The following is a 57,671-nucleotide window of genomic DNA, read 5'->3' on the forward strand; positions in this document are numbered from 1 at the left end:
AATAATGCTTACGCAGATATTTTTCAGACTGATTTTGGATAACGCCTACAACTTATGGGTATGATACTGCGTATTGCCTCAAGTCGCATAGTGGGGCAAGGGGATATTGTGGGCAGAAGTGGGTATTTCAGCCTCAATTTATCTGCTAATTCAGTGATGAGAGGACGTTTAGACGCAAGAAGGACGCTGAAGAGCTTAGTTGCGGATTTGAGGGTAATTAAAAGAAATGACTGGTTTTATTTCGCATTGCTTACGATGTGCATGTTTTTGGGGATATTAACTCCGAATGTATCGGCACAGGAAATGAGTAAGTATGCTGATATTACCGGAAAGGTAGTTGACCAATATGGTAATCCGGTATCGGATGTAACGGTAACGATGAAAAATAGTGATTTTCGAGTAATAACGGGTGTTGATGGTGTTTTTAAATTCCAATTGAAGAAAGGTGATATATTGCGTTTGTCACATCCGGGATTCCTACATAAGGAAGTAAGAGTGAACAAATTGAAGAATACTGAGCGTGTTTTTAAAGTAACATTGGATGAGCAATTTGTTAAAGATAGACAGACTTTCAATGGCCCTTATGAGAAAAAAGATAAAGATAGTTTTTTAGGCTCATCATCTACTGTTTATACAGACAAACTGTCATCTATGATGGGGACTACTATTCTTCCGGCTTTAGCAGGGCGTTTAGCGGGGCTGAATATTACTCAATACAGAGGAGCACGTGTTCATCAGACTTCTGCTAACTCAACAAGTGGTATTATAGGAAATATTCCTGTGTTTGGGGAAGGCTTTTATAGTGACAATACAGAGTTTAATGTTGGTTCGCGTGGTATAGCTCCTGTAGTAGTAATTGATGGAATACAACGGGAACTTTATTCAATAGATCCGGATGCTATTGAGTCAGTTTCCATTCAAAAAGATGCTTTGTCATCCATGTTCTTGGGTATGCGTAGTTCGAGAGGAGCATTGGTAATCACCACTAAGGAACCTATTAAGCAAGGTTTTCAGTTATCCTTTACCGGACGTTTTGGAGTGCAGAGTACTCTTAAAACTCCTAACCCTTTGTCAGCGCATCAATATGCTTATTTGCTGAATGAGGCATTACAAAATGACGGAAAGGAACCGTTTTATACCTACGATGATTTCAATAAGTTCCGTACGCAATCTAGTCCGTATACACATCCTAATGTAAATTGGTTTGATGAAATTTTAAATAAGACGTCTACTACTCAATCTTACAACTTAAATGTGGCTGGGGGTAACAGGTTTGCACAATATTTTGTTAGTGTAGGCTATATGGGTGAAAAGGGATTATTTTCGAATCCGACGGAAAGTGATGCTCATGACACCAATTTGTCTTTTTCTCGTTATATGATTTCTTCAAAAGTGAATATCAATATTACCGATGACTTTACTGCTAAAGTAACTTTGTTGGGTCGCGTGGAAGATGGAAATCAGCCGGGGGTGAACTACAGTAATTTGCTGAATGGAATTTATACTACTCCTAACAATGCTTATCCGGTTAAGAATCCGAATGGAACATGGGGGGGGAATGTGACATTTGATAATAACTTAATGTCACAAGCCATTAATTCCGGTTATATTATGGATACTGCTCGTGATATGGCAGGGGGAATTAATTTAAAATATGATTTTAATAAGTTAGTAAAAGGGTTATCGGCACGTTTGGTTGGAAATATTTCTATTCAAAACCGTTCGTATACGGAGCGTAGTAAACGTGCTCCGGTGTATTCTTATAGTTTGGATAAAGAGGGGAATGAAGCATATACTCAGTACGGAACAAGTGATTCACAGATCAATAAATTTTATTCGGTAACTAGCTATCAGCAAATGTATGGTCAGTTTGCTGTAGATTACAATCGTCATTTTGGACTGCATGGAGTGAAGGCTACTTTAATGGGGGATACTCGTAATACATTAATAAATTATGACTTACCTCAGTTACCTTCCAATATTATAGCAGATGTAGCTTATGACTATGCAAAGAAATATTTTGTTCAAGCAGCTCTAAGTGAAAGTTATTACAATCGTTATGCTCCCGGCAAGCGGTGGGGAACTTTCTATGCGTTTGGTTTAGGGTGGGATATCAGCAACGAAAACTTTATGGAGAGTGCTGATTGGCTTAATCAATTGAAAATACGTGGAGTATTTGGTAAAACGGGCAATGGTATAGATAACTCGGGATATTATATGTATCAGCAAACATTCTCACATATCGGAAATGCTGGTTATCCGTTGGGGACGCAAATGTCATATTTGGGAAATGTGACGACGGAAAATGCTCCTTTGGCTAATCCTTTTTTGACTTGGGAAAAAGCATATAAATGGAATTTGGGAATAGATTTGGCTATGTTTAATAATCGTCTGAAATTTACGGCGGACTATTATAATGATAAATATTTTGATTTATTACAGAATAGAGGTAAAAGCATTGAATTGATTGGACAATCTTATCCGATGGAGAACATAGGAAAAGTACGTCGCTTTGGCGGAGATTTGTCTATTACTTATCAAGATCGTATAAATGATTTTAATTATTATGTATCAGCCAACTGGAGTTGCGAACAAAGTAAACTACTTTATATGGATGAACAAGAAGTTCCGGAGGAGTATCTACGTCAAACAGGGCGTCCTGCAGGAGCTATTTACGGATTGGTTGCTGATGGATTTTTTACAACTAGAGAGGAGATTGAAAGAAGTCCGGTGATTGAAGGCTTCGAAAACATCCAGCCTGGTGATATTAAGTATAAAGATCTGAATGATGATAAAGTAATTAATGAATTTGACCGTACAGTTATTGGAGGTGATAAACCTTATTCTTATTTCGGTATTGATTTAGGATTTGAATGGCGGGGGCTGGAGTTTTCTATGTTTTGGCAAGGTGCTTATAATCGTGATCTTTATTTGCAGGATTGGACTTTATTGGAAGGGTTTCAAACAAATGGTCGTTATTACGGACAAGCGTATGAAAACATGTTAGGACGTTGGACACCGGAAACTGCACAGACTGCAACATTTCCACGATTGACTGCTGGTGGAAACGGATATAATCGAGGTAATGGCTGGAATTCTTCATTTTGGTTACGTTCAGGCAACTTTATCCGTTTGAAGAATATCAGTTTAGGATATAGCTTACCAGATTCATTCTGTAATAACTACTTGGGAGGATTACGCTTGAAAATATTTGTTAATGGGCAGAATCTGTTTACAAAATCTGCATGTGAGCTAGTTGATCCGGAGGTTGGTTTTACTAGTTATCCTTTGCAACGTTGTATTAGTACAGGTATTAATATCAGATTTTAATGAATTACTATATGATACGAAATAAATATTTAACATTTTTAGGAGTGGGGTTATTGTTCATGGCATCGGCTTGTAATGATGGATATGAAAAGGAACCGGTAGAACATTTTACACTGGATTATTTGTTCTCAAGAGCTGATTCGGCAGGGATACAAGCTCGATATTTTCTGAACAATATCTATTATGAACATTTACCTAGTGGATATAATCGTATAAATGGAGATTTTTTGGATGCGGCTTCGGACGACGCTATATCTATTAATAATAACGAACCTGAAATCTATAAATTATTCATGGGACGGTATTCGGCGGTGTCCCGTCTGACAGATATGGAATGGGGAGGATATTATCAAGGAATTCGCAAAGCGAATATTTTGATTAATAATATAGATGTGGTGCCTTTTAATTTGACATATATCAATGCACTGGGAGAAACAAAACCATTGAACTATACGATGAAGGCAGAAGCTCGTTTTTTAAGAGCACATTTTTATTTTGAGCTGGTGAAACGTTATGGAGGTGTGCCTTTGATAGGTGATAATGTATATGTATTGGGAGATGATGTCCAACTTCCGCGAAATACATTTGCTCAATGCATTGATTATATTGTGCGTGAATTGGATGAAATAAAAGATGATCTTCGGTCATTACCGATGGCGGATGCCACAGAATTTGCACATGCTCCTACCAAAGAGGCTTGTTTGGCGATGAAAGCTAGAGTATTGTTGTATGCAGCTAGTCCTTTATTCAATGAGAAACCTTTAGAGGCTGGAAATGAATTGATAGGCTATCCTTCTTATGATAGTGGACGTTGGAACTTAGCTGCTCAGGCTGCTAAAGATTTGATAGATCAATATGGTCCGAAAGGAAAAGGCACATTGAATTTAGCTCAGGATTATCGCAATATTTTTGTGGATTTTTATGGTGGAAATAACCCTGAATTAATATTTTTCCGCCCGGTAGGTAAAAATAAAAGTATAGAAACAGCCAATGGGCCTTTAGGATTCTCAGGCAACTCTTTAGGCAATGGAAATACCAATCCGACGCAGAATTTAGTGGAATCATTTTTAATGAAAGATGGTACTAAATATGTTTCAACTTCGGTAGATGATCCGTTTAAGAATCGTGATCCTCGGTTGGATTTTACGATATTACATCATGGTTCTCGCTGGTTGAATACAACTCTTGATACGCAAGTAGGTGGAACACATAACCCTTCGGGAGCGCAATATAGCCGAACATGTTATTATATGGCGAAATTTATGAAAGATTATCAGACGTCAAGTAACTATGAGGACAATATTCATTTGTGGGTAATGTATCGCTATGGTGAAGTGTTGCTAAATTATGCGGAAGCATTGAATGAAGTGGCTTTGGCAGGCGGTACGATTGACAACAAAGAAGTGCTAAATAGTCTTATTCAGTTACGTAAGAGAGCCGGCATCGAGCCTGGAAATGAAAATTATTACGGATTGCCTGCTCCTCAGAATTATGATGCGGCTGAGATGCGTGAAATTATCCGTAACGAAAGAAGAATTGAAATGGCGTTTGAAGAACAGCGTTATTGGGATATTCGCCGTTGGAGAATAGCGGAGGATATTTTCAAAGAACCTTTAAAAGGTTTGAATATTCAGGTTGTTGGTAATAAAACAATCTATAATGAAGTGAATGTGCTTTCTGCTGAATTTGATACGAAGCGTTACTTCTATCCAATTCCGTATTCTGAAGTGATAAAGAATGGAAATATGATTCAAAACCCGAATTGGTAATATGTTATGAAAAGAATATTTTTAATATTATTAAGTATAAACCTGTTTACGTTTGCTTTAGCGCAATCGTTGACAGTAAAAGGAAAAGTCTCTTCTACTGATGGTGAATTGCTTCCCGGAGTAAATGTAAAGGTAAAAAATGCTACAATTGGTACAATTACGGATTTTGACGGTAATTATCAGTTGAAAGTGGATAAAGGAGATATATTGGTATTCACGTATGTCGGTTTTAAGAGGCATGAGTTGAAAGTTGGAAACCAGACATCTTGGAATGTGGAGTTAACTCCCGACCAGACAGACCTTGACGAAGTGGTCGTAGTGGCCTATGGTAAGGCAAAACGTATCACACTGACGGGTGCGGTAAGCGGTATACAGGCACGTGAAATTCGCAATGTGCCAACGAGTAGTTTACAAAATGCTTTGACAGGAAAGTTGCCCGGTTTCTTTAGTCAGCAGTCCTCCGGGCAGCCAGGTAAGGATGCTTCTGATTTTTTTATTCGTGGTGTAAGTTCTTTGAATGCCGATGGCAATAAACCTTTGATTATTGTAGATGACGTACAGTATACATACGAACAATTGTCGCAAATCAATGTAAACGAAATTGAAAGTATTTCAATCTTGAAAGATGCTTCGACAACTGCTATTTATGGTATTAAAGGTGCCAATGGAGTATTGGTTGTGAAAACAAGAAGAGGAAAAGAAGGGAAACCACAAATCAATGTGCGTTTGGAAGGAGGTATACAGACACCGGTCCGTACTCCCGACTTTTTGAACTCATATAATACGGCTATCCTGGTGAATGAAGCTTATGAAAATGATGGTATGCCCAGGTTGTTTTCTAAACAAGATATAATGGCTTTCAGAGATCATACTGATCCTTATGGTCATCCGGATGTAAACTGGTATGATGAGATTTTTAAGAAAAGTGCTTTTCAGGAGAACGTGAATGTGGATATTTCCGGAGGATCTAAAAAACTAAGATATTTTGTTTCTGCCGGCTATTTTACCCAAGATGGTATGGTGAAAGATTTTGGAACAAAGGAAAATGATGTAAATTCCAACTATTTCTATCGCCGTTTTAACTATCGTACTAATATAGATTTTGATGTGACGGATAATTTAAATATGCGTTTGGATGTATCTTCACGTTTTATGAATATTAATGAACCTTGCAATATGAATGCAACGGGTGAAATTTACGATTTTTCCAAAATGCATCCTTATTCTGCTCCGGTACTAAATCCTAATGGTTCTTATGCTTATTTGAGTGATACGGAAGGGTATAAACCTACATTGAATGCTCGTTTGGCAAATGAAGGTTATAAGCGTACTCGTCGTAATGATAATAATATTCTGTATGGGGCTACTTGGAAAATGGATTTTCTGACACAGGGACTTGCTGCTAATTTTCGTTTGGCTTATTCGAGTGTAGATGAAAATTATCGTCAGGTGCATCGTGGAGATTATCCTACCTATCATTATAATTCGTCATCTGATCAATATGAGATCAATCCCAATAAAAAATATGATTATGGAACATATTCAGTGACTAGTGGAACGGAACGGGCGACGAAAGACCTGAATATCCAAGCGTCATTAAATTATGCACGTGTTTTTAATGGAAACCATGATGTGAACGCTATGTTCTTATATAATCGTCAAAGCACGACCAATGAAAAAGATGCAGCAGTTCCTAACAACTTTGAAGGTTATACTTTGACGATGGGATATAAATATAAGAGCAAATATTTGATTGATCTTAATATGGCTTATAATGGAACAGATCGCTTCGGTAAAAATAATCGCTTTGGTTTTTTCCCGGCTATCGGTATCGGTTATGCTATTTCGGAAGAGAATTTCTTTAAAAACGTAGATTGGCTGGAAAAAAATGTTCAACTATTGAAAATAAGAGCTTCTTATGGTTTGGTAGGATCAGATGTAGCGGCAGGCAATCGCTATTTGTACGAGCAAGTGTATAAAGAGAATGGTAATTATCCTTTTGGTGATTATCCAGGTGATACACCGGTGATAAAAGAAGGCGATTTGGGGACTCCTAGTGTAACTTGGGAAAAGGCTAAAAAGCTTGATATCGGTTTGGATATGAATTTATTCAATAAAGTTTCGTTTACTCTTGATTATTTCTTAGATAAACGTTATGATCAATTGGTGACACGTGCCGATGTTCCTTTGATAATAGGTATAGGATATGCTCCGAGTAACGTGGCAAGGACTACTAACCAAGGTTTTGACGGGCAAATTGGTTATCAAGATCGTTTTGGAGAGTTCGATTTTAATACAAGTTTAGTATTCTCTTATGCAAAGAATAAAGTTGATTTTAAGGCTGAGGCTCAACAAAAATATTCTTGGTTAGCGGAAACAGGAAAGCCTTTGAATCAACCGTTTGGATATCAATGGATAGGTTATTATACGCCGGAAGATATCGAATTGATAAATGCTGCCAAAACCGATCCTACAATTAAAGCTCCGGCAGTGCCTTATACGGATATTCCGGTTCAGGCGGGTGACTTGAAGTATGCCGACTTGAATGGTGATGGCTCTATTGATGATTTTGATAAGGGAGCCATTGGTAAACCCAATTTGCCTACTACTACTTTGGGCTGGTCAATCGGAGGATATTGGAAAGGATTCAGTTTTAATGTATTATTTCAAGGTTCATTCGACTATAGTTTTGCAATCAATGGTACTGGTATAGAATCGTTCAAGAGTCAGTTCCAACCTATTCATACCGGACGTTGGACATTGGAACGTTATCAAAATGGAGAAGAAATAACTTTCCCTCGTTTGACGACCAACCCTTCTACAATAAATAGTGCAAGTACTTACATGTCTGATTTCTGGTTGATTAATGCTTGGTATATTCGTTTGAAGACTATTGATTTAGGATATCAACTTCCTAAGAAGGTGTTGCCTAAGTATGTGGATAATATTCGTTTTTATGTGAATGCTTATAACTTGCTGACATTTACAGGTTATGATAAATATCAACAAGATCCTGAAATAAAAACCAATACAGCGGGTGATGCTTATATGAATCAGCGGGTAGTGAATCTTGGTGTACAATTAACATTCTAATTTAATGATTAAACGGACATAAATATGGATAGATATAAAAATAGAAAGATTTTATCACTCCTTTTGTTGTGTGGTATATTAGGAGCTTGTGATAAATTTGAAGCAGTTCCCTTAGAATATAAAAGTACTCCTCAGGAAGAAGCGCAAGAAGCGGTTTTGAATACTATTAAGCCGACATGGGAATTAGAACTGATGGAGACTAACGGTTATGTGATGGCTTTTAAGGATAAAAAGTATGATAAATTATTTACTCGGACTTTAGGTTGGAATGGAGGTGACGGTGTGTTGACGACCCTGTTGCCTGATGGGAATGCATTTTGGTCGTTTAATGATAGTTGGTATGGAGTTGTAGATGGAGAAAACAGGTCGCGTGATGGAAATAAAGTGAATTTTCCACGTAACACTATTATGGTGCAAACTCCTGGTGATGAGGAGGAAAATCTGGTGTGGTTAGCTGATTTTGTTCAAACGACTGATCCTGCTGCCTCTCGCTATTATCAGGCACGCACTCATATACGTCATCCGAAAGCCAGTTTGAGTGAAGAGGAGGTGCAGAAAGGAGAGATTGATCAGGATTGGCTATATTGGGCAGGTGATGCTACTGTATGTAATAATCAGTTACAAGTACTTTGGAATGGAGTAGATAATACAAACCAGCAAGCTTTGATGAGGCATGAGGGGATTTGTCTGGCAACTTACAGTTTGGAGGGAACCCCCGGTGATGATAGTTATATGAAGCTGATTAATGCCGATCACCATTTTAATGATGCTGATATATATGGATATGGCTCTACTTTATGGGAAGATGAAGACGGTCATATTTATTTGTATGGTTCATATAATAATTATGATATGTTGGTGGCCCGTACGGCTAGACATGATCTTACTAGCCCATGGGAATATTATGTAAGTGATGAACAAGGAAATTTTTCTTGGCAGACTACTTATCCTACTGAGTCAGAGGTTAAAAGATCCAGAATTCAGGATACAGATTGCAGTATGCCGTGGGTAATTAAGAAAGGAGATACCTATTATATGTTTGCACAAGCTAAATGGTTTGGACGTGAAATGTATATTTTCCGAAGTGATAAACCGTATGGACCTTTTGTTGATTGCAAAAGACTGTTCGGACTCCCGGATTTGTTAGATAAACTTGGTGAACGCACTTATAAGAATTTATATATGGTAAACTTACATCCTCATTTATCACGCAATGGCGAGTTGGTTTTCTCTACAAATACTGACGCAAAAGATTTTGGAGATAACTTTAATGCAGTTGGTAGTGCGGATTTTTATCGTCCTTACTTCTATCGTGTTTATAATTGGGAGAAGGTTTACGATGAATAATTCTTGCTTGTTCGGATAAGAAAATGAAAGAACCATTTTTCTACAAAAAAAGAAATGGTTCTTTTTTTGATTATTTAATTCTTAGGATAAAGTGGATCGATTAACGGTAAACAGAGTTTTGTTCGTCATATATTATATAACTAATGAAGAATAGAAATGAAAAAAGTTTTAGTATGTGTTTTGTGGTATCTATTGTTTGTTACTAATGTTTGTGCACAGGTAAAATTGTCACCTTTGTTTTCGGATAATATGGTATTGCAACAGAAAACAGAAGCTCCTGTTTGGGGAATGAGTAAGCCTAATAAGAAAATAGAAATTATTACCTCATGGGATCAGAAGACATACACAATTCAGGCTGATGCACAAGGAAAATGGAATATCAAAGTAACTACTCCCGCTGCTGGGGGACCCTATGAAATTACAATTTCTGACGGAAAGAAGGTGAAGCTTTCAAATGTGATGATCGGTGAAGTTTGGATCTGTTCCGGTCAATCCAATATGGAAATGCAGGTAGAAGGATGGGGAAAGGTTCTGAACTATCAACAAGAAAAGATGAAAGCGGAAAATTATCCCAATATCCGTTTTCTATTGGTAGAAAAGGCGATAAGCCCTGTTCCTGGTGATAGACTTAAGGCTACGGAAAATGGCTGGCAGGTTTGTTCGTCAAAAAGTGTGGCAGACTTTTCGGCGGCCGGTTATTTTTTCGGACGTGATTTGCATAAGTATCAGAATGTGCCAATCGGACTGATTGACACATCTTGGGGAGGTACGTATATAGAGACCTGGACGAGTAAAGAAGCGCTGGCAACAATGCCGGATATGCAAAAGAAATTAGAGGTGTTGAATGGGCTTCCGGTAACCAAGGAAGAACGTGAAAAGAAATTTCATTCGGATATAGAAGACTGGAAAAAGAATATTGAGAAGATCGATAAAGGATTTATAAATGGTAAAGCTGTATGGGCAGCTACCGATTTGGAGGATAGCTCTTGGAAAACAATGAAAGTGCCCGGTTTGATGCAAGAACAGGGATTGGCAGGCTTTAATGGTATTGTTTGGTTTAGAAAAACGATAGATATTCCGGCTAACTGGGCTAATAAAGAGCTGACGCTGAATGTGGGAGTAATTGATGACAATGATTTTACTTACTTTAATGGTGTGCAAGTGGGGCATACAGAAGGATGGATGACTCCTAGAAGTTATAAAATTCCGAAAGAATTGGTTAAGAAAGGAAAGGCTGTGATTGCTGTGCGGGTAATGGATACAGGTGGCACGGGTGGTATTAACGGTAGTCCGGGGAGCATTTCTCTTCAGCGTTCTCAAACAGATGATATGCAGTTGGCCGGTAATTGGAAGTATCAGGTTTCTTTGACTATGAAGGATATACCACACATGCCGGTTAATACTGCTAATGAACCGAATGTTCCCGGTTTTCTGTTCAATGCAATGTTGCATCCCCTTATTCCTTATGCCATTAAGGGAGCGATTTGGTATCAAGGAGAAGCTAATACGGGACGGGCATATCAATATCGTGAATTGATGCCATTAATGATAAAAGACTGGCGGGATCGCTGGGGATATGATTTTCCTTTTTATATGGTGCAGCTAGCTAATTTTACAGCTCAACAAACAGCTCCGGTGGATGCAACTTGGGCAGAACTGCGAGAAGCACAAACAAGAACTTTACATCTTGCAAACACAGGCATGGCTGTAACAATTGATATAGGCGATGCTTTTGATATTCATCCGAAGAACAAACAGGAAGTGGGAAGACGTCTGGCATTAGTTGCACGGGCACAAACCTATGGAGAAAAAATACCATACTCCGGTCCTATGTATGATACTTACCGGATTGAAGGCAATAAGATACGTATTTACTTTAAGCATACAAACGGAGGGCTGAAAACAAAGAATAATGAAGTTCTGAAAGGATTTACTATTTCCGGAGTCGATCGTAAGTTTCATTGGGCTGATGCTGTGATTGACGGGAATTCGGTTGTAGTTTCTTCTCCGGAAGTCTCTTTCCCGATAGCAGTGCGTTATGCGTGGGCGGATAATCCGATCTGTAATTTATATAACGGCGCTAATCTTCCTGCATCGCCTTTCCGTACCGATGATTGGCAGGGAATCACTTATAGTGGTAAATGATAAGGGCTCAAAAACACTATTTTAGAACATTCTCAAAAATTAATATTAATGAATGCAAGAATTATGAAACCAACCGCTTTTTTTGTTCCGCTTTTATTATGTAATAGCTTGTGGGGGTATGGAAAGAATGACAGGGAGTCGAAAATGAATATAGTTTATATTATGACGGATGATCATTCTTATCAAACAATCAGTGCTTATGGCGGACCTTTGGGCAAACTGGCTCCCACACCAAATCTGGATCGTTTGGCAGCCAAGGGAATGCTTTTTCAACGAGCATTTGTGGAAAATTCTCTTTCCACTCCTTCGCGTGCGTGTTTGATGACCGGATTGTATAGTCACCAGAATGGTCAACGGACTCTTTTTGGTAATGTGGATACAACCAAGACTTTTTTCTCGGAGATTTTACAGCAAAATGGTTATCAGACAGCGGTTGTTGGTAAGTGGCATATGCGTTGTGAACCCAAAGGATTTGATTATTATCAAGTCTTGTGGGATCAAGGCGCATATTATCATCCAGAGTTTAAAAGCAAAGATACGAATGGAAAGTATGTTAGGCGTGAGGGCTATGCAACGACATTGACAACCGACTATGCCATTGACTTTTTGGAACATCGTAATACATCCATGCCGTTTTGTCTGCTCGTCCACCACAAAGCGCCTCATCGAAATTGGATGCCGGAACCCAAATATCTCCATCTTTATGAAAATGCCGAATTTCCATATCCGGATACTTTTGATGATGATTATAATACACGTTGTAGGCCTGCCAATGAACAGGAAATGCAGATTGATAAAGACATGACAATTGTCTACGATCTCAAACTAAATCAGTTGAAAGATACTTCACCTTACAATAAAGAATGGAATGTTAAGGGGATGCAGGCGTCTATCAATCGAATGAATGTTGAAGAACGCGCTCAATGGGAAGCGGCTTATGAGAAACGTTATGCGGATTTTATGAAAAAGAAAGCTGCCGGGGCGGATATGAAAAAATGGAAATATCAGGAATATCTCAAAGATTATCTTCGGTGTATTAAATCTATTGACGATGAAGTCGGACGTTTGCTGGAGTATTTGGAAGCACATGATTTGATGGAAAATACGGTGATTGTTTATACTTCCGATCAGGGCTTTTATATGGGAGAGCACGGGTGGTTCGATAAGCGTTTTATGTATGAGGAGTCTTTCCGGACACCGCTGATCATATATTATCCTCAGAAAAAAGAAAATAGTAAATGTAATGCTTTAGTTCAAAATATAGATTATGCTCCCACCATTTTGGATGCGGCCGGGATTGAGAAACCTCATTATATGGTTGGCAATTCATTGCTTCCTTTGTTGAGTGGAAAGATACCTGCAAAATGGCGCCGGGATATTTATTATCATTATTACGATTATCCTGCCCAACACAAAGTCCGTCGTCACGACGGGGTCCGTGATAGTCGTTACAAGCTGATCCATTTTTATGGTACAAAGAAAGATCCATTGGATTGCAATGAGTTGTATGACTTGAAGAAGGACCCGAATGAACTGAATAATCTTTATGATGATTTAAAGTATAAAAAAGTACAGCAACGCTTGCAAAAACGGCTGGATGAGTATAGAAGCGCATTAAAGGTGGACGAATACAATGACAAGTGAAAGCTTTATGTGTTTATTAATCGAAATTGTATAATTGCAAATAAAAAAACATGAACAAATTTATTTATTTAGTAATCTTTTCTTTCTTCTCAACAGGTATATATGCCCAAATGAAGGATCTCGTGCAGTATGTCAATACATTGCAAGGTACCGACTCTCATTTCGGCTTGAGTTATGGCAATACATACCCTACCACAGGTATGCCTTATGCCATGCATACATGGTCTGCACAAACAGGAAAGAACGGAGAAGGCTGGAAATATCAATATGCAGTCGATAATATCAGGGGATTCTGTCAATCTCATCAATGCAGCCCGTGGATGAGTGATTATGCTGTATATTCCTTTATGCCGATGGTAGGAGAATTGGTTGTGAATCAGAATAAACGGGCCACGAAGTTCAGTCATGACAATGAAATAGCCAAGCCCCATTATTACAAAGTAACGCTCAATAATGGCATTACTACCGAAATGGCTCCGACTACCCGCGGCGTGCATTTGCGTTTTTCCTATCCCTCTACCGGAGACGCTTATCTGGTGATTGACGGATATACGGATATGAGCGAAATTAAAATTGATCCGGTAAAAAGACAAATATCCGGTTGGGTGAATAACCAGCGTTTTGTAAACAACTCCAAGACATTCCGTAGCTACTTCATCGTGCAGTTCGATAAAGCATTTGAAGATTATGGCGTATGGGAAAATCAGAAAGATGAGGTGTTTTCCGGAAAATTGGAAGGAGAAGGCAAAGGTTACGGCGCTTATATCAAATTTAAAAAAGGCTCGAAAGTACAAGCGAAAGCTGCTTCTTCCTATATCAGTGCAGAACAAGCTGTGGTTACGCTTAACGACGAGTTGGGTAAGGATAAGAATTTGGAAGCCACTAAAATACGTGGACATAAAACGTGGAATGAATTATTGAATAGAATTCAGGTAGAAGGGGGAACAGACGAACAGATGAAGACTTTCTATTCCTGCCTGTTCCGTGCCAATCTCTTCTCACGCAAATTCTATGAGCGTAAAGCAAATGGAGAGCCTTATTACTATAGTCCTTATGACGGTAAAGTGTACGATGGATATATGTATACGGATAATGGCTTCTGGGATACTTTCCGTTCTCAATTTCCATTGACTAATATCCTTCATCCTACGATGCAGGGACGTTATATGAATGCTTTGCTTGCCGCGCAAGAACAATGCGGGTGGTTACCGTCTTGGTCAGCACCGGGAGAAACTGGAGGGATGCTGGGCAATCATTCCATTTCGTTGCTAGCAGATGCGTGGGCAAAAGGGATTCGGACTTTTGATCCGGAGAAAGCCTTAAAAGCATACGCGCACGAAGCCATGAATAAAGGTCCTTGGGGAGGTGCCAACGGGCGTGGTTTCTGGAAAGAATATTTTGAACTGGGATATGTTCCTTATCCGGAATCAATGGGATCGAGTGCACAGACAATGGAATATGCATACGATGATTTCTGTGGCTACCAACTGGCTAAAATGACCGGAAACAAACATTATCAGGAAGTTTTTGCCCGTCAGATGTATAATTATAAAAACGTATTTGACCCGTCTATCGGTTTTATGAGGGGAAAAGGCGCTGATGGTAAATGGCAGGAACCGTTTGACCCGTTGGAGTGGGGCGGTCCTTTCTGTGAGGGCAATGCGTGGCATTATACTTGGTCGGTATTCCATGATGTGGAGGGACTTATAAATTTGTTCGGGAGCGATCAAAAGTTCACGACCAAAATAGATTCCGTATTTGCCCTTCCCCCCACTATCAAACCGGGCACTTACAGGGGAGTGATCCATGAAATGAAAGAAATGGAGATTGCAGGTATGGGACAGTATGCACATGGCAACCAGCCCATTCAGCACATGCCTTATTTATATAGCTATGCCGGACAGCCATGGAAAACCCAATATTGGGTCCGTCAGATTGTTGAGAGATTGTATAATTCCACAGAAAGAGGATATCCGGGAGATGAAGACCAGGGTGGTATGTCATCTTGGTATGTCTTGAGCTCACTGGGCATTTATGCCGTTTGTCCGGGTACGGATGAGTATGTAATTGGCAGTCCGTTATTTAAGAAAGCTACTATAACGATGGAAAACGGTAATAAATTCGTGATTGAAGCGAACAACAATAGTAAAGAGAATCTCTATATCCAGTCTGCTACCTTAAATGGACGTGTGTTGGATAAGAATTTTATCAGATACGACGATATAGCAGACGGAGGAATTATCCGTTTTGAAATGGGAAGTCAACCGAATAAAGAACGATGTACGTCGAAGTATGCCGCTCCCTTCTCTTTATCGAAAGAATAAGAAACTAAAAAGATATAAGAAGAATACAGTATGAAAAATAAAATTTTAACAGGTTTTTTATTGGTTTTGATTGGAGGGTGGGGGAGTCTCTCGGCGCAGAACGTCGTGAGTAATTATGCCCGTCAGGTAAATACCCTGATAGGAACGAAGGGCGTGGGTTTGACTTCGGGATATCTTTATCCCGGAGCCACCTATCCATACGGAATGGTGCAGTTCACCCCCTCTTATTTTTCCAAACGTTCCGGATTCGTCATCAATCAGTTGAGTGGTGGCGGTTGCGAACACATGGGCAACTTTCCCACTTTTCCGGTAAAAGGTAAACTGAAGATGTCTCCGGACAATATTCTCAACTACCGCATCAATATTTCTGAAGAAAAAGGACACGCCGGTTATTATGAAGCAAAGGTGCAGGAAGATATTCATGCAAAACTGACAGTAACTGAAAGGACCGGTATGGCGAGTTATGAATATCCGGCAGATCAGCAATATGGTACGGTAATTATCGGTGGAGGCATTTCCGCAACTCCGATAGAGCAGGCCGCCATCGTTATTACTGCACCGAATAAGTGTGAAGGATATGCAGAAGGCGGTAATTTCTGTGGACTCCGTACACCGTATAAAGTCTATTTTGTGGCAGAGTTTGATACGGATGCACTGGAGTCGGGAACATGGAAAAGAAATGAACTGAAACCGAATACTACTTTTGCTGAAGGAGAATACTCCGGAGTCTATTTTACTTTTGATGTAGATAAGAAGAAAAATGTCCAATATAAGATTGGGGTTTCTTATGTATCAGTAGAAAATGCACGCGAAAATCTGAAAGCGGAGAATACCGGATGGGATTTCCTGCAGATTCAGAATCAGGCTGAATCCAAATGGAATCATTATTTGGGTAAGATCGAAGTAGAAGGAACTAATCCGGATCGTACCACTCAATTTTATACCCATCTGTATCGTTCATTCATTCACCCGAACGTATGCAGTGATGTGAATGGAGAATACATGGGGGCGGACTTCAGGGTACATAAATCCCGTTCCAAGCACTATACTTCTTTTAGCAACTGGGATACTTATCGTACACAGATTCAACTATTGTCAATCCTTGATCCTGAAGTAGCCTCTGATATTGTTATTTCTCACCAATTGTTTGCCGAAGAGGCTGGTGGTGCTTTCCCGCGTTGGGTGATGGCTAATATAGAGACCGGCGTGATGCAAGGAGATCCAACTCCCATCCTGATATCCAATGCCTATGCTTTTGGTGCCCGCAATTACGATCCGAAACCGATTTGGAAAATTATGAGAAAAGGAGCGGAAGAACCGGGCACAATGTCGCAGAATATCGAAGTGCGTCCAGGGCTAAAACAGTATTTGGATAAAGGATATTATAATGCTTCTATACAACTGGAATATACTTCTGCAGATTTTGCAATCGGACAGTTTGGTTTACATGCTGTAGGAGCAGAGTTTGCAAGCTGGCGCTATTTCCATTTCGCACGTTCATGGAAGAATCTGTATAATCAGGAAACCGGTTGGTTGCAATCACGTAATCCGGATGGTTCGTGGAAACCACTGACTGAAGATTTCCGTGAATCTACGTATAAGAATTATTTTTGGATGGTTCCATACGATATTGCCGGACTGATAGAAATCATTGGAGGCAAAGCAGCGGCAGAGAAACGTCTGGATGAATTCTTTACCCGTCTGGATGCCGGTTACAATGATGCCTGGTTCGCTTCCGGCAATGAACCGAGCTTCCACATACCCTGGATATACAACTGGGTAGGAACTCCCTATAAAGCACAGGAGATTATTAACCGTGTATTGAATGAACAGTATTCAAGCAAAATTGATGGTCTGCCAGGTAATGATGATTTAGGAACGATGGGGGCTTGGTATGTATTCGCTTGTATTGGACTTTATCCCGAAATACCGGGAGTGGGAGGTTTTACAGTGAACACTCCGATATTCTCATCCGTGAAAGTTCATTTAAAGAAAGGGGATATGGTGATAAAAGGCGGTTCGGAAAAGAATATTTATATCAAGTCCATGAAGCTGAACGGTAAACCGTATGACAGTACATGGCTCGATTGGGATCAACTGAATAATGGAGCTACGATAGAATACACTACCTCGTCCAAGCCTGACGTGAAGTGGGGAACTAAAGTGACGCCTCCCTCTTTCCCTTAAAGCAAATCAACGAGGTATATAAATTTATGATATAAGATAATTTTGTAAGAGCACTTATTTATAATATCAAACGTAAAAATGAAAAGAAAACTACAAAACATAGCTTATCTACTGATGGCTGCCGCATTAATCACTTCCTGTGGCGGGAAGAAGCAAACAGCAGAATTCCCGGATTGGACATGGGCAGATTTCCTGCGTCCGGAAGGAATTAATCCGATTATTTCTCCTGACACTACTACCTTTTTCTATTGTCCAATGCGACAGGACTCAATAGCATGGGAAGCGAGTGATACGTTTAATCCCGCTGCTACTGTTTATGATGGGAAAGTAGTAGTCCTCTACCGGGCTGAAGATAACTCGGCAACCGGTATCGGATCACGTACCTCCCGTTTGGGATATGCCTCTTCTGACGACGGACTACACTTCAAACGAATGTCTGTACCTGTATTTTATCCGGCAGACGATAGTCAGAAAGAACTGGAAAATCCCGGCGGTTGCGAAGACCCACGTGTTGCTGTAACAGAAGACGGGCTTTACGTAATGCATTACACACAATGGAACCGCAAACAGGCACGTTTGGCAGTGGCCACTTCGCGCGATCTTCAAACGTGGGAAAAACATGGACCGGCTTTCGCAAAAGCATACAACGGAAGATTCATAGATGAATTTTCCAAATCTGCCTCTATCGTAACCCAATTAATCGACGGCAAACAAGTGATTGCCAAGATTGACGGCAAATACTGGATGTACTGGGGAGAAAAGTTTGTGAATGTAGCCACTTCCACAGACTTGGTCAACTGGGAACCAATGTTGGATGAAAATGGAGAATTCCTGAAAGTGATAACTCCCCGCACAGGTAAGTTCGACAGTGCCCTGACCGAATGTGGTCCTCCTGCCGTCCTTACAGACAAAGGAATCCTGCTACTTTATAACGGCAAAAACAAGTCGGGCACAGAAGGAGATACTCTTTATACAGCCAACTCTTATTGCGCCGGACAAGCCCTATTTGACGTCAAAGATCCTACTAAGTTAATCGATCGCCTAGATAAACCTTTCTATATTCCCGAATCTGACTTCGAAAAGAGCGGACAATATCCAGCCGGAACGGTATTTATAGAAGGACTTGTATTTCACAATCAGAAATGGTTCTTATATTATGGATGTGCCGATTCACGCGTGGCAGTGGCCGTATATGATCCTCGCAAAAAATAAGGAAAACATTCATGAAGAAGATAACAATTTGTAAAAGATAGATTAAGACATGAAAAAACTTATTTTATTGATTGTGGCAGCCTGTATGACATGTACAGCTGCATTTGCCCAAACAGTGAAGCCTTTTAAAGAGGGTGAAAGGGCAGTGTTTTTAGGAAATAGTATAACGGATGGTGGTCATTACCATTCATACATCTGGTTATATTATATGACCCGTTTTCCGGATATGCCTATCCGTGTTTTCAACGGTGGTATTGGTGGAGATACAGCCTATGATATGAACAAACGTCTGGATGGTGATATTTTTGCGATGAAACCTTCCGTGTTGATGGTTACTTTTGGTATGAATGATTCCGGATATTTTGAATACAACGGTGATAAGCCCAAAGAATTCGGTGAGCAGAAATATCAGGAAAGTATAAAGAATTACCAGCAGATGGAGAAACGTTTTAAAGATCTTCCTGATACCCGTATCGTGATGGTCGGAACTTCTCCGTATGATGAAACCGTACAACTGAAAGAGAATACACCGTTCAAGACAAAAAATGAAACTATCAAACGGCTTGTTGAATATCAGAAAGAATCGGCAGCTAAGAATAATTGGGAATTTACCGATTTAAATGCTCCTATGACAGCTATTAATCAGCAATATCAGCAGAAAGATCCTACCTTTACCCTTTGTGGCAGTGACCGTATTCATCCCGATAACGACGGACACATGGTAATGGCCTATCTTTTCCTGAAAGCCCAGGGATTTGTAGGTAAGGAAGTAGCGGATATGGAGATTAATGCTAATAAAAAACAAGCCGTTAAGTCGGAAAATTGTACCGTTTCAAATATAAAGAAGAACGAAAAAGATTTGAGTTTTGACTATTTGGCAGAAGCTCTTCCTTACCCTTTAGATACTATTGCCCGTGGCTGGGGACAGAAAAAGAGCCAGGCGGAAGTGCTGAAAGTTGTTCCTTTTATGGAAGAGATGAACCGTGAAACGTTGAAAGTAACAGGACTGAAAGGCAATTATAAGTTGTTGATAGACGATGAAGAAATTGGAACCTGGAGTGGAGATGAACTGGCAAAGGGCATTAATCTTGCTGCTGAATCCAAAACTCCCCAATACCAACAAGCATTGACGGTGATGCACCTGAATGAATATCGTTGGGAAATTGAAAGAACATTCAGAGAATATGCGTGGTGTGAATTCGGCTTTTTCCAGCAAAAGGGATTGCTGTATGCTGACGACAGAAAAGCGATCGAGGTGATGGATGAAAACTTGGATAAAAACGTTTGGTTGAAGGGACGTCGTGATATGTATTCAAAGATGATGTTTGAAGCTGTCCGTGATGCTCGCCAACAGGAAATGGATGTTCTTATCAATAAGATTTATGAAATAAATAAGCCTGTTGTAAGAAAGATTTTACTTAGAAAGATATGATGTGATAACAGCGTAGAAATACGATAGAATACTCACCGTAATGAGAAAGAATTCTCACTGTAATGAGAACTTTTTCTCATTGCGATGAGTATTTTTTCTCATTACAGTGAGTATCGTTGAGAATATATGAATAGATAAGTACTCTTTGTAATAGCCTGATAATGTTCTCCTTATTGTAGCTTTTGCATTAAAGGGACTACCTTTATTGAATTCTTAATTCTTTTTCCAGAAATCGGAAGTGAAAAGTAGTAATACTGTAAACAATTCCAAACGTCCCAAGAGCATTAAAAAAGAAAGCAGCCATTTGGCGGCATCAGGCAATTCACTCCATGAGAAGGCCGGGCCGCATGTGCCAAGTCCCGGTCCCATATTACCCATACTTGAGATAACCGTTCCGATTGATTCCAGAAAACCGACTCCCAGCCCCATCATGATAAGTATGCTGATGATAGCGATGACTGCATATAAAAAAGTAAAGGCCAATACTGTAGACTGGATGGAAGGAGAAATAACCTGTTTGTTAACTCGCACCGGGAGCACGGCACTAGGGTGAAGAATATGTTTGAATTCGTTTTTCACAACCTGAAACAGGATAACCATACGAATACATTTTATACCTCCTGTTGTACTGCCGGCACAGGCTCCGATGATCATCACTATTACAAGGCATCCCCAAAGAATAGAAGGCCAAAGCATATAATCGGCTGTGGCAAATCCCGTAGAAGTTTGCAAGGAAATCACTTGGAAAAGTGATTTACGGAACGCCTCTTCTATCTCCATAGAAGAAGTCTGATGAAGCCAGACTGCAATAAATATAGTAAAGAAAGAGACACACCAGAAATAGAACTTTAGCTCTGCATCATGAATGAACTTCTTTATTTTTCCATTGAACATCAACAGTAATAGCGTGAAGTTGATGCCCGAAAGAAACATGAAAATAGAGATTACATAATCTATATAGGGTGAGTGATAATATTCGATACTTGCTTGTTTGGTAGAAAATCCGCCAGTGCTGGTTGTCGTGAAAGCATGGCATATACTGTCAAACACACTCATACCTCCAAATACTAATAAGACAATCAATGTCCCTGTCATTCCGGCATAAATACCCCAAATCCATTTGGCAGTGATACCAATACGGGGATGCACTTTGTCATGAGTAGGACCGCTGGCTTCTGCTGCAAACACCTGAATCCCACCCACACCGAAAATCGGCAGAACGGCAATGGTGAAAAATACAATACCCAAACCGCCTATCCATTGCGTCATAGCCCGCCAAAAAAGTATTCCATGAGGCATTGACTCTATATTATTCAAGATGGTGGCACCCGTACTGCTGAACCCGGACATCGTTTCAAAAAATGCATCCGTAACACTTGGGATATACCCTCCTATATAATAAGGTAACATTCCGAAAAGGGAAAAGGTGACCCATGCTACACTGACTATGACATATCCATCACGGCGATTCAGGGATTTCACTGCGTCTTTCCCGATGGCGAGCAACAGAATACCGATGCTAGTGGTAATAGCCGATGAAACCAGAAAACTCTGCAAGTCATTCTCCTTATAAAAAAGAGAAACACCCCCACAACATAATAGCATAACTGTTTCTATCAGAAGCAGAAAACCCAGAATCCGGAATATCATCTTCGAGTTAATCATATACAAGTATTTGTTGATACTTAGTGAAAGAACTTCTCAATCTTTTTAATCATCATGCTTAGGCAGAATACGACTACATGGTCGCCGGGGCGGATTTGCGTATCACCTGTCACCAGGATACCTTCTCCGTTACGGATCATTCCTCCGATGGTGGTGCCTTTGGGAAGTCCCAGGTCTTTAATCAGGTGTTTGGTTATTTTGGCCCCTTCCGGTACGGTGAATTCTGCAACGTCCGCATTGGCAAAAGTCAGGCATTTCACATTAGACACGTCGGCGTCCAGCATCATTTGGTAGATATGGCTGGCAGCAATCATTTTTTTATTGATAACCGTGCCGATGTCGAGACTCTCTGCCATACCGATATAGTCGATGTTCTCCACTTCTGCCACCGTCTTTTCCACTCCCATGCGTTTGGCGGCGAGACAGGCAAGGATATTCGTTTCCGAGTTGCCGGTCAAGGCTACAAATGCTTCGGTATTCTTTAGCCCTTCTTCGATAAGCAGGTCCATGTCGCGACCGTCTCCGTTGATAATCATTGTTTTGTCATCCAGTAGCTCTGTCAGACGGTTGCAACGGTTCAGGTCATTATCCACTATTTTCACCTGCATATAGTCCGGTACATATTGTGCGGTACGGACTGCGATACGGCTACCTCCCATAATCATTACATTGCGTACGTCGGCATAGTCTTCTTTGCCGGCTATCTTACGTATATAAGGAATGTATTTGCGGGTAGTGGTGAAATAAACAATATCATGCAATTTAATAACATCGTCTCCGCGAGGGATAATCGTTTCCGTTCCGCGTTTGATGGCTACTACATGGTAAGGAATGTTGGGACCGCCCAGCTGGTGCAGCGGTATATTCAGGATTTCAGCCTTTTCGCGCATCTTCGTACCAATCAGAACCAGCGAACCTCCACAGAATTCCCACCATTGGCGTACCCAGCTCATGCGCATGGAAGACACGATTTCTTTAGCAGCCAGCATTTCCGGGTAAATCAGCGAATCTACTCCCAGCTTTTGGAAAAACTCTTTATTTTTGGGTAGAAGATATTCATAGTTGTCGATACGCGCCACTGTCTTTTTGGCTCCCAGGTTGGTGGCCAGCATACAGGCAGTCATGTTGCGGCTTTCGTCCGGGGTGACTGCGATGAACAGGTCGGCTTCTTTGACGCCCACTTCTTTCAATCCGGAGATGGAAGAAGGAGAAGCGGCAACAGTCAGCAAGTCAAAGTTGGCGCTAAGAGCACTTAGTTTCTCTTCGTCATCATCCATCAAGATAATATCTTGCTTTTCGCGCGATAACAGTTTGGCCAAATGGGTGCCTACGTTGCCGGCACCGGCAATAATAATCTTCATGTCAATTGATAAATTCTTTTATTTTAGTCAGAATTCCTTCTTCATCCATGCCGCACAGTTGGTACAGTTCGGCAACTGCCCCATGTTCTACAAATATATTAGGGATACCGATACGCTTTACGGTCGGTTTGTATTCGTTGTCTGCCATAAATTCGAGGACAGCGCTACCCATACCGCCTTTGATAATTCCGTCTTCGATAGTCAGGATACGTTGGAATTTACGTCCTGCCTCATGCAACAACTCTTCATCCAGCGGTTTCAGGAATCGTAAATCGTAATGGGCGATGGACAGACCTAAATCTGCTTCTGCCCGGGTGATGGCACGGGTGGCTACGTTTCCTATCGGTCCGATAGTAATCACTGCAAGGTCGCTACCCTCTTTCAGTTTCCGTCCTTTTCCTACTGGGATCTCTTCCAACGGACATTTCCAGTCCACCAGTACGCCGCGTCCACGGGGGTAGCGGATCACGAACGGTCCCTTGTCCGGCAATTGTGCCGTATACATCAGGCGACGTAATTCATGTTCGTCCATCGGGGAACTGATAGTCAGATTAGGGATCGGGCGTAAACATGCCATATCAAAAGCTCCGTGATGAGTGGGACCGTCTTCGCCAACCAGTCCGGCTCGGTCGAGACACAAAACAACAGGAAGATTCTGAATCGCTACGTCGTGAATGATATTATCATGCGCCCGTTGCATAAAAGAAGAATAGATATTGCAGAACGGTTGCAGTCCGTCTTTAGCCATTCCTCCGGAGAAGGTAACCGCATGTCCTTCGGCAATACCGACATCGAAAGCGCGTTTCGGCATTTTCTCCATTAGTATATTCATCGAACAGCCGCTGGGCATGGCGGGAGTGACACCGACAATCTTCGGGTTGGCTTCGGCAAGTTCCACCAGTGTATTTCCGAATACGTCCTGGAAAAGCGGGGGCATTCCTTCGGTGTTGGCAATGAAACGTTCGCCGGTGACGGGATCGAATTTGCCGGGAGCATGCCATTCGGTAGCGTGTTTCTCTGCCGGACCGAATCCTTTTCCTTTGATAGTGTGCAGGTGCAGGATTTTAGGTCCTTGCATATCTTTGATATCACGTAATACTCTTGCTAGGTTCTTTACGTCGTGTCCGTCTATCGGACCGAAGTAACGGATATTCATCCCTTCAAAAATATTCTGTTGCTGTGCCGCCATTGATTTCAGGCTATTTCCGAAACGGATGAGTGCTTTGCGGCGTTCTTCGTTTAAAATGCCAAGCTTGAACAGCATGCGCGAGAGCTTGAAACGTAGCTGATTATAGCGGTTAGAAGTCGTTAAGTTGAAAAGATACTGCTTCATGCCTCCTACGCTGCGGTCGATTGCCATATCATTGTCATTCAGGATAATGAGCAGGTTGTTCGACGTGGCAGATGCGTTGTTCAGTCCTTCAAAAGCCAGTCCGCCACTCATTGATCCGTCGCCGATAATGGCTACTACATGGCGTTTGGCGTCTCCTTTCCGGGCGGCTGCGACAGCCATACCGAGAGCGGCAGAAATCGAATTGGAAGCGTGTCCGCACGTGAAAGTATCATATTCGCTTTCTTCCGGAGATGGGAAAGGGCGGATTCCTCCGAGTTTCCTGTTTGTAGAAAATGCTTCACGGCGTCCTGTAAGAATTTTGTGGCCGTATGCCTGATGTCCCACGTCCCATACAATACGGTCGTATGGTGTATTGTAGACGTAGTGCAGAGCTACGGTTAGTTCCACGGTTCCCAGGCTGGCGGCGAAGTGTCCGGGGTTGCAGCAGAGTTCTTTAATAATGTCTTGCCTTAGTTCACCGCATACTTCCGGCAGTTGCTCTACGGTTAGTTTACGTAGGTCTTCGGGGTAATTGATGGAGTTTAACAAGTTATATGTTGGTTCACTATTCATGATTCTAGGAAATTTAGTGCAAAAATACGAAAAGAAAGTATATTCGACCTCCTTTTCGGCGAAAAACTTATTTTGTTTCCTACTGTCTAATCAGTCTGTAGTACCAATAATAAATGAATAAATGAGAGTAGGTTAACTATCCAGTTAATCTAAATGGTTACTTTTTATCAATGAACTAATCATTTTACATGTATGTCTTCTTGTTTTATTCCTTTAAATAATGGTTGGCATTCATTGGCTATTTCATCCAATAATTGATTAGAAATATTCATTGATAGCTGATTTGTATGAATGAAATATTGTTCCAGTTCCAGTCGGTATCTATGATACTAAATAAATCAACTCCTTGTATGGATAGTATTCCGTTTTGGTTATCTGCTTTTAGGCTAACTTGTATGTTATTCATATTATGGATAATTATATTTTGCAGTTTGTTGGTTTGATTATCAGATAAAGACAAAGATAAGAAAGTTCTTTTGCTTCTCCAATTATTTGTCATATCTTTATTGTACTTTTGCTTCGAGAAAAAGTTTAAAAAACAATATATTCAATAGATGTCTATTAATGAACTTATAAACCAGTCTGAAGGTCGGCGTTTAGAATTTAAAGGTGAGCTTCCTACAAATTCTGATTTAGCAAAAACTGTAGTGGCTTTTGCCAATGATGCGGGAGGTGAAATTTATATAGGTATCAATGATAACCCGCGACAGATAATAGGGTTGTCCGAAGAAGAATTACCTCGTATTGAAGAGCAAATTAGTAATTTAATATATGATAGATGTTATCCGATTATATTACCTGAAGTCTCTTTTTTAACTATAGAGGACAAACACCTTATTAAAGTGTGTATTTATCGTGGAAGTATGCCCCCTTACTATCTTAAAGATAAAGGGAAGCTGAAAGGAACTTATATTAGGGTTGGTTCAACCAATAAACTAGCTGATGAAACAATTATTGCAGAGTTAGAGCGGAGACGGAGAAATATTTCTTTTGATAGTGAGGTTGTCATGGATAAGTCCGCAGATGAATTGGATATAAGTGGGTTTAAATTACTCTACAAAGAGAAAACAGGTGAAGATTTAAATATTCAAGTGCTTCGTAAACTGGAATTGGTTAAGACTGAACAGGATAAAGAATATCCTACAAAAGCTTTACTTCTATTTTCGGATGATAATTTGCGTAATTCTATGTTTCCGAATGCCAAAGTTGAATGTGCCCGTTTCAAAGGGACAGGAACGGAAGAGTTTTTAGATCAAAAAAGTATTATTGTCCACATTGGGTTACAGGCGGAAGAAACTTATAACTTTGTACTTCGGCATATTAATAAAGCAGCAAATATAGAGGGAGTATATACGGTTTCACGTTGGGAGTATCCAGTGAAGGCAATAAGGGAGATTATCCGTAATGCGATTGTACATAGAGATTATTCTCTGACAGGAAAAGATGTCAAAGTTGCCATATATGATGATATGGTTGAGATCACAAGTCCTGGTCTTTTACCACCCTCTATTGATTATTCGGCAATGGAGAGCCGCCAATCAGATGCAAGAAATAAAGTAATAGCTCCTGTGTTTAAAAGACTTGGCATCATTGACCAATGGGGTAATGGATTGAAAATGGTGGCTGAAGAAATGAAATCTTATCCTGAAATTGATTTATGTTGGAAGGAGGTTGGTTTGTCTTTTCAAGTACAGTTTATTAAAAAGAATTATCAGGAGAATACAAATATGGAAGATAGTGCCGATAATGAACGAAGACCGGCTCAATCTACTACCCAATCTACTACCCAATCTACTACCCAATCTACTACCCAATACACTACCCAGAAATTAACAGAAGCCCAAAATATGATTTTAAGTTATCTAAGAGAACATCCGGAGGCCACACGGGCGGATTTAAATAGTCATATTGAAGGTATAACAGTCGATGGTATAAAATATAACTTGGCACGTTTACAGGAGTTGGGCTTATTAAAACGCGTAGGAAGCAAACGATATGGGTATTGGGTAGTGCTTGGAGAATAGTTTGAAATTTTTAAAGAGAAAATAATATGGATTTCCGTACACAAATAGAGTTACCTGTTGGTTTACCGCCTATTACTCATGCCGGACAAATACTCATGATGGGATCTTGCTTTGTCCAAAATGTAGGGAATTTTTTGAAAGATGCCAAATTTCAATTAGATTTGAATCCTTTTGGTATTCTTTACAACCCTTCTTCTCTTTCTGCTGTTCTGATTGAAATCTTAAAAAGAAAAGTATATAAGAAGGGTGACTTGTTTTTCCATAATGACCTTTGGCATAGTCCTATGCATCATGGTCTTTTTTCTGGACCTACCTTGGAAAGTACATTGCAGAATATCAATATTCGGCTGTTACAAGTTCATCAGGCTATGCAAAAACTTGACTGGCTGATGTTGACTTTTGGAACTGCTTATGTTTATGAGCAGAAAGAAACGGGAAAGGTAGTGTCTAACTGTCATAAACTGCCTGAGAATAAATTTAATCGTAGGCTTCTGTCTGTTGAAGAAATTGTAGAAGATTATACAGCACTCATCACCGAAATGTCAGCCCTGAATCCGGATCTGAAATGGCTGTTTACAGTCAGCCCGATCCGTCATATACGCGACGGGATGCATGCCAACCAGTTAAGCAAATCGACTCTGCTGCTCGCCATCGACCGATTGCAACAACTGTTCCCGGAGCGAGTGTTCTATTTCCCCTCTTATGAAATCATATTGGACGAATTACGTGATTATCGCTTCTATGCCGACGACATGTTGCATCCGTCTCCTTTGGCGATTCGTTACCTGTGGGAACGCTTCTCCGAAACCTTCTTTTCTCCTGAAACAAAGCAGGTTATCATAGCTGTGCAAGACATTCGCCGGGACTTGGCGCACAAACCCTTTCATCCCGAGTCAGAGGCATATCAACGCTTTTTAGGACAAATAGTGTTAAAAATAGAACGACTTATCGGAAAATACCCGTACTTAGATTTTCAAAAAGAAACAGAACTATGTCATATGCGATTGAATCCATAGCCAAAAGTATCGGTGCCCGCCGTGTGGGCAAACATAAAGCGACTATTGATTGGCTGCTAACAGACAGCCGCTCTTTGAGTTTTCCGGAAGAAACTCTTTTTTTTGCTTTAACTACCAAACGAAATAGCGGAGCCCGTTATATCCCCGATTTATATGACCGGGGCGTACGTAATTTTGTAATTACGGAAGAAGACTTTAAAGAAGTTGAGAATGGAGAGTTGAGAGTTGAGAGTTCTATGCAGCATGATGGTGCGCAGCCCACTCTCAATTCTCAACTCTCAACTCTCAACTTCCTCATCGTTCCCAATCCTCTGAAAGCTTTGCAGAAGCTTGCCGAAACACATCGTGATAAATTTAAAATCCCTGTGATCGGTATCACTGGCAGTAATGGAAAAACCATTGTGAAGGAGTGGTTGCACCAGTTGCTTAGCCCGGATCGTTGCATCGTTCGTTCTCCACGCAGTTATAATTCGCAGATCGGAGTCCCACTTTCTGTGTGGCAACTTTCTGAAGAAGCCGAGCTGGGTATTTTCGAAGCCGGCATTTCCGAGATGGGGGAGATGGGAGCTTTGAAACGAATGATTAAGCCTACCATTGGTATTCTGACCAATATCGGTGGTGCCCATCAGGAAAACTTCTTCTCCTTGCAGGAGAAATGCATGGAAAAGCTGACGCTTTTCAAAGACTGTGATGTCGTGATTTACAACGGTGATAACGAGTTAATCAGCAATTGTGTCGCAAAATCAATGCTGACGGCACGTGAGATTGCCTGGAGCCGTACCGACATTGAACGCCCGTTGTATATCAGCCGTGTGACCAAGAAAGAAGATCATACCGTTATATCCTATCGTTATCTGGAGATGGATAATACTTTCTGTATTCCTTTCATCGATGACGCTTCCATTGAAAATGCACTGAATTGTCTGGCAGCTTGTCTTTACCTGATGACACCTGCCGACCAGATAACCGAGCGGATGGCCCGTCTCGAACCGATTGCCATGCGTCTGGAGGTGAAAGAAGGGAAGAATAACTGTGTACTGATTAATGATAGCTACAATTCGGACCTGGCATCATTGGATATTGCTCTCGATTTCCTTGTACGCCGTTCGGAAAAGAAAGGCTTGAAACGGACGCTTATCCTGTCGGATATACTGGAAACCGGACAAAGTACCGCTACGCTTTATCGGCGTGTGGCACAATTGGTACAGAGCAAAGGGATTAATAAACTGATTGGAGTAGGGCAGGAGATCTCTTCTTGTTCCGCTCGTTTTGATGATGATCTCGAACGCTACTTCTTCCCTAATACAGAAGCACTCCTTGCATCCAATATACTTAAATCGCTTCATTCGGAAGTGATTCTGGTGAAAGGTTCCCGCGTGTTCAACTTTGATCTGGTATCCGAAGCCCTCGAATTGAAGGTACATGAAACCATTCTTGAAGTAAATCTCGGAGCCATGGTAGCCAACTTGAACCATTACCGTTCTATGCTTCGCCATCCGGAAACAAAGATGATCTGTATGGTGAAAGCATCAGCTTACGGAGCCGGTTCGTATGAAATTGCCAAGAGTTTACAGGAACACCATGTCGATTATCTGGCCGTAGCCGTTGCTGATGAAGGTTCCGAACTCCGCAAGGCAGGCATTACCGCCTCTATTATCATTATGGACCCGGAACTTACCGCATTTAAAACCATGTTTGATTATAAACTGGAACCGGAAGTCTATAATTTCCATCTGCTCGACGCACTTATCAAAGCTGCGGAGAAAGAAGGAATCACCAACTTCCCCATTCATGTGAAACTTGATACAGGTATGCACCGTTTGGGCTTTGCGGTAGAGGATATTCCATTGCTTATCCGTCGACTGAAGAATCAGAGCGCGGTGATTCCCCGTTCGGTATTTTCTCATTTTGTAGGAAGTGATTCGTCACAGTTCGACGCTTTCACCCGCGGACAGATTGAATTGTTTGAGAAAGGTTCGCAAGAATTGCAGGCCGCCTTCTCTCATAAGATTCTCCGTCATATCTGTAATACGGCAGGAATCGAGCGTTTCCCCGAAGCACAGTACGATATGGTGCGCTTGGGAATCGGACTTTATGGAGTCAGCCCGATAGACAATTCGATAATACATAATGTAAGTACGCTCAAGACCACCATCCTTCAGATCCGGGATGTTCCTCAAGAAGATACGGTAGGATATAGCCGGATGGGGCATTTGGTACGTCCTTCACGCATTGCAGCTATTCCTATCGGTTATGCGGATGGACTGAACCGCCACTTGGGACGCGGCAACGCCTATTGCCTGGTGAACGGAAAGAAAGCTCCTTATGTGGGGAATATCTGTATGGACGTTTGCATGATTGATGTGACGGATATTGATTGTCGGGAAGGCGATCAGGCTATCATTTTCGGTGATGATCTGCCGATTACGGTGTTGTCCGATAAGCTGGAAACGATCCCTTATGAAGTGTTGACAAGTATATCGACACGGGTGAAACGGGTATATTATCAGGACTAATTTTAATGAAGAATGATGAATGAAGAATGGCTACGCGATTATGATGAATCACTCACATCGCGAATTTTTCATTCTTCATTCTTCATTCTTCATTAAAATAATTATCTTTGCATCAACTATTAAAAACCTCTTATATCAAATAAACTTATGACAAACTTATTATTGTTAGGCTTTTTGCCCAGTGGTTCCGAATGGATTATTATCGCTTTGGTTATCCTTCTTCTTTTTGGTGGAAAGAAAATTCCTGAACTGATGCGCGGATTAGGCAAAGGCGTAAAGAGCTTCAAAGACGGTGTGAACGAAGCGAAAGATGAAATAAACAAGGCTAAAGACGAGTTGGACAAACCTGTAGATCCTTCTAAGAACTAAAAGAGCACAACATACGGATGGCAGAAATGACCTTTTGGGATCATTTGGACGAACTGCGTAAGGTACTTTTTCGGGTAGTTGGAGTTTGGTTTGTATTGGCAATAGGCTATTTTATTGCTATGCCCTACCTCTTCGACCATGTGATACTTGCGCCTTGCCACAATGATTTCATATTCTACGATTTATTACGGCATATCGGTAAAACATTTGATTTGACCGATGACTTCTTCACGCAACAATTTTATGTGAAGCTGGTCAATATCAACTTGGCTGCTCCTTTCTTTATTCACATGTCGACAGCATTTTGGATGTCGGTGGTGACGGCTATGCCTTATATCTTTTTTGAAATATGGCGTTTCATCAATCCCGCCCTTTATCCGAATGAGAGAAAGGGCGTGCGTAAAGCATTGACTATCGGAACACTGATGTTCTTCATCGGTGTACTGTTGGGCTACTTTATGGTTTATCCGTTGACTCTCCGTTTCCTTTCTACTTATCAGTTGAGTTCGGAAGTGGAGAATATCCTGTCGCTCAATTCTTATATCGACAATTTTATGATGCTGATTCTCTGCATGGGATTGGCTTTTGAACTTCCATTGGTTACATGGTTGCTTTCTTTAATGGGAGTGGTCAACAAGTCCTTCCTGCGGAAATACCGCCGTCATGCGGTTGTCGTCATAGTGATAGCTGCTGCTATTATTACTCCGACGGGAGACCCGTTCACCTTGAGTGTTGTTGCTATTCCGCTTTATCTGTTGTACGAGATGAGTATTTTGATGATAAAGGACAAGAAGAAAACAGAAGAGGAAGTTGAAGATGAAGCTGGAGATGAAGTTGCCCTGTCCGAAGAGTGAAGCGATAGAATCTTATGAAATCCTTTTAGCAGTTTGCCGGACGGAAGATGCTTATCTTGCCGTAGGATATAAGCAAATGCGCGACTTGCTGGAGCGTATTTGTCGCGCGCAAATGCAAAACGAAAGCTTACAGATGACCGACCTTTCCGCACGAATCAGTTTCGTGGCGGCTAAGGTCGGTCTTTCTGTTGCAGAGCAGAACCGGCTGCATACTTTCCGGCTCACTTCGAATGCTATCTTGAACCGCCAGCAGGAGCCCAACCGGGAACAACTCTTGCGCGATGCGAAAACATTAGCTTTTTTTATTCGTAAACTCCTGGAAGAGGATATTCCCTTGGAACTATACCGGCTACTTCCGCGTGCGGATGCTACCTACCTGGTTGCGCCTCCTGCCCGCGAACGAGTGCAGCGAATGCGTGTCTGCTTCCAGTATGCCGACGAGCAATATTTGTATGTGACTCCCTTGGACGAAGTCTCGGAGAAACCATATTTAGTTCGTTATAATATCCCTCAAATCAATGAAGAGTTTGCAGAAACGTGCAAACTGCTTTGGCGTCATGCCCAGGTCAATTTATTGGATGTTGCAGTGGATGAGGCGGGAATCCTGACTCCTTCTTTCATTGTACTCGAACCGGATTATTTACTTGACATCAGTTCTTTGGCAGAGTGTTTCCGTGATTACGGGCATCATCCGGCCAATTATTTTCTTTCCCGTCTTCAACCGATCGAAAATGCCCGGCCTCTGTTACTGGGAAATATAGCCAATCTTTTCCTGGACGAATGGATTCATGCGAAGAGTGAAGACATAGATTATCGTACCTGTATGCAGAAAGCCTTCCGGCGTTATCCTATTGAGCTGGCTGCCTGTTCCGATTTGCGCGACAAAGAGAAAGAACGCCAATTCTTTGAGGACTGCAAACTGCACTTCGATCATATTCGTGAAACGGTCAATGATACCTTTCATGCAGCCGGTTATGAACTGGACAAGACGGATGCCGTGCTCGAACCGTCTTATATCTGTGAAGCACTCGGACTTCAGGGACGTCTCGACTATATGCAGCGGGACATGTCTTCTTTCATAGAAATGAAATCCGGCAAGGCGGATGAATACGCTATCCGAGGCAAGGTAGAGCCGAAGGAGAATAATAAAGTACAGATGTTACTTTATCAAGCAGTCTTGCAATATTCAATGGGAATGGATCACCGGAAAGTGAAAGCCTATTTGCTTTATACCCGTTATCCGCTCCTTTATCCCTCCCGTCCTTCGTGGGCGATGGTACGTCGGGTGATTGACTTGCGTAACCGTATTGTGGCCGATGAATATGGCGTCCAACTACGCAACAGTCTGGAATATACGGCACAAAAACTGGAAGAAATCAATGCCTCCACCTTGAATGAAAGAGGATTGAAAGGACGTTTTTGGGAAACATATCTGCGTCCCTCTATTGATAACTTTCAATCGAAACTGAAAGCTCTTTCTCCACTGGAAAAGAATTACTTCTATGCGGTGTACAACTTCATTACAAAGGAACTTTATACCTCAAAATCCGGTGATGTGGATTATGAAGGACGTACTGGGGCAGCTTCTTTATGGCTTTCTACATTAGCGGAGAAATGCGAGGCCGGAGAAATCATCTATGATTTGAGAATAAAGGAGAATCATGCTGCCGATGAACATAAAGCCGGACTTACTTTTTCTTTCTTTAAAAAGGAAAAGGCTGGGAAAACTTTGTTGAATGAGTCTGCCGTAAATGACATTACCGGAGATAAAGCTATTGGAAATGATATTACCGGAAATGAAGCCTCTGCAAGTAAGACTGTCAGAAGTGAAGCTCTTGAAACAGAGACTTCTCTTCCTAATTTCCGTCAAGGCGACGCCATTATCCTTTATGAACGTAACCGCGATACAGATAACGTTACCAATAAAATGGTTTTCAAGGGCAATATCGAGTACCTGACAGAAAACGAAATAAGTATCCGCTTACGTGCTACCCAGCAGAATCCATCCGTACTTCCTGCCGAAAGCCTTTATGCGATAGAACATGATACTATGGATACAACATTCCGCTCGATGTATCAGGGGTTATATATTTATCTTTCTGCAAGGAAGGAACGTCGTGACTTGTTGCTGTCACAGCGTCCTCCTCGTTTTGATGAATCATTGGATTCCATGATTTCCCGTTCGGAAGACGATTTTACGCGAATTGCCCTGAAAGCAAAAGCCGCACAGGATTATTTCCTTCTTATCGGACCTCCGGGAACAGGCAAAACTTCATGTGCCCTGAAGAAAATGGTAGAGACTTTTCATGCAGATAAAGATGCGCAGATTCTTTTGCTTTCATACACCAACCGGGCTGTCGATGAGATATGCAAGTCGCTGGCTTCCATTGCTCCGGCTGTTGATTTTATACGTGTGGGAAGCGAATTGTCATGTGATGAAGCCTACCGCGGGCATCTGATTGAAAATGAATTATCCTCTTGTAACCGTCGTTCGGAAGTGTATGAACGTATCCGGAATTGTCGGATTATTGTGGGAACGGTAGCGGCTATTTCCGGCAAACCGGAACTGTTTCGTTTGAAGCATTTTGATGTAGCCATTATTGATGAGGCTACCCAAATATTGGAACCGCAGTTGTTAGGCATCCTCTGTGCACGTGGAGAAGACGGAAAAGATGCAATAGATAAGTTTGTCTTGATCGGAGATCATAAGCAACTGCCTGCTGTCGTGCAGCAAAATACGGAGCAATCGGCCATTTATGATGAATCTTTACTGTCTATCGGGTTGACCAATTTGAAAGATTCCTTGTTTGAACGCCTCTACCGGAACTGTACTGCAACAGTTCATCGCTCCTACGATATGCTGTGCCGTCAAGGGCGAATGCATCCGGAAGTTGCTTTGTTTGCTAATCGTGCCTTTTATGGAGGGCGTCTGATCCCTGTCGGCCTGCCTCACCAAATAGAATCATCCGATACTATCTGTCGTTTGGCTTTTTATCCCTCTGTGCCGGAGAAGGCCGGAGCATCTGCAAAGATCAACTATTCGGAAGCACGTATTGTTGCCGACTTAGCTGTTCGCATTTATGAAGATCATCAGACAGATTTTGACGAATCCCGTACTTTAGGAATCATTACCCCTTACCGGAGTCAGATAGCATTGATAAAAAAAGAAATAGAATCATTAGGTATTCCAGTTCTGAACCGAATCCTGGTTGACACAGTAGAACGGTTCCAGGGAAGCGAGCGTGATGTAATAATCTATTCCTTCTGTGTCAACTACCCTTATCAACTAAAATTTCTATCCAATCTGACGGAAGAAGAGGGCGTTTTGATCGACCGGAAACTGAATGTTGCCTTGACCCGTGCAAGAAAACAGATGTTCATTACAGGAGTTCCCGAGCTCCTCGAACGCAATCCACTCTACAAAAGTTTATTAAAATTAATAGAAGGCTCCTGAAAATTGCATCATTTTTGCAGATGTTAGTTTTTATTCTCTCTTTATGCAATTCATTAACACCTCTATGTTGAACAAACGCCTATATTTGCAACACGTTTTTTTCATAGAGATTTAGATTTAAGGTTAGAAGAATTGTGGAAGTCGTGAGACTTCCCTTTTTTTCATCTTAACGTTTACTATACTTCATTATAGGAATGCAAAAACACTGTTTCTAGTGTTTCGGTTAAAAATTTTGCAGGAGGATGATGCAGGATAAGTAAACCTAAAAAGCCTTCTTCGTGAGAAGAGGCTTTTTTATTTTTTCATTTTTCATTTTTTTGAATAATTGGTTAAAACAAAAGAGTAACTCGGCGACGAGTTACTCTTTTGTTTTTAACGATTCTATCTGTTCGAATAGATTTACTCCAATACGATAGGTTTGTATTTCGGAACTAATGCCTTCATGATAACCCAACCCAACAGATAAGCTACTGCACATACGCAGAAGATAACGAAATATCCGGCTGGTTTACCTTCGAATCCCATGAATGTCATGGCTGGGTGTACGAATTGTGCTCCTTGTTCGAGTAATTCTTTTGTCATTTCCACCTCTTTGCCGTCGATCATCGTTGTTCCGGAAGCATATACGAACAAGTTACCTGCCACTTTCTGAAGAATCATAGAGCCTACACCTCCTGCCATACCACCTATACCGGTGATACTTGCAATAGCTGTTCTTGGGAACATATCGCCTACGGTAGAGAATATATTGGCCGACCAAGATTGATGAGCAGCTCCACCAATACCGATTAAGATAACCGGGAACCATGGAGAAACAGTACCTAACGGTTGTGCTAACAGTACAACCAGCGGGAAGAAGGCGAAGATTAGCATCGCTTTCATACGGGCTGCATACGGATTCATACCTGTTCTGTTGATGAAGATAGTAGGTAGTTTACCACCATAGATAGATAACATAGTCACTGCATAAAGCGTAAAGATCAACGCCATACCTAGTGGGTCGGAGGTTTTAATACCGAATTGTGTATTCAGATAAGACGGAGTCCAGAAAAGGAAGAACCACCATACGCCGTCAGTCATGAACTTACCGAAGACAAAGGCCCATGTTTGTTTGTAGCTGAAACATTGCCAGAACTTCATTCTCTTTTCATCTTTTTCATCTGTCATTGGAGCACTGCCTGCTTCGCGATTATCTTGCTCGATGTAGTCAAGCTCTGCCTGATTGACATGTTTGCTTTTCGACGGGGCATCATACATAAACACCCAGAATCCCATCCAGATAAAGCCAAGTCCACCAATTACGATAAATGCCATTTCCCAACCGAACATTTTTGCCAGGATAGGAATGGTAAGAGGAGCGATCAATGCTCCGATAGATGCACCGGCATTAAAGATAGAAGTAGCATAAGCACGGTCTTTTTTAGGGAAGTACTCTGCAGTTACTTTAATAGCAGCAGGGAAGTTACCGGCTTCTCCTAAAGCGAGGATACAGCGGGCGGCGAGGAAGCAGTACATACTGACCGTAGCAATAGTCACTACCACATCTCCTGTGGCACCTGCCAGTTCTGCTGCGCTATGAAGCCCAACTTGTGCTTCTGTAACAATACCACAAACGGCATGAAGACAAGCACCTGCCGACCAGACACCGATAGCCCATAAAAATCCTTTTTTAGTTCCCATCCAGTCGACAAAACGACCGGCAAACAGCATACATATAGCGTATACAATGGAGAAAACAGAAGTAATAGTACCGTAGTGAGATTCGTCCCAGTGGAATTCCGGTTTGATAAATTCATCCCACGTCAATGAGAGAACCTGACGGTCGAGATAGTTAACTGTAGTAGCAAAAAATAGCATAGCACAGATGGTCCATCTGTAGTTTGTCATCTTTTCGCCTGTTTTTTGAAATGCATTCATGATAATGGATTTAAATAGATTTTGTTTCGTTGACAAAGGTCGGTATTTCGACTGAATTTTATTTGTAAAAATTGGTCAAAATCATGTATTATTCGTTGCATTATATATGCTATTTGTTTCAAAGGATATAAAAATGTCTCATAGCATTATCATTTGCAACGTTGGGGGTAATACAGAAAGAAGATAAACGAGTTTGTGAATCAAGAGCAAATGAGTCTAATCTTTTAGACGCAGATGACGCGGATAATGCGGATTCTTATTTTTGATCCGTGCTATCCGCGTTATCTGCGTCTGAAAAATTATATGTCATACAGGAATACGCAACGGTTAGCGCATTTCTGTATATTTGATCTTGTCCATGTCTCCGTAGTCGAGGTTTTCACCTGCCATACCCCAGATAAACATGTAGTTGCTTGTTCCGGCAGCAGCGTGGATAGACCATTCCGGTGACATGATAGCCTGCTCGTTCTGCATCCATACGATGCGTTCTTCTTGAGGTTCGCCCATGAAGTGGCAGATAGCATTTCCTGCCGGTACATTGAAGTAGAAGTATGCTTCTACACGACGAGAGTGAGTGTGTGCCGGCATGGTGTTCCATACGCTACCCGGTTTCAGTTCTGTCAATCCCATTTGCAATTGGCAAGGACCTTCCTCAAGTACGTTGTTAACAATCAACTGGTTGATAACGCGGTCGTTGCTTTCTTCCAGCTTTCCGGCAGCGAATGAGTTTGCTTTCAGAGAACCTTTACGTCCGTCGATAGTAATCAATTGAGTTTTGTATTCCTTGTGGGCAGTAGCCGAGTTGATGTAGAATTTGGCAGGATTGCTGGAATCTTTGCTCTTGAAAGTCACTTTCTGCTTGCCTCTACCTACGTACAGGGCATCTTTGAATTTCAGCGTATATTCTTTACCGTCTACGGTTACGATACCTTCGCCACCAATGTTGATGACACCCAGTTCGCGGCGTTCGAGGAAGAATTTAGATTTCAGCGGGTCGATTGTTTCAAGTACCAATTCTTTTGTTGCAGGTACTGCGCCACCGAAGATCAGACGGTCGTACATAGAATAAGTAACGTTGATTTCGTTCGGAACCATTACTTTTTCCATCAGGAAGCTACTGCGCAAGCGGTTAGTATCATACGTTTTCACGTCTTGCGGACTGCAAGCCACTTGCATCTTGTAATTCACCTGGGCGGAGGCAGACATTGCTGCAATACCCAACATCATTGCAATTGCTAATTTTTTCATCTTTCGAGTTTTTTATTGAGTTATATATTATATACCACTTATTATTATCAGTTAAAGGCTTTTCGACTTATTCCTTATTACTGTTCAATGCGTTCTTTGTGTCGTTTCTAGTCATGCGGATACGGTTGTAGATAGCCATTCCGAGTGCCAGTGCCACGAGGATGGCAGGGCCGATAATCTTCAGACTGTAAGTCAGGTGGAAGATACCCCAGCAGAAGAGACTGGAAGCAAAGTCAAGCGCGCCGCCTTCAAAACCGGCGGGGATATTTACTGTCGGGTCACCTGTTGCTTCGTATACATCTTTAGCAGCCAGTGTGAAGAAGCCTGCCAGTCCTGTTACGAAATACAGACCTACAATCAATGCCACCAGGCCGATAATAAATGATTTCACTACGTTACCTTTTGTAATAGGCAGAATCATCGGGAACAGGTAGAACATACCTGCCAGAGAAGCCAGAGGTAAGAAACGGTTGCCCGGAAGGATAACAGCCAGGAAGATAGTGACAGGGATCAACAGCAGAGATACCACCAGGGTAGTCGGGTGACCGATAACCAGTGCAGGGCTCATACCGATGCTCAATCCGGTGTTATTCTTATATTTCTTAGCGATCAGTTCGCGGGTAGCGTCAGAGATCGGTTTCAAACCTTCGATAAAGAGGCTGGTGATACGTGGAATCAATTCCATCACCGCGCCCATCTTGATACCCAGTCCTAAAATGCCCGGAATATTATCCAATACTTCTTTCCAGCTGGCACAACCCAATGCGCCGATACCACAACCAATTACGATACCCAAGAACAGCGGTTCACCCATCAATCCGAATTTCTTTTTCATACCTTCAGAATCGATATTCAGCTTGTCGAATCCCGGAATTTTATCCAATAGTTTATTGATTACAATAGCAAACGGAACGAAACTTTGGCAGAACGGTTGAGGAATAGAGATACCGTCCATTTTATCATAGAACTTCTGGAAAGCAGGAGCAGTCATATCAGCCATTACCAGCGTAATGATGTAACAGATGATAGCAGCGAAGAATCCCCAATAGATATTGTCGGAAGCGAAGTAGACGATAGCACCGATAAATGCGAAGTGCCAATAGTTCCAAAGGTCGATATTGACGGTACGGGTTGTTTTGGTAAGCAACATTAATAAGTTAACTCCCAAGCAAACAGGGATAATGAAAGCACCGACTGAAGTGTTGTAAGCTACCGCCGCAGCAGAAGGCCAACCCATGTCGAAAATTCCCAATTCCAATCCGTAGATTTCAACCATTTTACTTAATGCCGGACCCAGACTGCTGGTGAGCAATGCCGTCACTACTGATAAACCAACGAAACCGACACCAACCAACAAACCGCTCTTCAGCGCTTTGGGAAGTTTAATACCGATACATACTCCTAAAATCGTGAAAATGATTGGCATCATTACTGCCGCTCCAAGACCGATAATGTACTTAAATACTTCTTCCATTCTGTTCTATTTTTTCTCTGTTTTAATGATAAATTACCTGTGTTTCCCCAGAGGGTATTAGTTGTAAACCGTGCCAAAAGTAAGACCTTTTTTGCTTTCTTCCAAAACGAAACTCTTAATTTATGAGATATTGCATCAAAAATGGACATTTTTGACGTTTGCGTGCACAAAATTAGTCGTTTCCGTGCACGAAAAACAAAAAATGCACCTACTTGACTAAAAAATCCCACTGGGTTTGGAGGAAAAACACTACTTTCGTACCGTGAAAAAAGACTATGTTGAATCCTTAAAATAACAAACCATGAGACGAACTCCTTTTTATAATTTTTTTATAGTGGCTTTATTGGTTACAATGACCGCTTCCGTATCGGCACAACAGGTAGACAGCAAGCTTCCCTGGTCTGTACGACTGACTGAATCGGAAATGATCCGTTACCCCGAATCCTGGCAGCTCGACTTCCAGCTGAAACTGAAGTGGGATTATTGCCACGGACTTGAACTGGGAGCCATGCTCGATGTGTACGACGCTTATGGCGACAAGAAAATTCGCGATTACGCCATCGCGTATGCGGATACAATGGTGCACGAGGACGGAAGCATTACCGCTTATAAATTAACCGATTATAGCCTCGACCGTATCAACTCCGGAAAAATCCTTTTCCGTATCTATGAGCAGACCAAGAATCCTAAATATAAGAAAGCGCTCGACCTGCTTTATAGCCAGTTTGAAGGACAACCGCGTAATGAGGACGGTGGTTTTTGGCATAAAAAGATTTATCCCCACCAAATGTGGTTGGACGGAATTTACATGGGAGCTCCTTTCTACGCGGAGTATGCATTCCGTAATAATCTTCCGCAGGACTATGCAGATGTAATCAACCAGTTTGTCACTTGTGCCCGTCATACGTACGATCCTAAAAATGGTCTTTATCGTCATGCGTGCGATGTAAGCCGCACTCAACGTTGGGCGGACCCGGTGACCGGACAGTCGAAACATACGTGGGGACGTGCGATGGGATGGTATGCGATGGCATTGGTGGATGTGCTCGAATTTATTCCGCAGCATGAAGCCGGAAGAGATTCCCTGCTTGATATATTGAATAATGTAGCTGTGCAGGTGAAGAAACTTCAGGACCCGAAGACCGGAGGATGGTATCAGGTGATGGATCGGAGTGGTGATAAAGGAAATTACGTTGAATCTTCTTGTTCCGCTATGTTTATTTATTCGCTCTTTAAGGCTGTTCGTCTGGGATATATTGATAAGTCTTATCTGGATGTGGCATTGAAAGGCTACAAAGGATTCCTGGATAATTTTATCGAAGTGGACAAGAACGGATTGGTAACCATCACCAAGGCTTGTGCAGTGGCAGGATTGGGAGGAAAGGTCTATCGTTCCGGCGATTATGACTATTATATTAATGAAACTATCCGCAATAACGATCCTAAAGCCGTAGGACCTTTTATTATGGCTAGCTTGGAATACGAACGTTTACAAAAGTAATTTCCGACAATGAAAAGGAGTATTTTTAAAGGAATGATGTGTTTGCTTCTACTGGGTGTGGGAGCAACATCTGTTTATGCACAACAACAGCAACGCAAAGACACATTAGTCGTGGCACGCGACGGGACAGGGGAGTATCGTAACATTCAGGAAGCCGTGGAAGCTGTCCGCGCTTTTATGGATTATACGGTGACGATCTATATCAAGAACGGTATATACAAAGAAAAACTGGTCATTCCTTCCTGGGTAAAGAATGTGCAATTAGTGGGCGAAAGCGCAGAAAAAACGATTATCACTTATGATGACCATGCCAATATCAATAAGATGGGTACTTTCCGCACCTATACGGTAAAAGTGGAGGGAAATGACATCACTTTCAAAGACCTGACGATTGAAAATAATGCGGCTCCACTGGGGCAAGCGGTAGCTCTTCACACCGAAGGTGACAGACTGATGTTTGTCAATTGTCGTTTCCTGGGAAATCAGGATACTATTTATACAGGCACCGAAGGAGCCCGTCTCTTATTCACGAATTGCTATATCGAGGGAACTACCGATTTTATTTTTGGTCCTTCCACCGCTCTATTCGAATATTGCGAACTGCATAGTAAACGTGATTCGTATATCACTGCCGCTTCCACTCCTCAAAGTGAAGAATTCGGTTATGTATTTAAAAATTGTAAGTTGACGGCCGCTCCGGGAGTGAAAAAAGTATATTTGGGTCGTCCGTGGCGTCCTTATGCGGCAACGGTCTTTATCAATTGTGAGTTTGGTAATCATATCCGTCCCGAAGGATGGCACAATTGGAAGAATCCGGAGAACGAAAAGACAGCCCGTTATGCCGAATTCGGAAATACGGGTGCGGGCGCAGATACTTCCGGGCGTGTGGCATGGGCTAAACAGTTGACAAATAAGGAGGCAATGAAGTATACTCCGCAAAATATCTTTAAGGAAAGCAGTAATTGGTATCCTTATAAATAAAAATACGTAGGGTTTCCGACTGTTTATGTCGCTTGAAATTTTTGTTTCCGGGCTTGGCTCTTTGCTTTCCTGGCTTGAAACTCCCGTTCCAAGGCAGGAAACTGCAGTTTCCCTATGTGGGAACTGTCGTTTCTCTACGTGGAAACTAGCATTTCTTCCCGGGGAAACTGTAGTTCCTATACGTGGAAACTAAATTTGTCTGCGTGCAAAACAGGATTATATAAGGTGTGGCAGATAAACATCTGCAACGGTATCTGCAACAGTATCTGCAACGCTGCAATCAGTTGATTGCAAGTAAGATACAAGCAAAACGTTGCAGGTGGCAGATAAAAACAAAAAATAAAACTCGTAGGAGGGGATGAAGAATATGAAAACACTTAGGGTTAAAATGGTAGGGCTACTTGCAACGGCTCTTATTCTTTTTTCTGCATTTCGTGCAGACAAACCGGTCATCACTATCTTTATGATAGGTGATTCGACAATGGCTAACAAGAAAATAGACGGAGGAAATCCCGAACGTGGTTGGGGAATGGTACTTCCCGGATTCTTCTCCGAAGACATACGGATAGACAATCATGCCGCCAACGGTCGAAGTTCCAAGAGTTTTATCAGCGAAGGACGCTGGGAAAAAGTAATTTCTAAAGTGAAAAAAGGAGATTATGTCTTTATCCAGTTCGGCCATAATGATGAGAAAGCAGACTCTACTCGTCACACCGATCCGGGTAGTACTTTTGATGAAAATCTTCGTCGGTATGTGAATGAAACCCGCGCCAAAGGTGGAATACCGGTACTGTTCAACTCTATCGTCCGTCGAAACTTCGTACAGCCGAAGGATGATGCCATCGCAAAAGATGTTCGCCGTACACCGGGGGAAAAGGAACAACCGAAAGAGGGAACCGTTTTATTCGATACGCATGGTGCCTATCTGGATGCTCCCCGCAATGTGGCAAAAGAACTGGGAGTGACTTTCATCGACATGAACAAGATTACTCATGACCTGGTGCAGGGACTGGGACCAGTAGAATCAAAGAAACTATTCATGTTTGTCGAACCCAATCAGGTGCCGGCTTTCCCGAAAGGTCGTGAAGACAATACTCACTTAAACGTATACGGAGCACGAACAATTGCCGGACTGGCAGTGGATGCTATCGGCAAGGAAATTCCGGAACTGGCGAAATATATCCGTCAATTCGATTATGTAGTGGCCCAAGACGGTAGCGGTGATTTCTTTACCGTGCAGGAAGCTATCAATGCTGTTCCCGATTTTCGCAAAGACGTCCGTACCACTATCCTGATTCGTAAAGGAACTTATAAAGAGAAGCTCATCATCCCCGAATCCGAGATTAATATCTCTTTGATTGGAGAAGACGGTGCGATACTGACTTATGACGGTTTTGCAAACAAAAAAAATGTATTCGGCGAGAACATGGGAACTTCCGGTTCGTCCAGCTGTTACATCTATGCCCCCGATTTTTATGCGGAGAATATCACATTCGAGAACTCATCAGGTCCCGTAGGACAGGCAGTTGCCTGCTTTGTGTCTGCCGACCGTGTCTATTTTAAGAACTGTCGTTTTTTAGGTTTCCAGGATACCCTCTATACATACAGTAAGCAAAGCCGCCAATATTATGAAGACTGCTACATCGAAGGAACGGTTGATTTTATCTTCGGTTGGTCTACGGCTGTTTTCAACCGTTGCTACATTCATAGTAAGCGGGATGGTTATGTCACCGCTCCCTCTACTGATAAAGGAAAAAAATATGGCTATGTATTCTATGATTGTAAACTGACTGCGGAACCGGAAGCCACAAAAGTGTATCTGTCCCGTCCCTGGCGTCCGTATGCACAAGCTGTATTCATCCGTTGCGAACTGGGGAAACACATTCTTCCCATTGGCTGGAACAACTGGGGCAAGAAGGAAAACGAGAAAACTGTCTTTTATGCCGAATATGAAAGTCGGGGCGAAGGAGCCCATCCGAAAGCGCGCGCTGCTTTCTCCCAACAATTGAAGAATCTGAAAGGATATGAGATAAATGCAGTTTTGGCAGGAGAAGACGGATGGAATCCGATAGAGAACGGAAATAAACTGATAACGGTAAAGCGTTGATCTGACGAACAGATATGATTGTTTACTCAAGTTTCGGAAGTAGTTTAATAGGCTGAAAGCCTTCTATTATATAGCGTAGGGCATTGCCCTACGTGATAGGTATACACCAAACATAAGCCCTGAAAGGGCGGAACTGCATATGCTCAACTGGTACACTGCTTTATTGAGCTGGTACAACTTTATTGAGCTGGTACAACTTTATCGATCTGGTACAACTGATAGTCAATATGCCCCTACAATGGAACAAAAATTAAGCTAATTCACCTCTGCAATGAAACAAAAAATGAGTAAATTCACCCCTGCAATGAAATAAATTTGTATATTTGTAACTGTAAATAAACAAATTACGATATGTTTGAACGAAGGATACAGAATCAGTTGCATGAGTGGGCAGAGAAAAATAATAGAAAACCTCTGATATTGAGAGGAGCCCGCCAAGTAGGGAAGACCACTATTGTTGAGCAGTTTGGCAAAGAATTTGATAATTTCCTGTCTTTAAACCTTGAAAAGAAAGAGGCAAAGGATTTGTTTGAGTCTACTGATGATGTAAAGATGCTGCTGCCTTTATTGTTTTTGTATGATAATAAGCCGCAGAGGCCGGGACGGACCCTGCTTTTTATCGACGAGATACAGTCGTCGCCACAAGCTGTTGCATTGTTGCGGTACTTTTACGAGGAATTGCCGGAGTTGTATGTTATTGCAGCAGGTTCTCTTCTGGAAAATATGTTGGACAAACACATCTCGTTGCCTGTAGGACGGGTGGAGTATATGGCTTTGCATCCGTGTTCCTTTATTGAGTTTCTTCAGGCAATAGGAGAGGGACGGTTTGTAGATTGGATTTTGGAAGCACGCTTGCCGGAGGCTTTCCATCAACAATTAATGCTACTTTTTAATAGTTATGCACTGATAGGCGGGATGCCCGAAATTGTAGCGAGGTATGCTGCTAACCGAGATGTTGTATCCTTGTCCGATACTTACAATCAACTGCTAAATGCCTACAAGAATGATGTGGAAAAGTATGCGGAGACAAACACGCAAGCTGCGGTGATTCGTTACATACTGGAAGAAGGTTGGGGATATGCAGGGCAAACTGTCACTTTAGGAGGATTTGCACAGTCTGCTTACAAAGCCCGTGAAACGGGCGAGGCTTTCCGTACTCTGGAAAAAGCATTGTTGCTGGAGTTGGTATATCCTACCACTCATACGATAATGCCAGCTACCACAGATTTGAAACGCGCTCCTAAATTGATCTGGCTGGATACAGGACTAGTAAATTATGCGGCTGAAATACAAAAAGAATATCTTCTTAGTAAAGATTTGACGGATACATGGAGAGGTATGGCTGCCGAACAAATCGTTGCGCAGGAATTAAAAGCTCTTTCCAACGAAGTAGGTAAGAAGCAAAAGTTTTGGGTACGGGCTAAAAGGGGGAGTTCTGCAGAAGTGGACTTTGTATACATATATGGCGGGAAAATCATTCCAATTGAAGTGAAAAACGGACACAACGCCCACTTAAAATCCATTCATCAGTTTATGAATGAAACGGAGCATGATTTGGCAGTTCGAATCTGGTCGGGGAATTATGCTATAGACGAAGTTACTACTAATGAAGGAAAACATTTCAAACTTATCAACCTTCCTTTTTACATGATAGCCGCATTGCCTAATATTTTAAAAAAAATAGAGACATAAGTCATGTTGGCCCGATTCTGTTAAATAGCCACTAAAGATTGCATGATACTACAAGTATTTTTCTATCTTTACGCCACAGAACCGAGTGATATGATGAAGAAAACCTTAATTTCAGTAATTCTTTTGTTAGCTATTGCGTTCTCAACATACGCGCAACAGCACTGTTTTTTCACCCACTATTCTACTGAAGATGGACTATCCCAAAATACGGTGATGAACATCTTGCAGGATCACAAAGACAACCTTTGGTTTGCCACCTGGGATGGTATCAACCGTTTCAACGGTTATACTTTCAAAACATACAAGGCCCGTCAGGGAAACTACATCAGTCTGACCAATAACCGTGTAGACCGTATGTATGAAGATCGTTACGGCTTTCTGTGGTTGCTGACTTATGACAACCGTGTCCATCGTTTCGACCCGAAGACAGAGACATTCGAGCAAGTGCCTGCTGCCGGAGAAGAGGGGAGTGCTTTCAATGTACATACCATTGAAGTGATGCCGAACGGAACCGTCTGGCTGCTGACGGAAAACGACGGAGCCGTCCGCATCCTGACGCATCCGGATGAGAATAATCGCTTGACATGGGATATTTATTCCAGCAAGACAGAACTGTTTCCTTCTTTACATGTATTCAAAGTTCATCAGGATAAAGCCGGCAATGACTGGTTGCTGACGGATAATGGCCTCGGTATGATCCATCCCGGAAAGAAAGAGCCGGATTCTTATTTTACGGAGACAAAAGGAAAGTTTGGCGGAATGAATCAGGCTTTCTATGCTGTGCAGGAACGTGATAAAGATATTTGCTTCGCCTCGGATCATGGACGCATCTGGTCTTATCAGAAAGAAAGCGGAGAGTTTACGTTGATCGAGCTTCCCACAAAAGGACAGATCACCTCCATTCATCCCATTGCACCGGACGTATCCGTTATTACTACCGATTCGGATGGCTTCTTTACTTACAACCTGCGAACAAAAACAAACGTACATTACTCGTTCCTGACTTGTAAGGCGTTACCCGCAAAGCCGATCCTTTCTGCTTATGTAGACCGTTCTTCGGAAGTGTGGTTCGAACAGGAAGAACCGGGTGTTGTAGCTCATTTTAATCCCTCGACCGGAGTGGTGACCCGCGAGCAAATTCCTATAGAATACAGCAATCCCGAACGTTCCCGTCCGGCTTTTCATATCCATGAAGACGTAAACGGTTATCTTTGGGTACATCCTTACGGAGGAGGTTTCTCTTACTTCGATCCTCAAAAGAAATGCTTGGTTCCTTTCTATAACGGACTGGGTAGCCGTGACTGGCGTTTTTCCAATAAGATTCATTCGGCCTTTTCCGACAAACAAGGTAATCTGTGGCTTTGTACCCACTCTAAAGGATTGGAGAAGGTGACTTATCGAAATGTACCCTTTGCGATGATGACCCCTATGCCTCATGAACACGAATCGTTGCATAATGAGGTACGTGCCCTGTGTGAAGACAAACTGGGAAATTTGTGGGTTGGCTTGAAAGACGGTATACTTCGTATATATGATGCCGGCAAAACTTATAAAGGATACCTCACCGAAAGCGGCACGATCTCTACCACCGGTACTCCCATGCTGGGAACCGTTTATTTTGTTATTCAGGATTCAAAAGGAATCATCTGGATTGCGACAAAAGGAGACGGCCTTGTTCGTGCCGAGCCGATTTCTTCCAACGGAATGTCTTATAAGCTGACCCGTTATCTTCATCGTGAAGATGATATGTACAGTTTGAGCGATAATAATGTATATTGCGTCTATGAAGATCATTATGGTCGTATCTGGCTGGCAACTTTTGCCGGAGGTATCAATTATATCACGGAGAATGAAGCTGGAAAGACATTGTTTATCAATCACCGGAACAACCTGAAAGGTTATCCCATCGATCCTTGTTACAAAGCTCGTTTCATCACTTCCGATAACAACGGACGCTTGTGGGTAGGAACAACTACGGGTGCCGTTGCTTTTGATGAGAATTTTAAGAAACCGGAGGATGTGAAGTTCTATCATTTCTCCCGTATGCCGAATGATACGCAAAGTTTGAGTAATAATGATGTCCATTGGATTATCTCCACCAAGAAAAAGGAACTTTACCTGGCTACTTTCGGCGGCGGACTCAACAAACTGGTATCTATCAGTAAGGACGGTCACGGAGAATTCAAATCATATTCCGTATTGGATGGTCTTCCTTCTGATGTCCTGCTTTCCATCCGCGAAGATAGTAAGCAGAATTTATGGATTAGTACAGAGAATGGAATTTGTAAGTTCATCCCCTCTGAAGAACGTTTTGAAAGTTATGACGAACGTAGTATCACTTTCCCCGTACGTTTTAGTGAAGCCGCTTCGGCATTAACTGCTAAAGGAAGCATGCTTTTCGGTGCCAGTGGCGGAGTCTTTATATTTAATCCTGACTCTATTCGTAAGAGCAGCTATATCCCGCCTATCGTATTCTCCAAACTGACAGTGGCTAATGAGGACATTACCCCCGGCGGCAACTCATTGTTGAAAGTGGATATTGACGACACTGATAAATTGGTACTTTCGCATAAAGAGAATATTTTCTCCGTTCATTTCGCGGCACTCGATTATACCAATCCGCAGAATATACAGTATGCTTATATTCTCGACGGATTTGAAAAACAGTGGACCTTTGCCGACAAACAGCGTAGCGTGACTTATACGAATCTTCCGAAAGGAGAGTATGTGCTCCGCGTCCGTTCTACCAATAGCGATGGTGTGTGGGTGGATAACGAACGTATCTTGGATATTGTCATTCTGCCTTCTTTCTGGGAAACGCCGATAGCATACGTGCTTTATATACTTTTCATTCTGATTATTATTCTTGTGGCCGTTTATATCCTGTTCACCATTTACCGGTTGAAGCATGAAGTGTCGGTCGAACAGCAGATTTCGGATATAAAACTGCGCTTCTTTACGAATATATCCCATGAGTTGCGTACTCCGCTTACGTTGATAGCAGGTCCGGTAGAGCAGGTCTTGAAGAATGATAAATTGCCGGCTGATGCCCGTGAACAGTTGGTGGTGGTGGAACGGAACACCAGCCGTATGCTTCGTCTTGTCAATCAGATATTGGACTTCCGTAAGATTCAGAACAAGAAGATGAAGATGCAAGTACAGCGTGTGGACATCGTTCCTTTCGTGCGCAAGGTGATGGATAATTTTGAGGCTGTGGCCGAAGAGCATCGGATTGATTTCCTGTTTCAGACGGAAAAGGATCATCTTTATCTTTGGGTGGACGCCGATAAGCTGGAAAAGATTGTATTCAACCTGCTTTCCAATGCATTTAAGTATACGCCGAATGGCAAGATGATAACGATGTTTATCCGTGAAGATGAGAATACAGTTTCTATCGGTGTACAAGACCAGGGAATTGGTATCGCGGAAAATAAAAAGAAGTCCTTGTTTGTCCGTTTTGAGAATCTGGTGGACAAGAATCTGTTCAATCAGGCTAGTACGGGTATCGGACTTTCATTGGTGAAAGAGCTTGTGGAGATGCACAAGGCTACTATTTCCGTGGATAGTCGTTTGGGAGAGGGAAGTTGTTTCAAAGTCGATTTCCTGAAAGGGAAAGAACATTATGATAAGGAAACCGAGTTTATCCTGGAAGATGCGGAAGCTCCGGTAAGGATGGGGCAAGTGGTGGATATAGCCAACTCTTCCATTCAGTCTGAAACGCTGATACCCGATGAATCGGAGAAAATTGAAGCCGTTTATGAGGAAGATGCTGCGAAAGAAGAAAACTCCAAAGAACTGATGTTATTAGTCGAAGATAATCAGGAGTTACGTGAATTCTTGCGTAGTATATTTTCTCCGATGTACCGGGTAGTGGAAGCTGCCGATGGTAGGGAAGGAGCGAATAAAGCATTGAAGTATCTTCCGGATATTATTATCAGTGACGTGATGATGCCCGAGAAAGACGGTATCGAAATGACGCGTGAACTGCGTGCGGATATGACAACCAGCCATATACCTATTATCCTGCTTACTGCCAAGACTACGATTGAAAGTAAACTGGAAGGATTGGAATATGGTGCGGATGATTATATCACGAAACCTTTCAGTGCTACCTATCTGCAAGCCCGTGTGGAAAATCTGTTGATGCAGCGTAAGAAACTGCAAAGTTTCTATCGGGATAGCCTGATGCATATCCATATCTCTGTCGGTCAGGAGGATGCACCTGTTGCTACGGATGTGCCATCGGCAGAAGAAGACACCTCCGAAACTGTATCTGCAACGCTCGAAATGTCTCCCAACGACCGTAAATTTATGGATAAACTGGTGGAATTAATGGAGCAGAATATGGATAATGGTGAACTGGTGGTAGATGACTTGGTTCGGGAACTGGCTGTCAGTCGCTCTGTCTTCTTTAAGAAACTGAAAACACTAACCGGACTGGCTCCTATCGAATTTATCAAAGAAATGCGTATCAAGCGGGCCACGCAATTAATAGAAACCGGAGAGTTTAATATGACGCAGATTTCATATATGGTCGGTATTAATGATCCACGTTATTTCAGTAAATGTTTCAAGGCGCAAGTTGGAATGACGCCTACGGAGTATCGGGATAAAGTGGGAAGATAATAAGAAAGGCTATCATTTATCTGATAGCCTTTTTTATTCAATATGTCTTTTCTGACATTCTACTCTCTTTTATTATTCTGTCCAGCGAGGGTCACCAATGCTGCTTGGGAATAAGGCATCTATAATTTTGAAGTTTCCTTCTTCCGGATTTTCAAAAACTTCTGTAGATGGCTTATCATATTTGGTTACGTCACCAAGAGTGCTATGGAATGTCATGTCATTGGTACCATAAACTTTCTCGATAGTCAGGCTAAGATTAGCAGCTGCATTTGCATTATGAGCTTTTCTATTGCTTCCACCATTAGCCAAGATTGTATTTTTGATAGCTAAAGACATGCCTAGGGTATTTTTATCTCCCAGTTCTAACATTGCTTTTGAACCTCCCCAGCCGTACATCGTACAATAATCGATGGAGAAAGAAGCAGCATTTCCTGCATAGAAGATGCGTCCTTGTGGTTTTATCAAGGTACTATTAGTTATTTCAGTAACAGGAATTTGGGCAACCGTTGATTCTTTATAAGCAAACATATCTCCGCTACAACCATTGATAATAGATTTGTTTACACTAACTTTATTAATTTGGATGCTTATACCTTCTTTGGCTCTTACTAATGATTTAGAGTTACTAATCGTACAGCTTTCTATTAATAAAGTGTTGATATTGGTTGATATATCATCTGTCATATCTGCACCTTTTTGAAGATTAAAGAAATAATCTCCTTGTGCATCAACATTTAAATTATAGAAACGTACCACATCTTTGTTGCCTAAAGTCAAAATAGTCTTAGTTGTCATTGTTGCCTGTTCAGCTCCGCCACTTGCTCCCCAGAATACGATTGATGTAACAGCTTCAGGTACAATGACAGTTTTACTGAATGTGATTGCTGTAGAATGTGGTACAACTAGAACTACATTTCCACTTTGTGCAGCAAGTACCTCGTTTGGATCATCGGCAGCAGTAAGATATACAGGTGTGTAACCATCCGGGAAGTTTTCTGTAGTTTGGAATGATTTCTCACCTCTTAATATATCTTCACCGTTAACAGTATTGTATATACCGATAGTGTATGTGGTAGAAGCTGCCAGATCTGTAAGTTGATAACTACCTTCTGCATTCATTTCCGCAGAAATTGGAATGTTTGTTACTGCTGAAGTCTCTGGGTTCGTCAGTAAGAAGTGGGTTACGCTCTGATTCTTTTTCCATGTGATAATGGCAGTAGAACCAGTGATGGTTGAGATCTCCTCAATTAATTGTTCTGTCTTGGTCTTAAAGCTTGTATTTTCCGGATATACCCATTTGGAAGGTGAAGCTGTTTCAGAGCATGAACGGATACGAATATAATAACTGGTATTTGCATCCAATCCTTCAATAGTGTACGGAGAGCTTTTTATACTCTTATCCTCTCCGAAGATAACAGATCCTTCCTGATAATTTTCAGCTGTAAGTTCAGAAGTATTCACTTCAATGATATAATAATCAGTATTGATTGTATTATTCCATATAACTTCAGCATCATTGATGCTAGGGCTGACTGCCAGTTTAGTACTACGGAACAGACGATTATAGGCACTATCTGTTTCCCAATCATTTGCCTTCTCACACGATGAAAGCAGTACGGTCAGGGCTATAAAAAGCCCTGATAAAACCGTGTATTTTGTTGATTTGATAAAATTCATGTTCATGAGATCAATTATTGAATGATATTCATAATTTATTAGAAGCTATAAGAGTTCTCTATGTAACCGTTGGCATCCGAGATAGTTTTGGAGCCTATCGGTAATAGATGTCTATTTTTGATTGTAGCATTTAAACCACTGCTGATATCATCTGCATACTCAAGATTTAAATCATTGGTTGTTTTACTGGTATCTGCTACTCCCTTCTTCCATTCATAGTTGGTTCCCCAACCGGTAACATATTCATAACCTGCAGTTTTAGCAGCTTCTTTCACTTTATCTGGATCTTCAAGGTCTCTAAGCTCATTAGGAATTTGTTCAGTACGCCAAGTGATACTATTCATATCAATAGAATACGGATCATCTGTCTTCATTTTATAGAAGATAAATTTGGGAGCAGTCTCAATCATAGCTTTGTAGTCTGCTCTGAATTGATCCAGTTTTTCGGAAAGTGTTCCCCAACGTATCAGGTCATATTTGCGAACACATTCACCTGCAAACTCCCATGCGCGTTCTTGGTCAAGGGCTTCCATGAAATTGTTTCGGGCAGATGCTTCGATTGCAGTTTTAGCAGCATTTTGAGCAGCAGTGTCAAAGGCACGAATATGTACTTCTGTTAAAGCTTCAAGTGCAGTTTTTGTAGTGGTACCATTGGGATTGCTGCCTTCTAATCCATACAAGTTATACATCACTTCAGCATACATTAATAAAATATCAGAATAACGCATAACTACCCAGTTAATACCTGGAGCCCACTTCTGGTCTGTATTTTGTGCCAGAGAGATGATCGCATCATCCATTTTACGAATGTCCCATTTTGCTACATAGGCACTGAAAGGAGCGTTAGAAAGCAATGTCTCTTTTATCACAGCTTTATTGTCTACTGTCGTTTGTTTTAATTCATAGTAAGCACATGTAATATCTCTACGGCTGTCGTTATTATCAAAAGATAAAATATAAGAAGCTGTAAGTCTGATATTACCACTGCTATTACCTTTTGCGCCATATTTGTTGCTGGCACCATTGATACGAACTCCGGTACTGTAACCCATTTCACCAGATCTACCTAATCCGTGAGCTACCTCATATAGATTTTCATAATATTTGGTATCCAGTGTCCGTTTATTGATTAAATCCCATTGGTTTTCAAAAGATGGATTCAGTTTATGAACTTGTTTGCTTACTACAATATCCAAATGTGCTAATGCACGTTCGTGTAATTTTTGAACTTCAGCTACAGACGGACATTGAGTAGGGAATTGTCCGTCGCCGCAAGTCGGATGATTTCTATAACCTGCTTTTGCCTGTTCGCGAATACTATATCCGGCACGTGATAAAGCGATACGGGCAAATAGACCGTGTGCAAAGCCGGCAGTGGCATGTTCTGTTGTATATCCATCTTCACCTGCCCATGGAAGATAATTGGCAGCTTCGTCCAGATCATCTAACAACTGGTCTAAAATAATATCCCGGTCTGTTTTTGCTGCATACATGTTAGAACCATCAGGTTGGGTAGGTTCAAAGCGCATTGGAACATCTCCGTAATTCTTAACTATATCATAATATACCATTGCACGCATGGTTAATGCTTCTCCTAAATAACGGAGCATTGGTTTACGGGTGGTAGTTCCTTCTGCTAACAAGTCACTATTACGAATACCGTCAATTACGATATTGGCATTCTCAATAATAGCAAAACATCTTTCCCAGTTCGTATCGAGTTTATCCCATCCTTTGCTTAGATAGTAATTTCCTAATCCTCTTTCTGAATTTTGATGAACTTCCGATTGCTTGGTTGCATTTGCCAGTTCAATATCTGTATTATTACCGAAATTGATAGGAATACGGGAACCATAAGTGTGGTCGTATGTCAAATCGGCATATACCTTGTTTAACGCCTGTTCTGTATACACAACGGAGTTAAAAACATTTTCTCCTTTCAACTCCGAAGGGGATGACTGGTCGAGAAAGTCACTGCATGAAAGCAAGCTGAACAATCCGGTTCCTAGTAATATTGATTTTATATAAGTTTTCATATATGTATTTCCTTTCTATTTATGGGTTAGAATGTAACATTAATACCCCCTACAAATGAGCGGCTTTTGGGATATGCAGAATAATCTACGCCCGGAGTCATTGGAGTACTGCGGCGTGTATCTACTTCCGGATCTGCTCCCGAGTATTTTGTGAAACAATACAAGTTGTAACCAGTCACGTAGATACGTACGTTTTGCATAAACATTTTGTTTACAAAAACTTTAGGTAATGTATATCCGATTGAAATGTTATTGACACGCAGGAAAGAACCATCTTCTACTGCCCAGTCAAGTAATGGCATTTCTGTGATTGAACCTGGATTATACATGGAAGCTCCGGCATTTATTTCATTTAAGCGATTAATAGTATAATCAAGCCCATTACTCTTGATATATGAACTTTTCAGCATGTTTTCTCCTGTTGACGGATCAATCCAGGAATAACGTTTAGCTAATGTAAAGTTATCATTTAAATTCCATCCTTTTTTAGTATCATTGTAGTAACTTGAACCTAACTTGGTTGCATTCACAATCTTGTTACCAAGAGAGTAATTGAAGAAGGCTGATAAATCAAAGTTCTTGTAACGCATGTTTATACCGAAACCACCGGTAACAGTTGGAACTGTATTTCCTAGACGTTTCTTCGTAAATTTACCATCTTCATCAGCTTTCAGTTTTAGTGAGCCCGGACCAAAATTGTTATATTTAATCAGTTCTGTCGGATCAGTGAGATTCTCGTTAAGTATCCACTTGCTGCCGTCCCATGAAAAATCGTCAGTAGTATAGAAGCCATCCAATTCATATCCATATACTTCTCCCAGACGTCCTCCTTCTTCAATGAAGAAGTCGTTTTGTCCGGCAGGTTTGCCTCCCCAGTTACTACTTTGCCAGGTTTGTCCTCCGGCTAACTTATCAATTTTGGCTCTATTATAAGAAATGTTGAAGTTGGCATTTAAACCAAAATCTTTAGTATCTACTATGACTGCGTCTAATGCTAATTCTATACCTTTATTTGATGTCTGTCCAAAGTTCTTATATTGGGTAGAAAAACCAGTGCTTGAAGGTATTGTTGCATTCATCAACAAGTCTTTAGTTGTATTCCAGTATGCATCAATACTACCGGATAAACGGTTGTTCCAGAATCCGAAGTCAATACCTAAGTTACGGGTAAGTGTTGTTTCCCATTTTAGGTCAGGATTAGAAAGATTAGAAGCATGTTGTAATACAACAGCACTTGTTTCATTGAAATAAATGTTCTTATCACTTGTCTCTGCTAATGAGAAAGTAGAATTAATGGCACCCGATTTAATACGGTTATTACCAGCTGTACCTACACTTAAACGAAGTTTTAGGTTGGATAACCATTCTTTGCTTCTTTCCATCCATGCTTCGTCAGATATTCTCCATGCTAAAGCTAATGACGGGAAATATCCCCATTGGTTTCCTTTTGAGAATTTGCTGGAGCCGTCGGCACGCATTGTGAAAGTCATCAGATACTTGTCTTGTATCGTATAGTTGACACGTCCGAAGAACGATAATAGATTGTCTTTGAAACCAATATAAGTAGAGGTAGGCAATGCCGTTCCGTTACTCATACCGGAAAGGACATCACTGATAGTCATATATTTGGAAAAAGCAACAGAAGTATTAATCGTTTCATGATCGTAACTACTTGAAACTTCATGTCCTAACATAACATTTAATTTGTGAGTGTTATTCAAGAACTTAGTATCATACGTTACTGTATTTGCATTACGCCAGTTTTTATTAACGACCTTATTTAACAGAGCTTGTGGCTGTCCATAATAACCATATTTAGAATTACTTGTAGCTTCCACTCCCCATACTTGGTCAGTATTGTTATATCTCCATCCATAACCAAACTCACTTCTGAATGTTAATCCTTTGATTGGTTTCCAGTTAAGTCCTACGTTATAGTTTTGTTGCAAGCGGGTTTGTTTCTTGTAAGTTGCATTTAAACGTTCCAGTGGGTTATATTGTGCATTGTTCACATTTTCATCATCATCGCTGTCTGAACTTGTTGTATTAATTTCCTCTACCGGTTTGTAGATGACGGAACGTGATATTAGTGAATTGGCTGCACTTGATTCGTTTGCATCTGCTCCACCACTGATACCATCAATCGTTTGGTAACTAAAACGGGCATTAAAGTCCATTGTTAACCATTTGTTGATATTGGTATTAAGTTTGGCATTAATATTCTCTTTTGAGAAACCTGAACCAAGCATGATACTTTTTTCTTCGTTATGGGCATAACTAACACTGAATTTGGTATCTTTATTACCTCCACTCACACTCACATTGTATTGCTGTTGATTTCCTGTACGACCAAAAATCTCATCCTGGTAGTCGGTGCCTTTCATAGATTTGTAAATATCCAAATCATCAAACATACCATATTTCATCCCTTCCTGGTCTATTTCCTGTTGCCATAACACATATTCGTAAGGGTTCAGTACATCTACCATTTTAGTAACTTTACGAACACCGAACGAAGCCCCCAAATTTACCTGAATCTTACCTTCTTGACCGGATTTAGTAGTAATGATGATAACACCGTTTGCACCACGGGCACCATAAATAGCAGTAGAAGAAGCATCTTTCAATACATCTACCGATTGAATATCTGTTGGAGCAATATCAGAGATACTTGATACGGGAAATCCGTCTACAATATAAAGCGGTGAATTATCTTGAGATAGAGAACCGCCACCACGTACGCGGATTTTTACGTCTGCATCAG

The 57,671-nt window shown here is 41.4% G+C and carries 31 protein-coding genes (1 of these 31 cut by a window edge); 21 read left to right on the forward strand and 10 right to left on the reverse strand.

Annotation, left to right across the window (positions count from 1 at the left end; all coding sequences use genetic code 11):
* Positions 1 to 255 precede the first annotated feature (255 nt).
* From HMPREF9009_RS08505 to HMPREF9009_RS08550, 10 genes are all read left to right on the forward strand, one after another.
* The gene (locus HMPREF9009_RS08505) at positions 256 to 3,330 is read left to right on the forward strand and encodes a SusC/RagA family TonB-linked outer membrane protein (RefSeq protein WP_157446479.1); all 3,075 of its coding nucleotides are present in this window, start codon (positions 256 to 258) and stop codon (positions 3,328 to 3,330) included.
* 11 nt (positions 3,331 to 3,341) lie between these two features.
* Positions 3,342 to 5,099 carry a RagB/SusD family nutrient uptake outer membrane protein gene (locus HMPREF9009_RS08510; protein ID WP_049702313.1) on the forward strand — a complete coding sequence of 586 codons (1,758 nt, stop codon included), beginning with the start codon at positions 3,342 to 3,344 and terminating at the stop codon, positions 5,097 to 5,099.
* 6 nt (positions 5,100 to 5,105) lie between these two features.
* Positions 5,106 to 8,192 carry a SusC/RagA family TonB-linked outer membrane protein gene (locus HMPREF9009_RS08515; RefSeq protein ID WP_049701900.1) on the forward strand — a complete coding sequence of 1,029 codons (3,087 nt, stop codon included), beginning with the start codon at positions 5,106 to 5,108 and terminating at the stop codon, positions 8,190 to 8,192.
* 24 nt (positions 8,193 to 8,216) lie between these two features.
* Positions 8,217 to 9,539, forward strand: coding sequence for a DUF5005 domain-containing protein (locus HMPREF9009_RS08520; protein WP_049701901.1), 1,323 nt, complete (start codon positions 8,217 to 8,219; stop codon positions 9,537 to 9,539).
* Between the two features lie 156 nt (positions 9,540 to 9,695).
* Positions 9,696 to 11,684 carry a sialate O-acetylesterase gene (locus HMPREF9009_RS08525; protein ID WP_049701902.1) on the forward strand — a complete coding sequence of 663 codons (1,989 nt, stop codon included), beginning with the start codon at positions 9,696 to 9,698 and terminating at the stop codon, positions 11,682 to 11,684.
* A gap of 48 nt (positions 11,685 to 11,732) precedes the next feature.
* Positions 11,733 to 13,328: a sulfatase family protein gene (locus HMPREF9009_RS08530; RefSeq protein ID WP_369798437.1), complete on the forward strand. Its 1,596-nt coding sequence runs from the start codon at positions 11,733 to 11,735 to the stop codon at positions 13,326 to 13,328.
* A gap of 50 nt (positions 13,329 to 13,378) precedes the next feature.
* Positions 13,379 to 15,652, forward strand: a complete 2,274-nt coding sequence (locus HMPREF9009_RS08535; protein ID WP_049701903.1) for a GH92 family glycosyl hydrolase — start codon at positions 13,379 to 13,381, stop codon at positions 15,650 to 15,652.
* 30 nt (positions 15,653 to 15,682) lie between these two features.
* On the forward strand, positions 15,683 to 17,839 hold the full coding sequence (locus HMPREF9009_RS08540; RefSeq protein WP_049701904.1) for a GH92 family glycosyl hydrolase: 2,157 nt from the start codon (positions 15,683 to 15,685) through the stop codon (positions 17,837 to 17,839).
* A 78-nt stretch (positions 17,840 to 17,917) separates the two neighbouring features.
* Positions 17,918 to 19,051: a glycoside hydrolase family 130 protein gene (locus HMPREF9009_RS08545; protein WP_049701905.1), complete on the forward strand. Its 1,134-nt coding sequence runs from the start codon at positions 17,918 to 17,920 to the stop codon at positions 19,049 to 19,051.
* A gap of 49 nt (positions 19,052 to 19,100) precedes the next feature.
* Positions 19,101 to 20,483 (forward strand): SGNH/GDSL hydrolase family protein, encoded by a 1,383-nt coding sequence (locus HMPREF9009_RS08550; RefSeq protein WP_049701906.1) that lies wholly within the window; start codon positions 19,101 to 19,103, stop codon positions 20,481 to 20,483.
* A gap of 213 nt (positions 20,484 to 20,696) precedes the next feature.
* On the opposite strand, the gene HMPREF9009_RS08555 is transcribed toward HMPREF9009_RS08550, so the two are convergent.
* From HMPREF9009_RS08555 to HMPREF9009_RS25710, 4 genes are all read right to left on the reverse strand, one after another.
* Entirely contained in the window at positions 20,697 to 22,148 is a 1,452-nt protein-coding gene (locus HMPREF9009_RS08555; protein ID WP_157446470.1) for a TrkH family potassium uptake protein, read from the reverse strand.
* Between the two features lie 20 nt (positions 22,149 to 22,168).
* Positions 22,169 to 23,509 (reverse strand): Trk system potassium transporter TrkA, encoded by a 1,341-nt coding sequence (gene trkA, locus HMPREF9009_RS08560; RefSeq protein ID WP_004301492.1) that lies wholly within the window; start codon positions 23,507 to 23,509, stop codon positions 22,169 to 22,171.
* 1 nt (position 23,510) lies between these two features.
* Entirely contained in the window at positions 23,511 to 25,415 is a 1,905-nt protein-coding gene (dxs, locus tag HMPREF9009_RS08565; RefSeq protein WP_049701907.1) for a 1-deoxy-D-xylulose-5-phosphate synthase, read from the reverse strand.
* 268 nt (positions 25,416 to 25,683) lie between these two features.
* A complete protein-coding gene (locus HMPREF9009_RS25710) occupies positions 25,684 to 25,821 on the reverse strand; it encodes a hypothetical protein (RefSeq protein ID WP_153882607.1) in 138 nt (45 codons plus the stop codon).
* 148 nt (positions 25,822 to 25,969) lie between these two features.
* Here HMPREF9009_RS25710 and HMPREF9009_RS08575 point away from each other — a divergent pair, with 148 nt between their 5' ends.
* The 6 genes from HMPREF9009_RS08575 to HMPREF9009_RS08600 all read left to right on the forward strand — a co-directional run bounded on the left by HMPREF9009_RS08575 (position 25,970) and on the right by HMPREF9009_RS08600 (position 35,648).
* A complete protein-coding gene (locus tag HMPREF9009_RS08575) occupies positions 25,970 to 27,439 on the forward strand; it encodes an RNA-binding domain-containing protein (protein WP_049701909.1) in 1,470 nt (489 codons plus the stop codon).
* Between the two features lie 26 nt (positions 27,440 to 27,465).
* Positions 27,466 to 28,455, forward strand: coding sequence for a GSCFA domain-containing protein (locus HMPREF9009_RS08580; protein WP_049701910.1), 990 nt, complete (start codon positions 27,466 to 27,468; stop codon positions 28,453 to 28,455).
* Positions 28,431 to 30,971, forward strand: coding sequence for a bifunctional UDP-N-acetylmuramoyl-tripeptide:D-alanyl-D-alanine ligase/alanine racemase (locus tag HMPREF9009_RS08585; protein WP_049701911.1), 2,541 nt, complete (start codon positions 28,431 to 28,433; stop codon positions 30,969 to 30,971). The genes HMPREF9009_RS08580 and HMPREF9009_RS08585 overlap by 25 nt, the downstream gene beginning before the upstream one ends.
* A gap of 147 nt (positions 30,972 to 31,118) precedes the next feature.
* On the forward strand, positions 31,119 to 31,340 hold the full coding sequence (gene tatA / locus HMPREF9009_RS08590; RefSeq protein ID WP_004301497.1) for a twin-arginine translocase TatA/TatE family subunit: 222 nt from the start codon (positions 31,119 to 31,121) through the stop codon (positions 31,338 to 31,340).
* Between the two features lie 17 nt (positions 31,341 to 31,357).
* Complete coding sequence (gene tatC / locus HMPREF9009_RS08595; protein WP_004301498.1) at positions 31,358 to 32,194, forward strand: twin-arginine translocase subunit TatC; 837 nt, start codon at positions 31,358 to 31,360, stop codon at positions 32,192 to 32,194.
* The gene (locus HMPREF9009_RS08600; RefSeq protein ID WP_049701912.1) at positions 32,157 to 35,648 is read left to right on the forward strand and encodes an AAA domain-containing protein; all 3,492 of its coding nucleotides are present in this window, start codon (positions 32,157 to 32,159) and stop codon (positions 35,646 to 35,648) included. Before tatC ends, HMPREF9009_RS08600 begins: the two co-directional genes overlap by 38 nt.
* 399 nt (positions 35,649 to 36,047) lie before the next feature.
* Here HMPREF9009_RS08600 and HMPREF9009_RS08605 read toward each other — a convergent pair whose 3' ends face one another.
* The 3 genes from HMPREF9009_RS08605 to HMPREF9009_RS08615 all read right to left on the reverse strand — a co-directional run bounded on the left by HMPREF9009_RS08605 (position 36,048) and on the right by HMPREF9009_RS08615 (position 40,287).
* On the reverse strand, positions 36,048 to 37,565 hold the full coding sequence (locus HMPREF9009_RS08605) for an MFS transporter (protein WP_004301500.1): 1,518 nt from the start codon (positions 37,563 to 37,565) through the stop codon (positions 36,048 to 36,050).
* A gap of 327 nt (positions 37,566 to 37,892) precedes the next feature.
* A complete protein-coding gene (gene kduI / locus HMPREF9009_RS08610; RefSeq protein ID WP_004315058.1) occupies positions 37,893 to 38,813 on the reverse strand; it encodes a 5-dehydro-4-deoxy-D-glucuronate isomerase in 921 nt (306 codons plus the stop codon).
* A gap of 67 nt (positions 38,814 to 38,880) precedes the next feature.
* Positions 38,881 to 40,287, reverse strand: a complete 1,407-nt coding sequence (locus HMPREF9009_RS08615) for a PTS galactitol transporter subunit IIC (RefSeq protein ID WP_049701913.1) — start codon at positions 40,285 to 40,287, stop codon at positions 38,881 to 38,883.
* A gap of 301 nt (positions 40,288 to 40,588) precedes the next feature.
* On the opposite strand from HMPREF9009_RS08615, the gene HMPREF9009_RS08620 reads away from it, so the two are divergent.
* From HMPREF9009_RS08620 to HMPREF9009_RS08640, 5 genes are all read left to right on the forward strand, one after another.
* Positions 40,589 to 41,788 (forward strand): glycoside hydrolase family 88/105 protein, encoded by a 1,200-nt coding sequence (locus HMPREF9009_RS08620; RefSeq protein ID WP_049701914.1) that lies wholly within the window; start codon positions 40,589 to 40,591, stop codon positions 41,786 to 41,788.
* Positions 41,789 to 41,797: 9 nt separating this feature from the next.
* A complete protein-coding gene (locus HMPREF9009_RS08625; protein WP_004309409.1) occupies positions 41,798 to 42,769 on the forward strand; it encodes a pectinesterase family protein in 972 nt (323 codons plus the stop codon).
* 358 nt (positions 42,770 to 43,127) lie between these two features.
* On the forward strand, positions 43,128 to 44,876 hold the full coding sequence (locus HMPREF9009_RS08630; RefSeq protein WP_049701915.1) for a pectinesterase family protein: 1,749 nt from the start codon (positions 43,128 to 43,130) through the stop codon (positions 44,874 to 44,876).
* A 351-nt stretch (positions 44,877 to 45,227) separates the two neighbouring features.
* Positions 45,228 to 46,568 carry an ATP-binding protein gene (locus tag HMPREF9009_RS08635; RefSeq protein ID WP_049701916.1) on the forward strand — a complete coding sequence of 447 codons (1,341 nt, stop codon included), beginning with the start codon at positions 45,228 to 45,230 and terminating at the stop codon, positions 46,566 to 46,568.
* A gap of 90 nt (positions 46,569 to 46,658) precedes the next feature.
* Positions 46,659 to 51,194: a hybrid sensor histidine kinase/response regulator transcription factor gene (locus HMPREF9009_RS08640; protein WP_049702316.1), complete on the forward strand. Its 4,536-nt coding sequence runs from the start codon at positions 46,659 to 46,661 to the stop codon at positions 51,192 to 51,194.
* Between the two features lie 72 nt (positions 51,195 to 51,266).
* Here HMPREF9009_RS08640 and HMPREF9009_RS08645 read toward each other — a convergent pair whose 3' ends face one another.
* The 3 genes in view from HMPREF9009_RS08645 to HMPREF9009_RS08655 are tightly spaced (at most 32 nt apart) and all read right to left on the reverse strand, a layout consistent with a single transcriptional unit that may run on beyond the window.
* Positions 51,267 to 52,877, reverse strand: a complete 1,611-nt coding sequence (locus tag HMPREF9009_RS08645) for a DUF5123 domain-containing protein (RefSeq protein WP_049701917.1) — start codon at positions 52,875 to 52,877, stop codon at positions 51,267 to 51,269.
* A gap of 32 nt (positions 52,878 to 52,909) precedes the next feature.
* The gene (locus HMPREF9009_RS08650; protein ID WP_049701918.1) at positions 52,910 to 54,907 is read right to left on the reverse strand and encodes a RagB/SusD family nutrient uptake outer membrane protein; all 1,998 of its coding nucleotides are present in this window, start codon (positions 54,905 to 54,907) and stop codon (positions 52,910 to 52,912) included.
* Between the two features lie 26 nt (positions 54,908 to 54,933).
* Positions 54,934 to 57,671, reverse strand: partial view of a SusC/RagA family TonB-linked outer membrane protein gene (locus tag HMPREF9009_RS08655; protein WP_083444163.1) — the 3' portion only. Its footprint extends 484 nt past the window's final position; 2,738 of the gene's 3,222 nt are visible here — the last part of the coding sequence; its start codon lies beyond the right edge, outside the window; the stop codon is at positions 54,934 to 54,936.

Source organism: Bacteroides sp. 3_1_13, assembly GCF_001185845.1.
GTDB classification, from domain to species: domain Bacteria; phylum Bacteroidota; class Bacteroidia; order Bacteroidales; family Bacteroidaceae; genus Bacteroides; species Bacteroides xylanisolvens.

Excerpts from the sequence above, each read along its gene's own strand:
- HMPREF9009_RS08620 (WP_049701914.1), top strand. The coding sequence starts at position 40,589 with ATGAGACGAACTCCTTTTTATAATTTTTTTATAGTGGCTTTATTGGTT.
- HMPREF9009_RS25710 (WP_153882607.1), bottom strand. The coding sequence starts at position 25,821 with ATGAATAACATACAAGTTAGCCTAAAAGCAGATAACCAAAACGGAATA.
- HMPREF9009_RS08525 (WP_049701902.1), top strand. The coding sequence starts at position 9,696 with ATGAAAAAAGTTTTAGTATGTGTTTTGTGGTATCTATTGTTTGTTACT.
- HMPREF9009_RS08540 (WP_049701904.1), top strand. The coding sequence starts at position 15,683 with ATGAAAAATAAAATTTTAACAGGTTTTTTATTGGTTTTGATTGGAGGG.
- HMPREF9009_RS08515 (WP_049701900.1), top strand. The coding sequence starts at position 5,106 with ATGAAAAGAATATTTTTAATATTATTAAGTATAAACCTGTTTACGTTT.
- HMPREF9009_RS08635 (WP_049701916.1), top strand. The coding sequence starts at position 45,228 with ATGTTTGAACGAAGGATACAGAATCAGTTGCATGAGTGGGCAGAGAAA.
- HMPREF9009_RS08625 (WP_004309409.1), top strand. The coding sequence starts at position 41,798 with ATGAAAAGGAGTATTTTTAAAGGAATGATGTGTTTGCTTCTACTGGGT.
- HMPREF9009_RS08505 (WP_157446479.1), top strand. The coding sequence starts at position 256 with ATGTGCATGTTTTTGGGGATATTAACTCCGAATGTATCGGCACAGGAA.
- HMPREF9009_RS08600 (WP_049701912.1), top strand. The coding sequence starts at position 32,157 with ATGAAGCTGGAGATGAAGTTGCCCTGTCCGAAGAGTGAAGCGATAGAA.
- trkA (WP_004301492.1), bottom strand. The coding sequence starts at position 23,509 with ATGAAGATTATTATTGCCGGTGCCGGCAACGTAGGCACCCATTTGGCC.
- HMPREF9009_RS08580 (WP_049701910.1), top strand. The coding sequence starts at position 27,466 with ATGGATTTCCGTACACAAATAGAGTTACCTGTTGGTTTACCGCCTATT.
- HMPREF9009_RS08585 (WP_049701911.1), top strand. The coding sequence starts at position 28,431 with ATGTCATATGCGATTGAATCCATAGCCAAAAGTATCGGTGCCCGCCGT.
- HMPREF9009_RS08645 (WP_049701917.1), bottom strand. The coding sequence starts at position 52,877 with ATGAACATGAATTTTATCAAATCAACAAAATACACGGTTTTATCAGGG.
- HMPREF9009_RS08575 (WP_049701909.1), top strand. The coding sequence starts at position 25,970 with ATGTCTATTAATGAACTTATAAACCAGTCTGAAGGTCGGCGTTTAGAA.
- HMPREF9009_RS08520 (WP_049701901.1), top strand. The coding sequence starts at position 8,217 with ATGGATAGATATAAAAATAGAAAGATTTTATCACTCCTTTTGTTGTGT.
- HMPREF9009_RS08545 (WP_049701905.1), top strand. The coding sequence starts at position 17,918 with ATGAAAAGAAAACTACAAAACATAGCTTATCTACTGATGGCTGCCGCA.
- tatC (WP_004301498.1), top strand. The coding sequence starts at position 31,358 with ATGGCAGAAATGACCTTTTGGGATCATTTGGACGAACTGCGTAAGGTA.
- HMPREF9009_RS08650 (WP_049701918.1), bottom strand. The coding sequence starts at position 54,907 with ATGAAAACTTATATAAAATCAATATTACTAGGAACCGGATTGTTCAGC.
- HMPREF9009_RS08530 (WP_369798437.1), top strand. The coding sequence starts at position 11,733 with ATGAATGCAAGAATTATGAAACCAACCGCTTTTTTTGTTCCGCTTTTA.
- HMPREF9009_RS08555 (WP_157446470.1), bottom strand. The coding sequence starts at position 22,148 with ATGATTAACTCGAAGATGATATTCCGGATTCTGGGTTTTCTGCTTCTG.
- HMPREF9009_RS08550 (WP_049701906.1), top strand. The coding sequence starts at position 19,101 with ATGAAAAAACTTATTTTATTGATTGTGGCAGCCTGTATGACATGTACA.
- tatA (WP_004301497.1), top strand. The coding sequence starts at position 31,119 with ATGACAAACTTATTATTGTTAGGCTTTTTGCCCAGTGGTTCCGAATGG.
- HMPREF9009_RS08535 (WP_049701903.1), top strand. The coding sequence starts at position 13,379 with ATGAACAAATTTATTTATTTAGTAATCTTTTCTTTCTTCTCAACAGGT.
- kduI (WP_004315058.1), bottom strand. The coding sequence starts at position 38,813 with ATGAAAAAATTAGCAATTGCAATGATGTTGGGTATTGCAGCAATGTCT.
- HMPREF9009_RS08605 (WP_004301500.1), bottom strand. The coding sequence starts at position 37,565 with ATGAATGCATTTCAAAAAACAGGCGAAAAGATGACAAACTACAGATGG.
- HMPREF9009_RS08615 (WP_049701913.1), bottom strand. The coding sequence starts at position 40,287 with ATGGAAGAAGTATTTAAGTACATTATCGGTCTTGGAGCGGCAGTAATG.
- dxs (WP_049701907.1), bottom strand. The coding sequence starts at position 25,415 with ATGAATAGTGAACCAACATATAACTTGTTAAACTCCATCAATTACCCC.
- HMPREF9009_RS08640 (WP_049702316.1), top strand. The coding sequence starts at position 46,659 with ATGATGAAGAAAACCTTAATTTCAGTAATTCTTTTGTTAGCTATTGCG.
- HMPREF9009_RS08510 (WP_049702313.1), top strand. The coding sequence starts at position 3,342 with ATGATACGAAATAAATATTTAACATTTTTAGGAGTGGGGTTATTGTTC.
- HMPREF9009_RS08630 (WP_049701915.1), top strand. The coding sequence starts at position 43,128 with ATGAAGAATATGAAAACACTTAGGGTTAAAATGGTAGGGCTACTTGCA.